We start from the raw sequence: 48031 nt of genomic DNA, 5'->3' as shown, positions 1-48031 counted from the left end.
CCCCCCCCCCCCCCCCCCCCCCCCCCCCCCCCCCCCCCCCCCCCCCCCCCCCCCCCCCCCCCCCCCCCCCCCCCCCCACCCGCGCGCTCTACTTAAGTGACAGGTGCACCCCGGCTGCACTGGACCTGGGGAAGGCGCGTCAGCCGGGGTGCCTGCCGGGCGATCGAGGCCGGCACGCAAAAAATACTCTCGACTTGCGTGCGGGTCAACGGTGGGCGATGCGTTTTCTGACCATCAGATCTCGACCAGGCTTAGCCGGTCTGGTCATTTTTTTGTAGCGCTTGCACGGCAATCTCGATCAGCTTGTCGTAGGGGAGCCCATCGTTGGGCCGTCGAAAGTAGGGCTTAATGTCAACCTCCGCTGGTCGCCGTCGCGTCCGACCAGTCGGCTGAGCCTTTGGGTAAGCACCGATCCGGGCCCGGGGCACGCCAGGTTCCCGCTCGTAGGTGCTATCCCCGTCCACGGCCACATTGTGACAACGCCGACGCGACCAACTCAACCGATGGCCGGTGGCAATATTGCTGGTTCACAGGGAGGATGGGCTGACGGACTCCTTGATTTGCGCGTCCGACTTCGCACGCTTGCGCAACCTGAGCATGATCGCTCGGGACGAGGGCTCCATAGCGGGGAACTCCACGTTGCCTCTCTCGCTTTTCACGCGAAAGTAAACCCAATTTTCGCCTTGGCGTGCTTCCACTGCTGTGATGTCGTTCTCGCCGAACACCGTGACGGCGACGTGTTCGCTGCGGAAAGTCTCCGCGAGGCGCAGCGCGTAGCCGTCGTCCTTCAGCTCATAGACGAACTCGCCTTTGCGCCATTTGGCGTAGAAGTCGAAACTCACGTTCAGATACTAAGGCCGCTCCGGAGGGGCTAAAGGCAGGCTGTCAGCCTCAAAACTGGCCCTAGTTGACCACCGTGGAAACGGCGAACCGAACTCCACGGAATATCGGGGGAACCGCCAGGATGCCACCTGGCTTTTAGGCCCCGGGTCACAATTGGGGGCCACGAACAGTCCGCCTGCTCCCATAAGGAGCGAGCGGCGGATCAGCGGCGCTGAGGTCTCGGGGGTAAAGGTTCAACCGTTCATGGGCGCGAAGCTGGCACTACCGGCACAGCCTCGCAAGTCTCCCTCAAGTGCGTCCAGCACTCCGTTGCAGGCGGAGCCAGGCTGGGAAGACTTAGGCTTCCATCCTTGAACGCGCCCGAAAACTGTAGGGAGCGCTGGACAGAGCTTTTCGGCCCTGGTTCGTGCCCGAGTGTGGCAGCTCGTGCAGAGCCTGCACAAGCCAGCGCACCCGGACCGGACGGCCTGTTCCGGTAGTCGCATGCGGTGCCGTTTCCCGCTGGGCCGCGGGGGAGGGAAACTCTTGCCCTTAAGGCAGCGCGGGGGCACACTCATTCCATGAACGTCGACGCCGTCGCGAGGCTCATGCTGGAGCGGGCCATCGGGTGTGAGTGCTGCGTCATGCGGTGTGATGAGACGACACCGGTGGATGAGATCCGGGACAGTATCCGGCAGGCTGCGCGTCATCGACACGTCCGAATTCGCACGGGAATGGTCGACGACGTTCTCGCAGTCGCCCGCCTCGATGCCGCACTGTGGACGCAACCCGTCCCGATTATGCGCGAACGTCTCGACGCACCGGCAGTCGCTAACACCATCCGGTAGTCAGTGCAACTGCCCTGTCGACCCACACACGACCGATAGTCCATCATTTGGCGTAAATGTTATTTGTGACTGCTATGAACCGGGGGAGCAGTGAAAGTCACGGTCTAGAGGTCGCTCTCCTCACCGTCCGGTTGGCGAAGTCCGTCGTCCGGGCTTGGCCTGATGGGAAGTTCCCGCTGCCGGAAGCGGCAGCTCTGCCGTCGAAGGAAAGGGTTTTTCCAAGCCACGGCGATGCGACCAATGCTGACGTAAGCGGTGGGACAACCTGTGCCGTGCCATGGGTGGGGGTGCAGTGTGGTCAGGGATGGCATCGTGTCGTCGATTTCAAGATGGAGGCTCCATGTATTTCCACGCTCAAAGCTGGATCAATGAGATCGCCGACGGCGAGCCCGATCCCGCCGCCGCCAACGCGTTGCAGGAGGGCCTCGGCGGGCAGTTCGGCGAGATGCGCACGATGATGCAGTACCTGTTCCAGGCCATGAACTTCCGCGGGGCGGCCGCCAAGCCCTACCGCGATCTCATCCAGGGCGTCGGCACCGAGGAGATTAGCCATGTCGAGCTCATCGGCACGACCATCTCGCACCTGCTCGACGGATCGCCTGAGTACACCGGCAAGCTCACCGACCCCCTCGACACCCCAGGATCCGGCGGCGCCACTCCCCTTAACCTCGCCCTAGGTGCGGGAAACATCCACCACTACCTGGTCGGCGCGCAGGGCGCACTCCCGGTCGACTCCGTCGGTAACCCATGGTCGGGGAGCTACGTCTACAACTCGGGCAACCTGCCGCTCGACCTGCTGTACAACCTAATGCTCGAGTCGACCGGCCGCCTACAGAAGTGCCGTATCTACGAGATGACCGACAACGCCACCGCCCGAGGCACGCTGGCTTACCTAATCGTCCGCGACCAGGCGCACGAGAACGCCTACGCGAAGGCGCTCGAGACGCTCGGCGTCGACTGGAAGACACTGCTGCCGATCCCGAAGACGAACGCCGAGAAGTTCCCCGAGGTGAAGAAGCTCGTCGACCTCGGTTTGCAGAGCAAGCAGTACTCGTTTGACCTCGACGGGAAGAGCGAGGCGTCGAAGATCTTCCGCGGCCCGTCGCCGTCGAAGGACGGCACCGACCTCACCGCCACCGAGCAGGCTCCCGAAGGCGTGCCCTCGCGGATCTCGGACGAGCGCCTCGAAGAGTTCGCCCCCGGACTCGACAAGGACCTCCTCGCCCTGATCCAGGAGACCGCCGACATGGAGCTCCAGGAAATCAACGCCTTCTACGGCCCCACCGGGCAGACCGCGGCAAAGGCTACGCCCACGGCGGCCCCGGCGAAGAAGACGCCAGCAAAGCGGTCCGGCACCAAAAAGTAACCGCATGGGAAAACACCACTAGAACAGCTCCCGACCTCGCGGTGGGGAGCTGTTCTGGTAATGGCTTGAAAGTGCAGTTAGTAGGCGGGGGTGCCGCCGGAGATAGTGGCACAGGAGGTGCCACACTGTCTTTCCGTCTTATCTCTGTTCGGCACCCCGGCCTGAACGGACCCCCACGCCTGCGGTCTGCCCTAACGAGCGCGAGCACCCCTGACCCAACCACCCGGATCGTCTGTGACTGCGCGGCTCCCTTCAGGTGCTCCCACCGCAGTATGCAGGCGACGGCGATGTCGAGCTGACCGTGGACGGGTTAGCGCCCTTGCGGTGCAGCTCGGTAGCCGCGTCTGGCTTCGAGACGACATGAGGCCCATCTGGTCGGCGCCCCGTTCCGCTACCGCCTAACCCGAGATGCACCACGGCGCTTCGAGTTTGTCCGGCGCCAGATACCCTCTGGTCAGGACCGATTGGGTGGCAGGATCTCTCTGCTAAGCAGCCCGACGATGATGCCGACAATATTTCCGGTGGCGACGTCGGAGAACCAGTGAGCCCCGACGTACAAGCGCGAATATCCCACCGCAATCGCTAAAGCGGTTATGACGAGACCACGTTTCGGATTCGCGACCCACACGCCAGTGGCGAGGGCGGCGGCAGTTGCGGTGTGCCCGGATGGGAACGACGGGCTAGACGGGGTGCGATGCAGGTGTCTGTGCCGCAACGCCCGCCCCTTTGGCCGTGGTGCTTTCACGGCCTTCTTCGCAGCCAAATTCGCCAACGTTGTTGAGGCAATCAAAGAGAGGGCACCCTGGCTGGCCGCCGCCCGCCCGTTTGTTCCGGTGAGGGCGATGGCGACAACGACGGCAACCCAGAACACCCCCTTATCCGCATTGGATGACAAGGTGAACAAGCCTCTGCCGAGGGCAGCGGGGACGGGTGCGCTGTAGACGTGACGACCGACCGTCTGATCGAAGTTCCGGACGAAGGACGGGAACAGAGTTCGGCGGGACCGGCGAGATGAGAACGGCAAGGAAGGACCTTCGATGGAGGTGGTGCGTGGGAAGCCCCGCCGGGCAAAGGAACTCTCGGCGGGGCTTTCAAGATGGCGCGGTCAGTTACGCGTTTTTGACCTCTTCGGCGGACCCCTGAGCGGCGTCCTTTACATCGGCCGCGGCGCCCTGTGCCTCGTCCTTCACTGTGCTGGCGGCGTCTTGCGCGGTGTCCTTGAGGGAGGCAGCAGCGTCTTGGGCGGGGCCTTTGAGGTTCTGGGCGACGTCCTGGGCGGCGGATTTGGCCTGGTCCACCAGCGGAGCAGCCTGTTCCTTGACCTGCACGGCAAGGTCTTGCTCTTTATCCGTGGCGGGGATTAGGGAGCTGATCAGCCAGCCGGCACCAAACGCGAGAAGCCCCACCGCGAGCGGGTTGCCTTTGACCTTCTCCACGGCTTGCTGGCCCGCTTGCTTGGCGGTGTCTGTGGCATCTCCCGCGGTGCCGGTTTTGTCGTGGACGGCACCGAACACGGACTCTTTCGCGTTCGTGAACCGGGTCTTCACCTTCTCCACTTGCCGGTGCGCGACCTGGGACGGGTCCACTTTGTCGGCGAGGGCGTCAACGTCGAAGCCGAGCCCCTCACGGGTGGCGTCGATCTCGGCGCGGATCTGGTCTGGGGTCTTCTTCTCGTTGCTGCTGGCTGCGTTGCTCATGCGTGGCCTCCCGGCTTCACGGTCTCGGGGATCTTCTTGAGGGAGTCGACCGTCTTCGGTGCTCCGTTGATGTCTTTGAGTTCCTTCTTGCCGCGGAGGAACAGGATCAGCGCGACGATGGCGTAGATCACGGCGATCACGACGGCCGAAAGGGCGTTGTTCAGCAGGAATCCGAGTCCCCACCAGGCGGCGATCGACAGGAACAGTAGGGCGAAGAGTGCGGTCAGTCCGGCACCGCCGAACATGCCCGCGCCCTTACCTGCCTTCTTGGCCGATTCGGTCAGCTCGGCCTTCGCCAGCTCGACCTCTTGGCGGAACAGGGTGGAGATATCCTTCGACACTCCGGTCAGCAGCTCACCGAGCGAGGTGGTGGCGGCTTTGTCTTCCGGGGTGATGTTCGGGTCCGTCATCGCTGCTCACCGTAAGGTCGTTCGCTGACGATGTCATCGAAAGACGGTGTCGGGGCGACGTGGACGGTGCTGGAGTCGACGGGGGTGTTCCCGAACTGGGTAGCGGTGCGCTCGTAACCGGCGGCCGGTTCCGGGGTGACGGGGGAGTGAGCGGGATCCGTCGTGGCGGCAGGCGCTGGGGAGTCCGACTTGGCGTCGGCCGTCAGCGCCTTCGTTAGGCGCCCGGCAAGAAGGCCCGCTCCAGCGGCGATCGCGATGAACGTTCCCGGCTTTCGGGCGGCGAACTGCTTGACCTCATCCAGGAGCGAACCCGGGTCGCGGCCATCAAGCCATGCTGCCGCCGATCCGGCACGGCCGGAGAGGTTCCGCACCAGTTCGGACGCCAGCCCGTTCCCGTCCGATTTCTCCGCCATCGACGACAGCTCGTCCGAGACTGAACGCAGCCCCTGGGACACTTTCTGCGACTGGGTGCCGGCCTGCTCTTTCAGTTGTGACGTCGCCTGCCCGTAAAGGTCCTTCGCCTGGGTTTTTACCTCAGAGGCGACCTGCCCGGCCTGCTCCTTCGCGGTGCCGGTCACGTTCGACGCGGCCTCTTTCGCATCACCGGCGACCTGCGTTGCCTGCTCCTTCGCCGCACCGGCCTTGGCAGTAGCGGCGTCTTTGGTCGACGAATCGGTGTCGGATGAATTGATGCCAGCGGAATGGGCTCCCGCGGCGGGTGTCAACGGCGGTTCAAAGCCGCTCTGGTCATACAACGGCGAACCGGAAGGCTCGTTGGGAGGAACGGTGCTCATGACATGTCCATTTCTGTTGTCCTGCGCGTGAATACCCATTAGTAGGCGGGTTCCGTGCCTTTGGGCCTCATCGCCGAAGAAATCAGCAATAAGCGCCTTGGCCGGAAGCTGCTCTCGGGGAGTCGAATGGTGTCAGCTCACGACTGGTGAGCACCACCGGAGGGAAACCACAATGGGACTACTGGACAACGCCAAAGACGCCCTGAACAGTGACAAGGGCGAGCAGGCCAGCGACACCGGCATCGGCAAAGCCGAAGACGCCATCTCCGACAAGACCGGCGGCAAATTCGACGACAAGATCGACGGGGCCGGCGCCGCCGACAGCAGGATCGGCAACGAATAACCAGCACCTAGCACCAACAGCGAAGCGGGCCACACCTTCCGGTGTGACCCGCCTCACTGTTGCTGCCGGTGTCAGCCGGCGGGGTTGCCGACGGGGGCGTCGTCGTCATCGGTGCCGTCGTCCGGGTTGACCTCGTCAGGTGTGGTCACCTCAACTTCCGGTGCTTCCTGCTGAGCGTCATCCGGGGCGGTGTCTGCCGGTACGTCTTTGGTGAGGTCGGGGTCGGTGTTCGGGGAGTCACTCATGGCCGGGTCTCCTTGTGTCCTCGGTGGTTCGTGGTGTTGCGCTGGTGGCGCGGGGGTTATTCGGGGTCCCCACCAGACGTGGTGTCGCTGTCCTGGTTGGGGTCTTTGGTGCGTTCCCGGTGGGGGAGCCGTCACTGAGTTCGTCGGTGCGTCTCTTCTGCTCCTCGGAGATATTCGTGGAACCGTCCGGGGTGGAGTCCTGTGTGTCGCTCATGGGCGTGACAGAAGGCCTCGACAGGGCCGGACGCAGAGGTGACCGAGAACTTTTGCGGGTTAGCGGTTGGCGCCGCGGCGGCCGGCGAAACGGGTCCAGATCAGCAGGACGATGATCGACCCGATGATAGAGCCGATAATCCCGGCGGGCTGGAAGAAACCGTTGTTGGCGTCGTGGTGGAAAATCAGGTAGCCCAAGAACCCTCCCACGAAGGAGCCAATGATCCCGAGAAGGATCGTCATCGGGATGGACATGTGCTGTCGTCCCGGAACTATTGCGCGGGCAAGGAACCCAGCGATGAGGCCGATGATGATGAGGCTGATGACGAGACCGATCATGAAGGTCCCCTTCCTATTGAGGTCCTTCGACCGAGTCTGAGTGCGGTACGTGCTTTCACAACGAAACCATGTAGTCAAGCTCTGCGCCCGCAGCGATAAACACCGTCCGGTTAGTTGTTGGCGAGCTCCTTGGGCCCCGAGCCATCCCCAGAGGCGAGCCGTTGCTTTGCCAATACGAGCCGGCGGTACGTCCGAGGATGTCATCGACGGGGTGGTCCGGGGAGGCGGCTACGGGAGAGGCCAGCGGTGATGGATCCGCTGGCAGTGGCGAGAGACTCGACTTACCCTTGCCCGTGGGTCAGGCGTTCATCGATGAGCTCGTCGACGGTGTCCCTTAGGTCCTCTTCTGTAGCGTCGACGAGGGCCGGGTTTCCGGAAAGGGTGGCTGCCGCTTCCGCGATGACCGCCAACCCGAACTGTGTGCTGTCCTTTTCCGGCGACGCGTTCGCGTTGGTGTCCTCGGCCATGACGGGCACGGCACACGCGAACGACTCATCAGTCTCCCCGCGGGGGAACGCAGAACGTCCTACACCGGGGCGACGAGTAACAACCTGACCACCAATGCATCCCGAACCATTGTCGTGACATTGACCGCGCCTGCCCCAAGATCCCACAGACGCCAGGTGAGCTCCTAGCTGACGCCGACCGTTGTTCTCCATTAACGATCGGCCGGGCGTTACCTGAAACAGATCGTGATGGCTGATCGAGACGGCGTTTGGCTGGGTGGCGGCTTAGTTTCGGACGATAGGTAACGCGGATTCCAGCGCCCAGATAGCGTTCTTCGCCGTCGAACACGGGTAAGCGTCCCCGTCCGTGCCGGGGAAGACCCGGCATTCGGAACAGCGAGTTTTAATGACGCCGCCGGGCTCAAGGGTGGTCTCGGGCCGGTGTCCATCAAGGATGATGCCGAGGGTGGTCATTAGACGGTTCCCGCTGAATAAGGCGCGACGAGCAACATGCGCCCGCCGACCCACGTAATCGCTTGCGCCATCTAGCTGGAAACTACGTGCCGGGAATGTAGCGAGGTCAGGTGTGGGCCAACCTCCGGGGGTTTCCGCTGGGGGCTCGGTTCTGAGGTCGTCGAACCCCATCGACCAGTTCGGGTAGCGGCGTTCTATGTGAGTGCTGGTCCACACGGTGACCACGTTGCTATGTCGTGGGTCTCGGCTGATCCGGGCGTAAAGGTCACGCACATTCTCCGCGTCGCCTTCGAGGACCTGCATGACGTCACGCCCCCGGACAGTCAGCATTCCCGAGATCCCATCGCGGGTGTTGCTGGCCCGGCTTGTCGCCAGCAGCTCGGCAAGTTCGTCGGTGCTGAGTTCCTCGTGCAGGGTGCTGACGTAGACGGTGGTGGAGATCATGCTTGGACGGTGTCTGAGTTCATCCGGAACCACCAGATCAGTTCGCGGAGGGCACTCACGGTGGGCCCGAGGTCGTTACCGGTTTCAGGGATCATGTCCAGATCATCGAAAGTGGTCCGGTATCCCGGGATATCGACCTGTTCCAGAGCGTCTTCGGTGGCGTAGCCCATCGTCCATTCAGGGAACTGTCGTTCCGGGACGTTTTCTTCCAGCAGGGTGCGGACGTTGGCGTGGCGAAGATCGTGGTGGATTTTGGTCATTTTTCCCCGTACGGCGGTGCTCGGTCCCTCGAGTAACTGCAGGAAGCGGCCCCGTCGGTATAACAACATTCCCGTGACTCCGTCTGCCTCATTCGCGGCGCGACTGTGACGAAGCAGGGCCTCGAGATCAGGGCCCGAGAATTCAGACGTGGCGGTGCTGGCATATACCAGCGACAGCAGCGGTGGGTTGGCGGAAACGGTTGTCAATCGCGGTGTCCATTCTTGGGCGTAACACCCCCGACCGAGGGTTTGGACCAGATATACCCGTTGTCTGCTGTGTCCGTGCCTAGATGGGCGACGATCAGTCTGCGCCGGAGCTCAATGTAGTGTGGCGGGGTTGCGAGGCCGTGTGGACACGATCTGGTCCGCGATGGTTTCAGCCCAGGTGCGGTACCCGTCTGAGACGCGTTGCTCTTCCGTTTCCACAGTGGACTCGGGTGCAGGTTTGGGTCCGATGATGGACAGGCGCGGTGGGTTAAGGAAGCGAACGCGGCCGGTGCAGTATTTCCTTGTCAGGGTGTTGAACAGGGCGGCTTGTTGATCGACAGTGCCGCCTGGCGTGAGCTTGAACACGGGCACGGTGCTGGGCGGCTGGATACCGACAATGATGATCTCGGTTGGTTCCGGAGTCGCGGTCATCAGGGTCCGCGTCAAATTGTTTACCGCGGTGTCCCATTGGTGTGGCGGGAGGAATTGGAGGGCGTCGCTAGCGCCGCACACTACGACGATTGCATCGAAGGCAGCCACATCCACGTCTGCCAGCAGGGTCGAGATGGTGGTGATGGTGATGGTGTGATCCATCAGCAGATGAACTTCGGCTGGGTGGTGGGTGCGGGTAGTCAACGCACGAGCCAGGTGTCCAGGGATCGCGTCGTCATGACGGTGGACACCCCACCCGGCAAGAGCACCGTTTCCGAGAAGGAGCACCCGGTCGGGGTAGGGGCCCGGCGTGCGGCAAGGACCAGTGTCAATTGGGCGGGGGATACCAGTATCGGAGTGGATGGCGCGCGTTTTTGCTTTCATGACCGGCCGCATCACCGGTGCCGCTTTCCGCACCACCGCCATACCTTCTTCCCGTGTCCATTTGCCGCACTCCAGAGCAAAGCGGTATGACATCAGTCAACCCGCAGGCAACCCAGTGACGCACCCCCAGAACGAGCCGGGATAGTTGAGTTGGACCCGCGCTTCAGGTGTGGTTTATCGTCCACCAGAAGAGGGTGCGAGCGCATCGCGTGCTGCCGGTCAGAGACGACCGGTACCGATGCTCGTAGGCGCGTAAACAACGAAGGGGTTCTCGGATGGATATGGATGCGGTGATCACGGCGTTGGCTGATTTCGGAAGGTCGCACCGTCTGCCGCCGGTGTTGTGGTTGGAAGATACGGCGGGGTCGTTTGGTGGGGTGGACGGGTTCGGGAACATCGCGACTTGTCAGAACTGGGCCAGCATCCTTGAGCTTGAACCCGTTCCTGCGGCGGAAGAACCCATGTGGGCAGGAAAGTTCGGCTCGTGGAACGTCCGGATTCGCTGCGACGAACCCGCCTGAAGTCCAGCCCATCTCGCGCCGACTTGAGGTGGCAGAACAGGGCGGTTTGTTAGGCGGCGAGGGTGACGGTGCTAGGGCGAGGGATGGTGGCCCAGAGGTCGATGTCGTCATCGCTGTCGAGGCCGAGCGCGACGGCTGTTTCGTCGGTGGTGGTGGCCACGATGGTGATGGCGGTTTCGGAGTCGGGCTGGCCCGTTCGGATCACGATCCGAGTGGATTGCAGGTCCTTGATGCGCCGGGCGGTGTCGTTGAGGAGATCTTCTCGAGTGTGGGGGTCTATGTCCTCCAGCCCCCCGTCGTCAAGGATTTGTACGTACGCTCCTCGCCGCCGGTGGTCAGAGACGACGTTGCGGATGGCGTCATTTAGGAGGCTGCGTCCACGGATCTCATCGCGAAGTGCCTGCTCGAGGACACGGCATTCCGCTCGGGCTAGAGCACCGATCTGGCCGGCGCACGAGATGATGAGCCGGAGCATGGGCTCGGCGGTGGCGGCTGCGTGTTGCAGCCGCTGTTGGCGTTCGAGGTGGAATGCGGCGATTTCTGCCTGCCTGATCGTGAGGTCGCGGTGCTTAGCCGCGGCGACTTCAGCTGCGATGTTGATGCGTCGGATGGCGCGGTGCATGATGAGGCCAGCGATGACGAGGACAATTTCTGCTGCAAGACCCAGTCGGATAGCGCCGGTTGGCCCGGCCCAGAAAGAGATTTGGGCGACTTGACACGAGACGACCATGATGGGCACCGCTTTGCGTCCGCTCATCCACATCATGACTGCGCCGCCGAGGATGCCGCAGGTATACCAGTAGATCGAGACGCAGTCGACCGACGCCGGGTCCAGGCCGATCGTCGCGGTTGCGCAGAGCGCCAATCCCACCGCGCCGATGGCCCATGAGGTGCGGGCGCGCATAGTTCCTGTCCTGGCGCCGCGTACTACGGCGGGCAAAATGATAAGACCTAGGACGGCGGCGACGACCGGTCCGATGGCCCTAGAGAACAGGGTGGTTTCGGAAATCGCTGTCAGGATCGTCATAACGATGACGGCGGTTAGGATGCGGGAAAGCTGACGCCGAGGGATCAGACTGAGGCGCGTCAGAGCGGGCGGTAGCGTCGTTGCCGACTCAAGGGTCAAGGGTCGCCATTCCAGGTAAACCTGGGTGCCGTTACCGGGTGAAGAGGAGATGTTCGCGTGGCCGCCTGCTTGGCGGACGCGTTCCAGGATGGATACCCGAACGCCGAGGCGTTGCTGGTCCATGTGGGCAAGGTCAAAGCCGGCACCGTCGTCGGTGATGATGATGCTTGTCCCGCCGCTATCGAGAGCGGTCACTGCGACGGTGCACAGGGCGGCGGGTCCGGCGTGCTTGACACTGTTCGTCACCGCTTGTCCCGCCGCAGACACGAGTGCAGTTGCGACGTCTGTGGGGAGCTCGACCTGGCCTGCCAGAACGACCTTGATCAAGGTCAGTCCACGCAGGCGGCTCATCTCTGCATCGGCCATCAGGGCACGCCCTAAATTGGTGGTGGCCGGTTGCATCACCGGGTGATCGCTGTTCCGGGTAATGATGTCGAGCGCGGATTCGGCCATTCGGCTGGCACGGTCCGGTGCTTCGTGCCCTGCGGCGGCAAGGAGGCTGGCCAGGAGGGAATCGTGAAGGATGGCATCCGTGTGTACACGTTCGGCCTCCATCGCAGTCTGACGTTGCTGGTTCTCGAACAACAGTTGCGCAGCGCTTTCTGCAAGGTCGGCCCGGTCCGCCCTAGACCGGAGACCTTTCACACCTGCGATCAAAGCCACAGCAATGAGTCCAAGCCCGATCGCGTCGATGATGCTGTGACTGATCGAGACGCGCCCGGCATACGTGGCAAAGAGCGCAATGTCTATCCCTGCGCAGACGAGACCAGCGCGAAGAAGGCGCGGTTCCGCGAGGGTCGTGGCGGCGAAGGCGATCAACGACACCGCCAGCAGCCAGGGCGTCGAGCCAGCTCGAAGAGGTTGAAGGAGGATGAACGGTTCCACCCCGAGAAGAACGACGTAGGCGGCGACCGATATCCATAGCCAAAGACGAGCCTGCTTCTCGCCCAGGGCAAGCGAAAAAACCACACCTAACACCTGGACCATGGCGAGGCACAATGCCAAGACCACCAGGGGAGACGAGAGGGAGAGGTGGTCGGATGCAAAATCTGGAAGGGCAAGAAGCATCAGGAGGACAGCAACGACCCCGACGGTGGCCACCATTCCTCGCTCAACGCCTGAACGTAAAGATTCCGATCCCGTAGATCGGGGTGCGGAAGACAGAGAAAACGGCACTATTGGCGCCCGGTGTTTGCGGGCCCCGCGCGTCTCTGTCGGAGATCTAGGATGATCACCTCGTCACAATAAATGTTCCAATTCGCGCGGTGTAGACCCCAAAACGGGTACGAGCAACGGTGGGTGTGGTGCCATAAAACTGTCTCCGGCGGGCGGTTCTGGTCGCCAGTCTGGGCTACAGGTGGGTTGGAGACAGGCCAACCTTCCGGGTCAATGTCGTGTTCGTTGAGTAGACGATCGAAATACGCGCGACCGTACCTAATGTGGCCCGTCGAGAGTTGCGGTTGCAAAGGCGGTAACTGGTTCGCGGCAGCGCTGACCCGGACCAGCTCGCCAGGTCTCGAGGCATCACGATTTCCTTCGAGGAATCCCTATCGCTTTGCAACCACGTGGGAACCTCGTGGACGAGGCCGGATCTTCTCATTGGAATGCCCAAGCCATCTACTTGACATAATAAATATTATCAGCGGTGATGTAAACCGGGGGGAGCAGTGTCGATGACAGTCGGAGGGGCTCGTTCTCCTCGCCGGATGGAGCAATCGCGGCAACATCGATGATGTCCTTTTCAGAGCCGACGGAGTGTTCGGTGACGGCGTTCACGTCGCCGCCGGAGGTAAGAGTCGTGCTGGTCGGGTAGCTGCTGCTTCCCTTGTGAGTTCTCATCCGTAGGCCTCACGGGAACTGGTTCCACGACTCGGTGCTTGGCGCCGCTTGAATCCGTCACGGAAATCTTCCACTTACGGCCGCGTCCTCTGCCGCTTACGGCCTCGTCTCCGTCTGACCGGGTCACGACCGCGGGGCTGGCATCCGCAAAACGACCACCTTCCAGACATCGTTAGATTTTCTAGCCTCCTGGCTCATAATGAGAACAAGTCTTCGATTCACGGCGATGACCTGGTCCCGATTCACGGCGGAACCGTTTGCTCCACCGTTTGATCTCAGGCTCGCAGGGGCCAGAAACGAGTTGAACTCATGACGCTTTCGCGTGCCGAAAAAGTGTCCTCGCCCTTTTCCGAAGTCCGCCAGGTACATCGGGAACACACGCTGTGGGTTGTCGCAGTGTCGACGCTGTCAGCCTCGACTGAGATCATCGCCGCAGCTCTTGCGTGGCTAGAGGTGATCGCGTGAGCCAGGAGTTCGATTCCGCGGACACGCAGCCTCTCAGCGTGGCCGAGTTGAACGATCTGATCGACGCAAACGCCGTATGAGCAGCTATCTCCGCGCTCCCGGCGCCACACCGGTACGCATCCACCCTTACCCGAAACGGTATGGTCGCAGTTCCTTCCCGCAGGAACGGAGCGACCGGTTGAGTGTGGCGGGGTCTCTGCAGGAACGATCCCGCCTCTCCCATCAAGGTGACAACGAACCCTGTTACGCGGACTTCTTCGCAGAAGCGGGCGCGGCCGTTCTGGGTTCGGAATTGAGTGCATGATCCGTTCCTGACCAGCGAGGAAACGGAACACTCGGGGCGACATAGCTGGGAGAATGCGTACGCCGGGTGGTGTCCTGAACCGTCCTGACCGTGGCACCACCCGGTCCACGTCTTGATCGCAGCGATGGACAGTCGACGCGTGTCAGCGCGGCACTCTACGTGCTTGGTTCCGTTTGCCCGTGACCGAGATCTCATGGCTTTCTCATTGGTGTCCGAAAGCCTGTCTGGTGATGCTCGTGATCCTGGCCAAGACGAGAAGGTGACCATGCCCCGCATCCCGGAACCCGACCACACCCCCGACGGCCCTTTCTATGAGGGGCGTCCTCTGACGCGCACTCACGAGGAGGTTGTCGATCAGGGCATCGCTTTCGACCTGGGAACCCTGGTCAGTAGGCGCGGTGCGCTGAGCATCCTGGGATTGGGTATGGGGGCTGCGACTCTGGCTGCGTGCACGACGGCAACCGGCACGACAGCCCCGACGGCCTCCGCCACTGGGACAGCAACAGCAACAGCGACACCCACGCCCACGTCGTCTGCGACCGCGGATGCATCGGTCACGGTCCCCGCAGACCAAATCCCGGACGAGACCGCGGGCCCGTACCCGGGAGACGGGTCCAACGGCGCCGACGTGCTCGAGCGCTCCGGGATCATCCGTAGCGACATCCGGTCAAGCCTTGGCGGTGGCGCCACCGCTTCGGGTGCGCCGATGACACTCACGCTGACGATCCATGACCAGGCGAACGGCGACGTGCCGTTCGAGGGTGTTGCCGTGTATGTGTGGCATTGCGACGCCGCCGGCGGGTACTCGATGTACTCCGACGGCATCACCGAGGAAACCTACCTTCGCGGAGTGCAGGTTGCTGACTCCGACGGCGCCGTCACCTTCACGTCAATCTTCCCGGCCTGCTACACGGGCCGGTGGCCGCACATCCACTTCGAGGTGTACCCGAAAGCGGCGGCGATCACCGACTCCACCACCGCGATCGCCACGTCCCAGGTCGCCCTGCCCGCAGGGGTGTGCGACAAGGTGTACGCCCTGTCGAACTATGCTGGCTCCAGCCAGAACCTGGCCCAGGTGAGCCTCGCCACGGACAACGTCTTCAGCGACGACTCCGGCGTCCTACAACTGGCCACCGTGACCGGGAGCATTACCACCGGATACAAAGTCGCCCTCGCCGCCCGGGTCGACACCAGCACCACCCCCACCGCCGGCACCGCACCCGGGCGCTAGAGGACCGATCCGAACCGGCGCCTCTTCCCCACCGCTAGCGGGCCGCTCGTTCGCGGCCGACACTGCTCGCATTATTGTGCTGCGCTCACGTCGCGCACGGTCACCACGGCGCGAATGGCGGATGGGGGCCATGCGAAGCCGGCGTGACCTAGAAGTGGCGGCAGGGGCGAGCCTGTCGATCACGAGGCTCCGGGTGAGCACATGGCGTTGACGCGGACAGCCGGCCACACGAGCCAGGGTCACGAGCGGTGGGGTCTTCTGGTGTGGACGACCGAGATGGCCGACGAAGGCTTCGACCGGTAACCCGCGCAGAAGTGGACCGGTTCTGGTCGTTCGTCGTGAAAGGACCCCCTCGCACACGCAGGTTGCGCTCGTGCCCCGTTCTGGGGGTCCCCGATCGGGTGTCAGCACTTCGGGGGACACGTAGGATCGTGTTCACTCCCCCACCGGCGATGTTGCCCCCTCAGCGACACTGACCCGAATTCTTTTTCGCTTGGCGTCGCCGGTGGTGAAGGGTCGCTCCTGACTGCCGAGGAGATCCGAAAACAGCGTCTCACCTCCCCGAACAGGTGTGCGTCCCTTCGGTTGAATGATCGGACTAACCGTGACCGTGTCACCCGTGCTGTTTCAGCCACTGACTGTCCTTCCCGCACCCGGGCACACTCTGTCCGGGGACGTGGAGGGTCGGGTCATCCGGTTGTCGGCCACTGCCGCAAACCGGTGGCAGATCGCCGAGACCATCGGCGCTCTTGTCGTTGGTCATGGGGAACTGGTTGCCGTGAACAACACCTACGCCATTTCGAGTTCTTCCGGCATGAGCATCTCGGAGATCACTTGGCCTGCTGTCCTTGGCCGGCACCTCGACACGGTCGCGTAAGCCCCCGTTCCCCGTTTCATTCCACGGACGGCTGTCATCTGGGATCAGCCGCTCGCCGATACCTTTCTGCAAGCGAGAACCGTCATGTCCCCGACCCCAGTCACGTCACACCACCAATCCCTAGACGATCCCGCCGACCTTCTGGTGGCACTAGCTGCTGGCGATGAGACGGCGTTTGAAGCGTTGTACCGGGGATGGCGGGAACGTTTATTCGCCGCGGTGCTTCGCATTCTTCGCGACCCGGCTCAGACGGAGGAAGTCGTCCAAGATATTTTCTTGGAGCTATGGACTCATCCGGACCGATTTCACCCTGACCGCGGCACCGCGAGAGGGTACCTCTACCGGTTGGCGCGGTCCCGGGCAATCGACCGGGTCCGAGCGTCCGAAACCTACCGCACCTATACAGTCCTTGCTGGCACTCATGACCTCCACCACGGCACTGCGGCGCTTGGCCGGATTCACGACGACTGGGCCGCCCGCCACGATGTCCGACTGTCTCTCACCCAGCTGACTGTGCTGCAGCGCGAGGTGATTGAGTTGACGTACTTTGGCGATCACACTCAGACCGAGATCGCTGCCCGCTTGGGTGTGCCGGTAGGAACGGTGAAGTCCAGGATGACAGGAGCTCTCACCAAGTTGCGTGCCGTGGCCGCGGCAGATCGCATCCTCACCGACGCCACATAACCGGCTTGTCATCACGTTTGACGAAGTAGCACTGCACGGTGCTGTCGCGATGCGAGCCGCGTACAGTTTTAGCCACTGTACAAAACGCACCGTGTTTTGTACGCTTAGGGTATGTCGACGATCAGTGTCAGTGATGCCCGGGGCAAGTTGCCCGAAGTGATTGAGACCTCGCATACGGAGGCGGTGTTTTTGGAACGGCACGGGAAACCGGCCGCGGTCTTGATCAGCCCGGAGCAGTACGACCGGTTGATGGACGCCCTCGAAGACGTCGAGGACATCCACGCGTTTGATGACGCCATGGCCGAGGAGGGGCCGAACATTCCCTGGGATCAGGTCAAGGCCGACCTTGGCTGGGAATGACTAGCTACCGCATCGAGCTGCGTCCCGCCGCAGTCAAAGCGCTCCGTAAAATCGACCCTCAAGACGCCCGCCGCATTCAAGGCGCCATCGCTCTTCTCGGGCACGACCCCAGGCCGCCTGGCGCTAAAGCCTTGCAGGGTCGGCCAGGGCTTCGGGTGCGAGTGGGGAACTTCCGCATCATCTACACAATCCAGGACGACGTCCTCCTGGTTGTCGTCGTCACCCTTGGCCACCGCCGCGACATCTACGACACTCACTAACTTCTCGCCCGACCATGTCTCGCCAAGGTGACTTTCGATCCCGCAGCCGGAGGTTTGGAGGAACTGGGGCCATAGCCTTGACATCTTTGCTGGTCTTGGCCTCCGAGCGTCCCGCGACTGTCCTGGGTCGCCGAGCGCCGAAGTAACGGCTTCGTCGCGGTCCCCGAGAGACGCTGCACCGTGGGTTCCGACGACCATCAGGGAGAGGGTTGCTGCGAGCTGAGAGGCAACCGTTTGGCCTGCGCACTGCAAGCCGGCCTCGAATGCGGCCCTTTGGCTAGCTGTGTGAGCGTTGATCCGGACCCGCACCGGGTGACTGCGGTCCGGGTAGGCGGAGGCGGCGTTCAGTAGAGCGGACCCTCGATACCCTGGGGCCAGAATCTCCCCGGCTACCAACTCCACGACTGCGTCGATGACGCCCCTCGCTGTGGTGCCCGTCTTGACCGCGCCGGCCAGGGCTTGCTGGTCTTTCGCGCAGAGCAGGTCGATGTACTCCTGGACGAGGCTGTCGCGGGAGCCGAAGTGTTTGTAGAAGGTGTTCTTCGTTACCTGCGCCTCGGCGACGAGCCGGTCGACACCGACCGTCCGCACACGTTCGTCGTAGAACAACCGGGTGGCGGCAGCGAGGACCTTCGGCCGGGTCGGGGCTATTGGGGAGCTGTCCGCGAACGTGTGCTGTTCGGGGTCCCATTCTCTGGCCATGCCCCCAGTCTGTTGCATCGACCCTGCGGGTGGTCGGAGCGGGCCGTGCCGGCAGGTCGCTGCGCTCCCATGGAGCAGCAGAGCTGCCCTGTCTGGCCCTTCGGGCCTTGTTCTTGTTGCCGTGAAGCCTGCGGCATCGTACGTCGGTCCGGGAGCGGTTCAAGTGGCTGCGCCACCGGTTCCCCCGACAAGTGCGGCCGCGGTCGCTGCGCTCCCTTATTTCGGCCGAACTTCTCTCCTCTACCGCCCTTTCGGGTTGCACAGCTCCCGGCCCTCCTACTCGACACTTCGTGCCTTCGCGGCAAAAAGAACGAAAGGGAGAGGAAGAGCACATGCAGAAAATCACCACCGTCATCACGACGATCACGACCCGAGACGAGGAGGGACCCCAGCGGATGCGGCAGCTGGTCGCGCGAGAAGAGGACTTGGACGCTCTGGCCCGGGTCCGCTACTCGCTCCACAACACGCAAGTCGTCACCGGTCAGGACCGGGTGACGTTCGTGGACACCCTCACCCGCGACGACAGCGAGTGACACCAGGTGGGAGGGGACAACCAGTAATTGCCCTCTCCCGCCTTCCATCCTCACCGATCCAGACCAAGGAGCCAAGACCATGACGACCATTGCCACTTGCACCAAGAAGCCCGCCACCCGCAAGCCCGCCAAGACGATCGAGGAGAAAGAAGCCCAAGCCGAGGCCCTCCACGCGTCGATCGCCACCCAGGTCGAGAGCTTGCGCGATTCCGACCGGTGGACGGCGTTTCTCGACTTCGCGCAGGCGTTCCACGCGTACAGCCTCAACAACGTTTTGTTGATCCTCAGCCAGCGAGACGACGCCTCCCGCGTCGCCGGTTTCCGTCCGTGGCAGCCCCTTTGGGCCATCGCGAGGGACGGGACCACTTACGACTTACCAGCTGCAAAGCTAGAAGATCGAGTGCTAGTCGCCTCGTGAGACCTGCGAAGTTGGGCGCCACCAATAGAGGACAGTTCCGTCTTCTGGCCAGGGCAACCTTTGCTGACTCTCGAAATCGTCTAGCTGCATATCGATAGGGCGCCAGCCAGGGTCTCGACTCTCACCTGGGGTCGGGGGTCGGACGAACTGGCGGAGGTGCGGTTCGCTTACGCCCAATTTCTCGTAGTTCTGTTGTGCCTCCACCAGAGAAACCTTGTTGGCCCGCCGCCTGTTTCAGGCCATATGAGCTGAGTTTCGTCGTCTTCCCAGAAGCAAATGGAGCAGATGTCGTAGCTGCCGGGTTCCTCAGACAGCGTCAAGTAGCCGCAACAAACGCATGGATACATAGCTGAACCCTAGGTGTTCAGCTAACGGAACAGGGAGCACAGTTACGCAGACGCCGAACGCCATCGGTCGCCTGCCTTCGGCCGGCGCCGTGTTGCTGCGCTGCGCGCTTTTTCGCCTGGAAGCCTTCGGCAGCATACGGGCCTTCACCGTCCGCGCAAGCGGCAAGCCGCTGCCTCCTCCGACATTGCCGGCACGCGGTCGCTGCGCTCCCTTATTTCGCGCCAACAATCTCTCCTCCGTCACCCTCCGGGTTGCCCTCCCGCCTGCGGCCCTGCCGGTACTTCGTACCTTCCAGGCGAAAAAAAACGAATGGGAGGGAGTGACAGATCAGAACCGATCCGAGCCCCTGTTTCGGCTTGACAAACCTGATTGAGAATCACGGCAAAAAAGACGTGAATCTCAATGTGTTTGTCAATGCCCCGAGAACCATGCACGCGGTCATGGAATGTAACTAAGTCGTCTCCGTTCGATCCAGCTAATGACGATCAAGAACAGGGCAAGAAAACCGAACGCTGCCGGGAGGATGACTCCGACGATGCCTGGAAACGCCAGGCTCGCGCCCCCGAGGCCAATCACCATCCCCGCAACACTCCAGACTGCCGAACGGTTCTGCCGCCGCACCTCAGCTTTCCAAGCTTTCAACAGCTCGATGTCGTGCGCACCGAGTTCTTGCCTTTTGACAAAACGCCGCCAGAGGTCTTTCCGGTCCATGGGTGCGAGTTTTGCCAATTCGTTCCTCGGCTGTGGGAGTAGGACTCCAAGTCTCTTACCGAGGACATATCCGATGACCGCAAGCACGAAGCCGAGAACCCATAAGACGGTCGCCACGATACGGATTCCTGCTCCGGCCGCGCTGCCAAAAGTGTCGGACAAGTGGCTTGAATTCAGCAGAGCGCTCGCGCCAATCAGAACGACCATGACAATCAAGCCGAGTTGGACGGACGGGAACCATCGCCGTCGAGGTGCAGTGCCAGAACTAGTCGTCGATTCCGGAGGATTCGTAGAGGGCATGACCTCTGTCTAGCGGGGGATCGTGCGGGACGCAACGAGCGCGTGCTAGGTCATCGTGCCGGTCGACCTGTAGATAGGTGTTGCGACGTGGTGTGCGTCGATGACGGGACTTGCTTCTAGACGGTGCTCGTCGCCGCGGCGCCGCGATTGTGGCTCGGGGTAGTGGTCACGCGGTATTCAGCACCGTCTCGCAGGAGGGCCCAGATGACGTTAATTCGTCGCCTCGCGAGGCAAAGGACCGCCTGCTTGTGGTTCTTGCTCTCAGCTCGCTTGCGTTCGTAGTAAGCACGAGATTCTGGGTTCCATCGGGCCGCTACCTGGGCGGAGATGAAGCAGGCGCGAAGGAGCCTCCTGTCGTATCTTTTGGGGCGGTGCAGGTTGCCGCTGATCTTGCCAGAGTCACGAGGAACAGGAGCGACACCGGCGACACCCGCGAGCCTGTCAGCGGTTTCGAATCGGCTCATGTCGCCGGTTGCGCCGATGAACTCGGCAGCTAACAGCGGACCAAACCCCGGAATACTGAGCAAAATTTTCGCGTTCTGGTGCTGGTCTAAACGTTGCTGAATTTCAGCGTCGACCTCTTCGATTCGCGTCTCGAGGCGCTGCACTTCATAGGCGAGACGGGCGACGATTGTGGCAGCGACCTCCTGAAGGGGGACGGCAGTTCGCTGCCCTTTCGCCGCGTCGACGGCTATTTGCGCAACGGGCCCGGCTTTCCGATGACCCTGCTTTTTGAGCCAGGCAGTGATGCGTGCGACTCCCGCTCGGCGGAGCGCGGTCGGGGTTTGGTACTTGGTGAGGAGGGCTAGAGGTCCTTCGCGGTGCGCGTAGTCGAAAGCCGCTTCGAGGGCTGGAAAGTACTCCAGCAATGTGACCCGCATTCGGTTTATTGTCCTAGTCTTGTCGGCCACGAGGTCGGCGCGATGAGCGGCTAGGAGTCGCAGTTCGGCCGCGACCTGGTCATTTATGCCCATCGGTTGCAGGTCGCGGCGCATCCGTGCTTGGTCCGCGATGATCCCGGCGTCCTTCGCATCGGTCTTACCGTCGCCGCGGTAGCTCAGAGCTGCTTGGTGAATGGTCCGGCCTGGGATGTAGAGCAGGTTCTGCCCGTGGCCGGCGAGAAGCGCGATAAAAAGAGCGGCGCCACCTTGGCTTAGGTCCGTCGCCCACGTCATTGCGTGGTCGGCGGCGAGTTCGAGGACCTCAGCGAGGACGCCGAGGATCTCGGTTTCGTCGTTGGCGAACCGTTTCGAGAACAGCCGGGTGCCGTCCTCGTTGATGACGACGCAGTGGTGGTGTGTTTTGCCGGCGTCGATTCCGGCCCAGAGCTGCCTCACGATGTGTCCTTCTCTCGTCGTTGTGAGTTGGGGCCAAGCAGCGACCACGCCGTCGTGTCCTTACAAAGCGATCGGTTCGCATTTCTCAATTAGCGGTCGAGTCGATGCGGAGCGCTGGGTGGCCAATCACGTTGAGCCATCCAGAGGTGGCAGGGGGAGCACAGCCATGCCCAGCACTCCTGGCGTGGCCGAGAGCTTACGAATGCCCTCAATCCCCGCGCTCAGAACGTAAGGGGGAGGTGAAGAACCGAGAAGAATTGACCTAAGGGGGTCGCCAGGATGATTACCGTCTATTCGAAGCCGAATTGCATGCAGTGCAAGATGTCCTACCGGGCGCTGGATGCGAAGGGCCTTGCATACCAAGTCATCGACGTGACCGAGAGCGACGCGGCCCTGGAGTATGTCAAGGAGCTGGGGTACCTCACCGCCCCTGTCATCGTGGTTTCGGAGCACGACCACTGGGGCGGATTCCGCCCCGACCAGATCACCCGAGTTGCCGCTTCGGGAGCGTCCGACGACGAGACGGTAGGAGAGTGACGCATGGACTCGACCTCATGGGCGGAAGAGGAAACCCCGCCACCACCCACCGACGAAGACGCACCCCCCGAGTACGAGGACCCTGCCGAAAGCATCAACCCGTGGGAACTGACCGAGCACGAACGGCATATTTACGAAGCTCGCTTCATGGCCGGGTACTTCACCCGAGATCCCGAAGTCGCCCAGCTCGACCACGAAGCAGATCGGCTCTACCGAGCTGCATTTGACCACCGCAACTGTGCCTGCTGGAAAGGACACCGCCTGACCAAGTAACTCTGGTGTTCCTCTTACATCAGACGTTGTGCACCCTCCGGTTCAGCGCTTCCGGTCCATGGAGCCCGTGGCCGCGTGATCGAATTCTGGGCCCGCGGTCAGCGGGCAACCTAGGGTGGCGGAATGAGCTCGTGGACGACAGCCAACATTCTGGACCAGACGGGGCGGACCATCGTCGTCACGGGCGCCAATAGCGGGCTTGGCGAAGTCACGGCCAGGCAACTGGCCGGTCACGGGGCGCGCGTCATCCTTGCATGCCGCAACACGGACAAAGGCGACCTAGCGGCAAGTCGAATGCGCGGTCACGTCACTGTCCGGCAGCTCGACCTTGCTGATCTGTCTTCTGTGCGGGATTTCGCTGACGCGTGCGGCCCGATCGACGTGCTGGTGAACAACGCGGGTGTCATGGCGGTGCCCGAGGGCCGCACAGTCGACGGGTTCGAGACGCAAATCGGAACAAACTTCCTCGGACCCTTCGCCCTCACTGGACTGTTGCTGCCGAAAATCAGCGACCGGGTGGTGACCTTGCCGAGCCTTGCCCACCGGTTCGGGACGATGAACGTCAACGACCTGAACTGGGATCGTCGCACCTACCGGGCCTGGCCTGCATACGGGCAGTCGAAACTCGCCGACCTGATGTTCTCGTTCGAGTTGCACCGTCGGCTCCGCCGCGCCGGGTCAACCGTGGGTTCGATCGCAGCGCACCCGGGGCTTTCCCACACGAACCTGCACACCCACGCCGGCAGCGTAAACGCTGCTGTGCTCGGCGCCATGATGCGCACCATTGGCCAAGACGCCGAGTGTGGAGCGTTGCCGACGCTCCTCGCGGCTACTTCACCCAACGCCCGATCGGGGGCTTTCTACGGGCCCGGCAGCATTGGTCACGTCCGGGGAAATCCGCGCCAGGTCAATCCCAACATGCTGAGCCGCAACCGCGACACCGCCCGGCACCTTTGGGACAAGGCGGCAGCTCTCACCGGTGTGTCTCCGCTTGCCGAGGGCTGACGTGCTGACTGGATGCTCAGGCATGAGGGCACGGTGAGTGATCGAATCGGGGTGATCGGCCTCGGGCGGATGGGTCTCCCCATCGCGCTGAGACTCCTTCGACGCCCCGACACGGTGGCCGTCTTTGATGTTGCCCCGGATGCGTGTACAGCCGCGGAAGCTTGTGGCGCCACAGTGATGAACAGCGCGCAGAGTGTGGCAAAAAACGTCGACATTGTGGTCACCGTGTTACCTGGCCCCAACGAATTCGAGGCAGCATGCTCCGGACCCGACGGTCTCCTCGCGGCGATGAACCCAGGAACATGTCTGCTGGACGTCACGAGCAACGATCCGCAAATAGCCGGGCGGGTCGCGAAAGCGGCGTCGTCGGCCGGGATCGGTTTCGTGGGGGCGCCTATGGGTGGGAGCCCCAAGGATGCTGCCGCGGGGACTCTCCGCTTCTACGCGGCCGGCGACACCCGGGCGCTCGACCGTGTCCGACCTGTCCTTGAACGCCTCAGCGCTCCCGGCGCCACGGAGGTGCTTGGCCCGGACGCGGCGGCGGGTTACACCGCAAAACTGCTGGCCAATACGCTCTGGTTCGGGCAGGCCGTCGCCGTCACCGAAGCCCTGCTCCTCGGCCAGCAGCTTGGCCTGAATCCGGAGACTCTCCGCCGGGTCCTTGAGAGAAGTGCCGGGGGAAGCGTGTTCCTGAAAGATCACGCGCCAGCCCTGCTCGCGGGAAACTACCTGACGACGTTTGGGCTGGACCGGGTCGTGGAGGAACTCGACACCATCACCCGGCTCGCGGCTAGGGCGGGGACACCAGCGACACTGACGCAGCTCGTCGCGGCTCTGCACCGGGAGGCATTGGCCGAGTTCGGGCCTGTGGATGGGGAGCTCATGGTCGCCAAGCTCCTGGAAGCCCGGGCGGGACGCACCCTCCGAAGCGGCATCGAGTCTTAGCGGGCGGCGGAGCTCACCTGTGGTCCGACCGCTGCACCAGTGCGACACGCCTGCCCGATTCATCGCGGCGGACCGTGATGGGCGCGGGGGAGGAGTAGGGGGATCAGATGGCGATCTGGGTGTCCTGTCGGAAGAAGTCGGCGTACGTGACAGCCGCGGCCACGTTGACCGGTTCCGGTGGGGTGGCAGGTATCTGGGGAAGGCCGATGGCTGCGTCTCCGGTGCGGCGCTTCGGGTACACCCCTATCCGGACCGGTGCCACGTGGGGGTTACGCAAGTAGTAGCTCCGGGTCCGGGAAGGTTCCACCTGTCTGACGAGCTGTTCGTGGGTGAGGGACGAGGCTTCGTGATGTGTCATGCGTGCGTTTCGTGTGTTCAGCGGCCGAGACCGAGCATGAGCGTGATGGCCGTGGCGGAAGTCCCGGCAAGGGCGGCCGCTGCCCCGAGGGTCGTCGCGGTGGCGGAGTGCCGTGAAAGAACACGGGGGACCGTGATGAGCCCGACACGCCCGCGGGGCGTGTAACGGGACGCGTGAGGAACGAGGCGGACTGCGGGGATGGTTCCGACGTGGCGGCCTCCGGTGTGGGTGGTGCTGCTCATTGGGGGTCGTCTCCTTGGTGGGGCGCAAGCCCCGTCGTACCCGACATCCGCCGGATAGTTGTGACCCTAGAAGTAGCCGCCACCCCGACACCGGTTCCCCACGGGTATCCGCGTATAACGGCCAGGCGTACCCCATCGACGCCCGTATTCCGGGAGGAATCGATTGGGGTCCAGCTTTCAGCGCCTAGGGTTCGGAGCAACCACAAGTTCAGGATCGAGCCTCATGTCCCACACCTCCACGCTTGTGGCGGATGCCTCTCACCGGGACGCACTCATCAAAAGCGCCGACCGACTCTTCACCGCGGGCCAAATCTCCACGACCAGCATCGATGCCGTCGGCCACCTTGCACGTGTCACACGGTCCGACTTCGACAAAGTCTTCGCCGGGAAGGACGCCCTCGTGCAGGCTGTCCTGCAGTACCGCCACGAGACATGGACTGCCAATCTTGTCGCGACCATGAACACGGCCGGTGACCCGCGAGACCAAATCCTGATGATGTTCTCGTTCCTGGAAGCATGGTTCGCTGAGCCGACGTTCCAGGGGTGCGCGTTCGTGAACGTGTACGCGGAACTTGGGCCGGAGATCCCGTGGGTGGTAGAGGCTGCCGCCCACCACAAAAAGGTGTTCGCGGGTCTCGTGACCGACCTTGCTATCAAGGCGGGCATGCCCGCCAGCGTCGGCGCATCGATCGCGTTGCTTGCCGAGGGTGCGCAGGTGACGGCCGCCTTGACCCAGGCGGTAGCGCCTGCGCGGGAGGCCCGATCCGCAGCGGCACTCCTGATGGCGGTCTATCAACTCGACGACGACCTCGCGGAGATGCCCTCCTTCGACTGAACGACCGACCCCGAGACGCAGCTTGGGGTGCGGTGGCCCGGTGTGTGTCATGATCCTGTCGTGTCGTCGAGTGCCGATCCGCTCCGGATCGAAGTCCAGGGTGCAACGATCGACGCCGCCATCGACCTGTTCGAAAACGGCTACAACGGCACCTCTTTTGCCGCCGAGGTAAGCGATCGACCGTTTTTCTACCGGCATACCGCCCGCGGCACCACCAACATGACGCTCCGCTCGACCCGGTTCGACGGGCACGTCACCGGGACGATCGCACCCGGCGACGACTACGTCATCTCCTGGATGGCTGCAGGCCAGGGGCTTTTCGACGTCGGCCGGCTCGACACCCTCCTCGGTATCGGACAACCGATGATTTTCACCACCGATCGGCCGTTCGCGTTCGATTTCACTAACGCCCACCAACAGCTCGTCCACTTCCGCCGCCCCCTCCTCGAACGGGTCGCTTCCGAGCACTTCGCCGCCGCCGCCGGGCCCCTACACCTAGATCACACCCATCCACCGACGCCCGCGTCGGTGCTGACGTGGCGAAACACCATCGCGCTGGTCGCGCGCGTGGACGCGGAGTCGGACCCGAGCCCGATCCTGCAGGCCGAGATGACCCGCATCGCAGCCATCGCGCTCCTCGGCATGTACCCGCCGCAAGGCCCCACCCTCCCGGAGGCGCTCCATCACCCGAAAAACGCTGCCGTGAAAACGGCCGTCGAATTCATGCACGCCAACGCCCACCTGCCAATCACCACGACGACAATCGCCGCAGCATGCGGGCTCAGCATCCGAACGCTCCAGGAGGGGTTCCGGAAGCACCTCGGGGACACCCCGAACAGGTACCTGCGAGGCATCCGACTCGACTACGTTCACACCGAACTTGCCACATCGTCGCCAGGCAACGTCGCGATCATCGCCCGCCACTGGGGATTCGGTAACCTCGGCCGCTTCGCCGCGGCGTACGCGGAGCGTTTCGGCGAGAATCCAGGAGGCGGCGCCGCCTCCTGACCACCACCGTGCTGGCCGATAAGCGCGGCAAATGGTTCCGATCGTTCATTGCTCACTGGGTCCTCCCGCGACGCCGGTAGCCTCCAAGCAGATGCCCCAGACCTTGGCCTCGTTACTCGGAACGACTCCGTTCCATGGCCCTCCTGGACGTTGGCGCATCCGCCCTCCGCGCACTGAGACGGCCCTCGCACCCAGCCGAAAGCGCCTCATGACCGCCGTCCTTGTCTCCGCCTCTCCCACCCTTCTGCCCGGCACGTCCGCTCCACCTGTGCGGAACCATGCCGAGCTACCCGCGGGCTTCCGCGGCACGACCTCCGGCGAGACGTCCAAGCCGGTCAGCACCTACACCGCGCTCCTTGCCCGCGTCCGCGAGGCAGGTCTCCTGGAGCGCCGCACCGGCTTCTACATCGGGATGTTCGTCGTGGTCACCGCCCTGCTGGCGGCAGCCGTCACCGGCTCGGTCCTCCTCGGCGATAGCTGGTTCCAGCTCCTCATCGCCGGGGGCATCGGCCTGATCTTCACGCAGTACGCGTTCCTCGCGCACGAGACGGCTCACCGCCAGGTCTTCGCCTCGGGCGTCACCTCGGACCGGGTGGGACGGATCCTGGCGTCCGGCGTCGTCGGGATGAGCTACGCCTGGTGGACCTCGAAGCACACCAAGCACCACGGCAACCCGAACACCGTCGGCCGCGACACAGACATCGACTTCGACACGGTGTCGTTCCTCGAGCGCGACGCGGTGAAGCAGAAGGGCCTGATGCGCCTGTTCACGCAGCGCCAGGGCTACATCTTCTTCCCGATCCTGCTGTTCGAAGGCGTCAACCTGCACCTGCTGTCGTACAAGACACTCTTCGGCCGCAAGAAGGTCGACAAGCGCTGGCACGAGATTGCCATGGTCACCGCCCGCTTCACCGTGTACCTCGGCCTCATCTTCTGGTTCCTGCCCGTGGGCATGGCGTTCGCGTTCGTCGGCGTGCAGCTGGCGATCTTCGGCCTCTACATGGGCTCCGCGTTCGCGCCGAACCACATCGGCATGCCGATCATCCCCGAGTCCAGCCGTGTCGACTTCCTGTCGAAGCAGGTCATGACGTCGCGCAACATCACCGGCGGCCGCTTCATGACGATCGCGATGGGCGGCCTCGACTACCAGGTCGAGCACCACCTTTTCCCGAGCATGGCTCGCCCTCACCTCAAGGCCGCATCGAAGCTGGTGCGCGAGCACTGCGAGGAGCACAAGGTGCCATACACGCAGGCGTCCCTGCCGAGCGCCTTCGGCACCGTCATCGCCTACCTCAACCGCGTCGGCCTCGCCGCCAGGCGCCCCTTCGACTGCCCGATGGCGGCGGAATACCGCCCGCGCTGACCGCTCTCGCAGCCGGCGTAGCCGCCGCGATTCCCGGAAGCGGTCAACTCTCCCGCGAGGACCCAGCAACGCCCACGTGCTGTCCCACGTGAACCCGGGGCAATGTGCCCTCGTTTCACCAGTCGTGGAAAGGTCAGTGCGCATTGATTGGGGCCCGTCACACCGGTTGCATTCGAGCGTCGAGAGCCTCGCAGGGTCAGCCAGCAGAGTTGACGCTTGTGGGCTTGGCGGGTTCCCCCCAGGTAGCGGCGTCCACGTCCTTGCCTGAAAGCTGGCGTTGACTTCATGCTTCGTGCTCTTCGTCGGTTGGGGCGACAATCCGGCCGGGCGCTTCTGGGGCACATTTGGGGCATCGGCGGCGGGAAGAGGGCTTCTCAGCCGGCGACCGCACAGGCGCGCATGGCCACGTGACTGTGGGGACGCCATGGAGATCGCGAGCCTGCCGGGTCTGCGGCGTTCCCAGGCGTGGTTCGTAAAGTGGATCTACGCGGCCTTCGGCCGTTGGAGCGGGCAGAGGACTAGCCACTTCGAATCATCGGATTCTGGAGTGACGTTGCAGCCTGTCGATCGGGAACACCGCCTACTTCAGGCGATCATGACATTGATGGACGTCGGGATGCGTGGCGGCGAAGGTGCTTCCAGTCTTCAGGTTCTGGTCGATGAATCCGTGGCTCTGCTCGGGGCAGACGCAGCCGGCGTGATGCTCGTGAACTCAGACGAACAGTCGCGTATCACAGCGTTTACTGGTACTCACGCTGGCGTGTTGGAGTTTTTGCAGTTGGAGATCGGGGAGGGCCCCTGCATGGAAGTGGCCCGCACCGGTACCGCCATCGCGGTGACCGACCTCAAAGCGTCTACCTTGCTGTGGCCCCACTTCGCTCAAGCGTCCTTGGACGCAGGCTATTCATCAGTGCATTGTCTGCCCTTGAGCCGGCAATCCACAGTTCTCGGTTCCCTGAACCTGTTCCGCAGATCACCTGGAGCGTTTGAAGACGTCGATCTTGCCGCCGCTCGAGCTCTCACGAATGTCGCCACGGTTACCTTGCTCCAGGAGAGAGCTCTTGACGCGGGTGCCGAAACGCGAGCGCAGTTGGAAGCGGCCCGGGAGAGCCGGGTCCTGGTCGAACAGGCAAAAGGCTGGATCGCGAACCGCGACAATGTCGATACCGACACAGCGTTCACAGCGTTGCGGACTTATGCGCGCAAGCATCGTCAGTCGCTGACGCAGGTCGCCTTCGGCGTCCTCTCCGGCCGCCTCACGTTTAAGAGCCCGCAGTAGCCCGTCACTCCTGACGGCTTAGAGGGACCACTTAAAGAAACCTTCGGCGGCCCCTATGCCTTGCGGAAGCTCGCATCGAGCGCTGCCTTCGACTCCAATCGATTGACTGTCGGTCAATCGTTGCCGGCCCAGTCCCCCCCGTCATCCCCGCACGCGGGTGGGCTGTGCCCTGATTCCACAGCCCACCCTCGCCCCTGGCAAGGGGGTTGATGGACCCGCCGCTCTCCAGCACGAGTCGACCTGGGATGGACGACAAGACGCTCATTCACCATCAGATGGTGGTCAAGACCAAATCACGGCCGGGCAAGAACGCCATTTTGTCTTGGGTCTACTGATCCGACCGGCACGATGAACGACAAAACATCTCGCTGAACCACAGGATTCGGATCTTGCTCCTGCTTGATGGGGACTGCTGTCGGTTTGGTTGACTCTTGCGCTGTGAGGATTTCGGTTCTCACGGAAGGATGGTCATCGTGCCCAAAGCATTCCCATTGGAGTTCCGTCGCGACGTCGTCGCAGTCGCTCGGCGGGGCGAAGCCCCGGTCAGTCGGATCGCGAAAGATTTCGGAATCTCGGAGTCGTGCCTGCAACGCTGGCTCAAGATCGCGGACGTCGAAGACGGCATCAAACCCGGCGTGACCCAGGCCGATCAGGCTGAGCTTCGCGAAGCGAAGAAACGCATCAAGCTGCTCGAGCAAGAGAACGAGATCCTGCGAAGAGCGGCCGCCTATCTGTCGCAGGCGTCACTCCCCAAATGATGTTCCCGCTGGTCCTTGACCTTGCCGCAGACGGCGTTCCCGTCGCGGTGACCTGCCGGGTGCTGCGCTTCAGCAAGCAAGCGTTCTTTAAATGGCGCACCAATCCTGTGTCGCAGCGCGACTGGGACAACGCGCACCTCACGAACGCCGCGATCGATCTGCACCGCGACGACCCCGGGTTCGGGTATCGGTTCATCTCTGACGAGATCGAATCCGAGACCGGCCTGAAGGCGTCCGAGCGGCGCGTGTGGCGGTTGTGCTCGGAGCAGCGGCTCTGGTCGCTGCACTCGAAGAAGCGGGGCCTGAACCGGAAAGCCGGCCCGCCCGTTCATGACGACCTCGTGCTCCGCGACTTCACCGCTACCCGTCTGGACGAGCTGTGGTTGACGGACATCACGGAGCATTGGACAGACGAAGGAAAGCTGTACCTTTGCGCGATCAAGGACGTCTATTCGAACCGAATCGTCGGCTACTCGATCGACGGGCGGATGACCGCGGAGCTGGCCGTGGCCGCGCTCCGCAATGCGGTCTCGCTCCGGAACGTCGACAACACGTATCTGCACTCGGACCGAGGATCGCAATTTCGGTCAAGGAAGTTCGTTGAGCAGCTGAAGGAATTCGGGATCACCGGTTCGATGGGCAGGGTCGGCGCGTGCGCTGACAACGCCGCGATGGAGTCGTTCTTTTCGCTCTTGCAAAAGAACGTCCTGAACCGTCAACGGTGGCGTTCAAGGCAGGAACTGCGGCTCGCCATCGTGACCTGGATCGAGCGGACCTATCACCGCAGAAGACGACAACGACGACTCGGCAGGCTCACCCCGATCGAGTTCGAGATAATCAACTCACAGGCTGCTCACGCGGCCTGAAAACCCCAAACAAGTCGAGTCAACTAAATCGACAGCAGTCCCCTGCGGCTCTGCTGCTGATCAGGAAGAAGAAGCCACTTGGCTCGCCGGAGAACTGCTCATTCCCTACGAAGCCGCACTCCGACTTGCCTGGAAGGACACTTCGGATGACGCGGTGGCCAGAACATTCGACGTCAGTATCGAACAAGCACGATGGCGCATGAATCACTCCGGAGCTCGGCAGTTCGTCAAACGCAGCCGAGACAAAAGGAGGCCTCGGTAAGAACTATGCGGAGAGGCACCCGCTACGGGCGAGCGAACGGGCTGTTACCGGCTCCATCCGCAGGGATCTGGCTTCCTACGGATCAGCCCGTTAGACTCGTTCTTGCGAGGGGCAGTAGCCCTGAGAAGTAGGCCTGGCAGTCTTCCGGACGGTATGACGAGCCAGGCTCGCGCATTTAACCCAGCCGTGTGATTCCGGTGACCAGTGGTTCTGCGCGTCGTATCCAGTCGCCGCCAGCTTGGTAGCACCAGGCGATCGCGTCGCTGACCCACAGCATCGCGTAGTCCGTCGGCGCCCTGTGCTCATACGCCAGGCCGTGGGCGTAGCTGTTGCTGATGAGGGCGGTACGGATGGTGCGGCGGTCGGCGTCGACGAGAGATGCGTCTCGTTCGATCATCAGCCGGGTCGATCCCGACGCGGCAAGGTCGGCGACAAGGGCCTGGAGCAGCAGGGGCCTGGCGGCTTTGTCGGGTAGTCCCTCCGCGACGTACACATGCACCCCGAGCTCGAGAGTTCCGAGCTTGGCGAGGATGGTCTTGCGGGAGGAGTCCCGTTCGGTTTTGAAGTGGATGCGTCGTTGCCCTGGGCGGGTGAGCTGCCGGATGGCACGGTCGAGGTCTGGTGCGGTCGCTGGGCCGGTGGCTGCAGCGGCGATGTAGTAGTTCTTCGACTTCGACTCGTCGATGAACACGTGCGCTCTCGGAGGGAACGCCTGCGTCACGAGTGGACACCCGGTGCCCGCTTCGGGCTGATATCCCAGGTCCCTGGGGTGGCGGGCACACCGTTTCGGATTCGGAGGCCCCCGGTGAGGGCGCCGCTGAACTTTCCATCCGTCCGGTGCGTGATGCGACGGGGGATACCGCAGGCGACGGCGAACTCTTCGACGGAGAAGTTCGGGTCTGCGTGCAGGAGCACCTGGGCGGTGACCCACATGACGTTGGTTCTGACCCGGTCTGTTTGGTCCGGGTCAAGGTGCTCGGCTGGTCTCTTCGGATCGGTAGTCCGGTTGTGGCCGGCACGGTCCAGCCGCCACGGGGCATCCGACCAGTCGTGGGCGCGGATCTCGGCCGCGAATTCTTCAGCAAGACGGCTCAATGCCATGACACGTTCCTTCCGATAAGGATGAAGCTCGGCCCTCCCCGATGGAGGGCCGTGCACCACAAGGGCACAGAACCAGGGTAACTCGTCGAGGTGCGGCCGCGCCGACCAGGGCGTTGCCGTGTGTCGTCGTACCGTTGTGAGGTGTTCCGGTGCGGATCGTTTGTCCTCTTCGAAGGCGTCGCGCATCAGTGCGCCATGGATGTTCACGCGGACGACGACTTCGACCACTTCGCCCTGACCAGACATGGGTCCGGCCAGAAAGAGCAGTGGGGTCTTCTGACGTGGAGCGGCGATATGGCCTACCCCGGGGGACCGGCGTGACGCGCACGGAGGAGGAACGTTTCTGGTCGTTCGTCGTCAAAGGCCCGGAGCCGGATGACTGCTGGTTCTGGACCGGCGCCATTTCCGACGACGGCTATGGCCGGTTCTGGATCATACGCGAGCACGGCCAACAGGCCGTGCGGCCGCAGCGCTACGCCTTCGAGCTCGCGACTGGCAGTGCACTACCCTCGTCGACGCTCTTGCTGCACTCCTGTGACATTCCGATCTGCGTGCACGCGGCGGCGGACCTCGAGCTGTCGCATGTGGCGCCAGGGACGCATCGAGAGAACATGCTCGACCGATCCCAGCGCGGCCGCTACCGCAACAGGCAGAGCCTGCGGTTGGGGGATCTCCCCCGGCAGGTTCGAGTGCAGCGGTCGCTGGATCTTCGGGCCGTCATCCTCGAGCACGGATGGCAGCCTGAACTGATCAGCGCAGCCCTCCTCGGCGTCGAACTCACCCACCCCCGCCTCTTCTAGACGCGATAGCCAAGTCCGACACCTAACGCTCGCCGTGCTCTACGTTCGGGGCATGGTGCGCTTGATTCCGCTTCCAAACCGCGACGGCCGACCAGGTGATGCCCGACTCTGGATCAACCCCGAACACATCACATCTGTTGCGCCCTTCGTCACCCGTGGTGGCGATGAGACTGGTGCCGTCTTCACCCTTGCCGTCGACCTGAAACTCGAAGGCCTTCCGATGCAGCGGGCCTGGCTCGCCACCTGTCACACCGCCGACGAGACCGACCAGCAGTGGCAGCAGTTCCTCGACCTCGTCGCAGGGCTCGACGTACCCAGATTCAATCTGGATAATTAGTACTTGACATAAGGCAGATTATCGGGGTGCGGGGATTAGAAAACTGACGGAACGTACCCTGTATTGGCAAGAGGGGGAGATGCTCTCTTGGGGGCATTCTGGAAACAAGTAACCCCCTCTAGCGCAAAGCGCTGAGGGGGTACTGAGGTGTACGCAGCGATCCAAGCCCGCTGCTCTGACTAAACGCTACAGTGATCCTCGTGTCGAGTCAACATCACGCCCGGGCCCAGCTGCTGAGTCAGTCACGGCTGTCTCCCTATATGGATAAGGCAGGCCATATTCCTGATCGCGCGTGGGATCTTTATCTGTGGGCGACACAGATGTCTGGAGCGCTCCACGCGCAAATATCGTTCGTAGAACTTGCTGTCCGCAACGCTCTTGATCGTGCCCTTTCCGATTGGAATGTCAAACAGGGTGGCACGCAAGATTGAACGCTGGAGGGTGAGACCCAAGAACCTTTGTATTCGCACCTTAAGGGAGACTTGATTGATGCTCGTAAGCGGGCGAAGAAGGAGTCAGACGAACGGGCTGCAGGCCATCCTCGAAAAGGGCTCTCCGTCACGCACAACGATGTCGTCGCGCAGCTCATGTTCGGCACATGGGTAAAGGTCGTCGTTCCCATGGCTGAGACAGAAAGCCACTCGCGTCATCAAATTCTTTGGACTGGAGGTGCGCACCTCGCATTCCCAGGGGCAGGTTCGTCGGACGCAAGCCGTCTTCTCATCGGCAATCGGCTAAACCACTTACGAAAGCTCCGCAACCGGGTGGCTCACCACGACAGCATCCTTGAGGTGCGAATAGCTGCCCGTCTCAACGAGTTGCTTAGCATTGCGAGCAAAATCGACCCTGCTTACCCCGAACTCATCATGGGCGGAAGTCAAGTGCGTCGAATCAACAAAGAGGACCCCAGGAAAACATGGTGAGGCTCGATTGCCGGAACCTCACCCCTGTATTCTTGTATGAAATGTACCCGTACGATGTTTTGACTCTTCTAATGAGCTGAATGGGTTGCACTTAGGCTTTGACCGTGAATTGGCAGATTGCAACGGGTGTCATCGCTGCCATTCTGGGCAGCACGGGCATAGCCGGTTCCCTGACGGGCGGTTTTCAGCTCACTCGCCGCGCTCGCCTACGCCGTTCCATCGAACGCTCGGCGGAGGTTGCCTCGAAGGTTCACGATGAGTCGAAAGGGAGACCTGCCCTCCTGTACTCCATTGATGCCGACGTTCTCCGTCTTGCCGCGCTCACTCTTGTTGGCTTTCCATCCGAACTGCGACGGTTTTTTAGATTCGGGCTCGCCGTTGCCGGTATCTACGTCGGCGTTGTGGTCCTGATCTTCTCCTACACGCCTGTTCGGCCGGCGGAACCCACGACTGCGGAGGGTGGGCGAGAAGCGTTGGGTTGGCTCATTGCGCTTGTGGGATTCGTCATTTCCCTCGTCATGGCGCTGAATATGTCGTTGAAGTCGCGCCGAGAAAGATTCAGCAGATTAGCCCTGCAGGGAACGACGCCTGAGGAGGCACTTGATCAGCTGGGCGAGGAAAGCGCAATCGTGCAAGTCCTCGGCCTACTCGCAAGCCTGCCCTTCCGAATCGTCGAGGTCCTGGCCCGACTATTGATCGCGGTCATGGACGGACTGGCTCGAGGAGTTAATGACGTAACTAAGGGCCTGGCCCTGGGTGTTGTTGGTGCGATGAGTGGCATCACGCGGGTAGGGATGAGTGCCGGTCGTGCCCTAGGAAACCTCATTCGGTGGCCCGGACGTCGGTAGTGGCGCCCATGCACACCCCTTACTGATGGGCCGAATAAAGCTGCATAGTCAGAGTTCGGCGGGCCACTCGAGAGCATCGTTGCCCTATCTCCGAGGCCGACGAATTCCTAACGGCGGATTCGTTGGTGCCGATAGTGAGAACGACACAAGGGGGAAGTTGGGCCGACTACGTGCGTGACCACGTGGAGCTGGGCTACGCCTCCACCGTCCACCGCGCCCAGGGCCTCACCGCCGACACGTCCCACGTCCTCGCGGACTCGTCGACGTCCAGGGCTCTGGCTTACGTGGCCATGACCCGCGGCAAGGAGTCGAACCGGCTCTACGTCGAAACCGACGACGCCCAACCCATCAGCGACGTCCTCGCGCAGATCGCAAACCACTCCGACGGGATGTCGAGCGCGAACGAGACGATTCGCGCCGAGCAGGCTCGCGTCGACGACCTGGTGACGCTCGTCGATGAGTACCGCGACGTCACCGAGCGCGCCGACGAAGTGCGGTTCGAGAAGATCACCCGAGAAGCAGTCGGCCGGGAGGCCGCACAACAGCTTCGCGAGGACGAAGGCTGGGGTGCGTTGCAGGCCTCCCTCCGCGGTGCCGAGCGTGCTGGCTACGACCCCGCAGATGCACTCCACCACGCGTGGAATAAGGGCAGCCTCGAGGACGCCCGCAACAAGCCGGCCGTGCTCGCCTCCCGCATCCAAGACGACATGCGCTCGTACTGGTCCGAGTTCGGCACCGCCGAGCACGACGACCGAGTGCCGGCGTGGATCGTCGACCGCGGCGCGCTCGACTCCCACCACACCGACCCGGCCTGGCGCGAGCACCTGGCCGAGCGCTACGACTACCTCGTCGTCCGGTTGGAGGAGCGCGGCCAGGCGATCGCGGCCGAGCAGCCCGAGTGGGCCAAGCAGCTCGGAGATGTCCCGGCGGACGCCGAGCGTCGCGCTGAGTGGAACAAGCTCGCGGCCGAGGTCGACGCGTTCCGCGGCCGCTACAAGGTCGACGAGGCCACCCCCGACGCGATCCCGAACCAGAACCGGGAGCGGGCGATTGGTGCCGAGCTGCACGAGCGTGTGACGGCCATGCACAAATCGGCCGCGTTCCTAAAGGAACCCCCGGCCGACCAGGCGGTGCGTGCCCACGCCGTCCAGGAGGCTGCTACGGCTACTCGGGAGGCGGCGCAGCAAAGCACTTCTGAGGTAGGGAAGCCTCCGACGGCCGCCGAGGCTCTTCGCGCTCGTAATGAGGTGGCAGCCAGGCGTGCTGCCGATCAGCTTCGTCGTGTCGGTCGCACGCCGACAGCTTCGAAATTGGACCGTGACAGTGTCCGAGATGCCAGCGAACGAGAGCGCCAGAGTAGGGCGAGGGCTCGCGGTGACGACGCCCGCGAGCGGTAGTCTTCGGCACGCTCAGATGGTCGAAGGGTGGCAAGGTTCCGGCACCCGCGAAGCGAGACGGAAGCGTGAATCCCGACTTGACGGGCGTCTAGCCGTTGTTGACTGAGGGTATGAGAAAACCCCCGCCACGGCGCAGCGGGGGTTTCAGTATTCCCGAGCTACTCGGAAACTCGCACGGACTTACCCGCGGTTCGCCTTTTCAGCACTGGGTTGTCTTACTCACGAGGTTGTACCACGGAGTTGTGAAGGACGCAGGTGATCCCAAGCGTTCCGTGTAGATCATGCGGGTTTTGGCGATTCCATAACGGTATGCGGTGACATGAGATTGGGCTCCACCGGCAGTGCTGATGCTGTTGGACTCCCCGTTAGACACATTTCCGCAGTAGTCCATCACTTGGAATTTAATGGTGCCGGCGGCGTCTTCAGACGTCTTCACGTAGTTCCATCGGATCCATGCTGTCCCACCGCAATTGGCTGATCCGCGGAGCTCTACGTACTTTCCCACCATGTTCAGGCCCTTATAGGTGCGGCCACCGTCGGTGCAGCTTGCAGCGTGTGCCTGAGGTGCACTGAAAGCTAGGGGGAAGGCACCCAAGACAAGCCCAATGACTAAGGCGAGCCCGAGGCGTTTTTGGACCGCGCGGCGCGGCAATATTCCGCGGTCATTTGACACCTTCATTACTGCGCCTTTCGTTATGACTGGTTACTCAGCAGATGGTGGTCTTGCCGCCCACGTTGAACCACGAGGAGGTGAACGATGCGGGCGAGCCGCCCTGGCGGGTGTAGACCATCCGAGCGCGAACAATTCCCGATTTGTACGCGGTGATGTGACTACCAGCTCCACCCACGCTGCTGATGGAGTTCGATTCCCCATTTGAGACGGTGCCACAGGCATTGGCAACTTGGAACTTCACCACTCCGTAGCCTTCTAGGGCCACGCTGGTCGCGTTCCATCGGATCCAGGCAGTCCCGAGGCAGTTGCTGGAACCCCGAAGCTCGACGTACTTGCTATCCATCGTCACCCCGTAGAGGGTTTTGGCCGAATCTGTACACGCGGCAGCGTGAGCAGGAGAAGCTGACCCCCCAACGGCGGGAAACACGGTCAACAGCAGCCCAAAGACGATCGCCATGCCAAGGAGGAGCTTCCTTGTCTGCGGAGAGCCGATGCGCGAGCGTCGCGACGAGAGTTCTGAGTTCATGCGTTTGTCCCCTACCAATTTTGTGCGCCGCCGACTTGAGGGTCGCGGGTCGAAAGTAGAACTCGTTCGGAGAGCTCATCAAGGGGCACATGTGCCCCCCTTGTTTGGGTAGCATCCTCGATCAAATTGCGGGACGCTACGGAAGCCAACCTTGCATTCAGCTGAGTTGGCGCTATGAATTTTGTTAAGTTTTGAGGGTTCGCGGTTTTGCGATTCCACTCAAATGGAGAACACCGCCGGCTCAGGTTGACCCTGGCCGCATCAGGGCCAGGGGGACCGATGGCACACAAAAGCTCGCAGTTTGCGCACCCGGGAGCACACCGTTTCAGACATGGTCTGGCCGGAACGCGTCAGCTGGCAGTCACAGGTGTGCTTTTGTTCGCCCTCGTCGGCAGCATCCTGGTGAGTTCAGCCCCACCCGCCTCGGCTTCTTCGCCCGAAGCTGACCTACCTGTAGCAGCTGCTTACCCCGTCTCATCGGCCGTGCCTTTGAATTCTCGGTCGAAGGTCATCGGTTCCGACTGGAAGACCAGCGGAGATGAGGTCGTCACTGGGGTGGGAGACGCCGACGGGTTCTCAATCCTCCACGCCACCTCCAGGGACGGTTTCGAGTGGCACCCTGTTACTCGCCTGAGTGCGGCCGGTGTCGATACGGACCGGTGGATTGGCAACTTTTGCTCGACAGGTGATGGTTCCCGCGTTGCCGTTGTCTACGGACCGAGAAGCTTGACCAATGATGCCAAGTCGTTTGACGAGGGCGCATGGGCAGCCATCGTCGACATCAAAACTCGGAAAGTGACTTCGCTTGGGCGGGGCTACTCCCTCGCCTACTTCAACCCTGGTTGTGGGGCGGGGCAGGAGATCGCGCTCACGAGGTACGACGGTGAAAAGACGTACCTGGGAATGGCCGATTCCAGAACGGGCAAGCATTTAGCGTCAACAGCAGTGGCGGGCCAAATCACGTCAGCTGTTCCGTCAAGCACGGGCGGGTTTGTCGGCGTCGACACCCAGGGCATCGTCGGGATCACTGGGCAAGGGACCGTATCGCGCCGAGCGAAGGTCACCGGCATAGCGTTCGGCCTTACCGTGGACTCCGCGGGTGGGACGGCATTTCTAACCCAAAAAGGACCGGCAGATAGCGCTATGCGCCTCTCCAAAACCGGCACGCTGTCTCATCTGGCTTCCGGGCAAGTCGGTTCCCTTTCTTTGAACCGTGACGCGACCGGAGAGGTGATTGTGGCGGGAGGGAAGGCTGACGATGGTCTCGCGGCGTCGCCCAAGTACTCACACATTGCAAAAATCCCATTCGGGTCACGCTTGTCCAACAGGGGAAAGACCATCGTCGAACCCGCGACACCGCGGGCATCCGTCACGGCACCGTCGGGAGCTCACGCAGACGGCACCGCGACTATCAATTTGCGGAGTGTGAAAACTCGCGCCACGTTTAGGAACGAGGCTGCCCTCGCCCCGGACAATGCTCGAGACGATTTTGTTGCCTCCGCGGGTGTAACAGGGCAGGTCTCTCCCGGATCTCGCATCGGAGCGAAAGCATTCAGCTCTGGGAGTAACCCCGTCGAATCGGAACGCTCTTGCTCGATTGGTCGCAACGACATCAAGATGCAGGCCTTGCAGCCAATGCCTCGGCAGGTGGAGTGGGCGGTAAATCGTGCTGTTCGCGGCGAACTGACCGAAGCCAGGCCGGCTAACTGGCGGAACATGGGCATGGCGGCCTATTCACCACAGGGCATGTTCCCGAAAACAGCACTCACGGGAGGGGGCCAAATCCCCGACCAGGTCCTTCTCGGCGTGCTCATGCAGGAGTCCAATCTTTGGCAGGCCTCCCGGTACACCAGCCCCGGAGAGACCGGGAACCCGCTCGTCGGGAACTTCTATGGCAATGACCGCAACGCCGATGTCAACAGTTCAGCCTTCTGGGCCGTCAATTTTGATAACGCCGACTGCGGGTACGGCGTTGGCCAAGTCACTGACGGCATGCGCCTATCAACTAAGTCCCCCTCTGATGTTCCAGCGCTGCCCACATCTCAGCAGCAGGCGATTGCCGTCGACTACGCGGCCAACATCGCAAAGGCCCAACAGATCCTGGCTTCGAAATGGAACCAGTTGCAGGCCAAGGGCATCAAAATCAATAACAACGATCCTTCCAAGATTGAGAATTGGTTTGGGGCGGTATGGATCTACAACACTGGGTACGCGGGACCTGACGCGAAGGGGTACGAGGGTCTTGGCTGGTCCAACAACCCTGCGAATCGCACGTTCGCGCCGAACCGGCCAGCGTTTCTTGATGGTCACCCGTCAGATGCTGCGAACCCGCAACTGTGGCCATACCCGGAGAAAGTCATGGGTTTCGCCGCCTTCTCTCAAGGCCTCATCGAAAAGCAAACCGTCATGGGCATTACCGAGGTCGGAGGCTTCCGCACCGCTAGCTGGAACGGCGGAGACACCAACGGTCCCTTAAATCGCACGGCAGTCAAGCCTCCCCTTGGTACCTTCTGCACCCTGGCCATTAATGACTGCAACACCAACCTCTTGGATTCGTGCCAACGCACAGACCTCCACTGCTGGTTCAAGGCAAGTGCCACCTGGAAAAGTGACTGCGCGACCACCTGCGGGGTCGGCTTCTACCGGTTCACCCCAGCAGCGTCTTACATGACCGAGGCGTCCGCCAGTGTGGGAAAAGCTCCAAGCTTCCCCCCCTCGTGTACTCGCGCCGGCCTGCCCACGGCGGCCAAGATCATTGACGACATACCGCTCGTGGCAGATGGCACAACGCTGAGCCAAAAGCCAGTCACGCCTGCCTGCGGTACCGCTGTCGCGTCTCAGGGCTCATTCACGTTCAACTTCGGCCGTCAAGACGGCGGGTCATATCCCTCCAAGATCGACCTTCAGCAGTTGGGTGGGGGGCTCAACGGTCACTTCTTCTTCACCCACACACGGCAGACCACCACCGGCCTTCCGTCGGCAATTACGGGGACCTGGAATCTGGGCGAATCGATGGCTGGTAAATGGGGCAAGGTCTACGTGCACACGCCCGACCACGGCGCATGGACTCAACAAGCCATGTACAACATCGACCTGGGTGACGGAACTGTCGTGAAACGTGCCTTGCCGCAACGGACCTACGAGAACAAATGGCGTTCCATCGGGACATTCCAGTTCAAGGGCACCCCCAAGGTGGCGCTGTCCAACGTGACTCAAGATGGGGCTGACTACCTCGACGACATCGCCTGGGACGCGGTGGCGTTTGAGCCCCTCGCGTCGAAGCCGAAAGACTTCGTCGTCTCCATGGGAGATTCTTTCTCCTCGGGAGAAGGCGCTCCATCGGCGTCCGGTTACCCGTATTATCCCGAAACGGACAACAACGGCTCCAGTGACCGCTACCAAAACGCTTGCCACCGCTCCCCCGAAGCGTGGGCGCGGAAAGCCAAGGTCGGAACAAGTACGGTCGCTACCGGCACGCGAGCTGACCAGAACGACGCAACCCTAGATTTCCACCAGATTTCTTGCAGCGGAGCCGTCACGGACAACATCAAGCCCGGCGGAGATGCCCGCTTCCACGAGCTGTCGCAAATAGATCAGGGTTATCTCGACTCGAATACGACACTTGTGACCATGTCCATCGGCGGCAACGACATCGGATTTAAGGGCGTTATTACCCAGTGTCTTCTCACCGGGGCCACCCATGCGGGTGAATGCCAAAGGCTTCCTCAAGGAGTGAACGGGGAAACATTGGCAGACAAAACAAACCGTCTTGCAGACGAATTGCGACCCAAACTAGTCACCCTGATTGGCCAGATCCAGGCCGAGGCACCAAACGCCAAAATACTGATCATGGGGTACCCGCCGATCTTCCAGGACGGTGTCACCTGCGTGAAAATCAACCCCAACGACCAGGTCTGGTTGGACAAGATGGCCATTAATTTGAACGCGAATATTGGCGCGGCGGTCGCTAGTGCCAACTCGGCCAGTCATCCCGTCTACTTCGGAGACCCCACGGCCGCATTCAAGGGTCGGAACATCTGCTCGAGTAGCCCCGCCGTAAACGGCATCATCAACTGGACGTCCGAAAATCACGGGTATCCCTGGAGCGGAGACGCGCCTCTCGTATCGATCCCTCAGACGGGATCGGACGCAGCGTTCGGGGTTTCGCAACAGTCCTTCCACCCAAACACGGCCGGCACCACCCTGTATTCGCAGGTCATGGAATCAACGCTCAAAGGCAAGTAGCCCGATTGGTGTCGATCTTGTGTGCAAGAAACAAATGAACGACGTGCCTGACTTCAGGAACCGAAGTACTGGGGCGTCCACGTCTCCGGCAGGCTCGGTCGTCCAATTGCTGAGTCTCATCGTGAGCCTGGTCGGGACTGCCTGCGTCGCGGGATTGTTCGCGCAGCGTCTTTCCGCGTACGGAGATCACCCCAGAATCGACTGGGTGGCTTATTGGGCGTGGGTGGGCGTATCGACGGGAAGCGCAGTGGTGCTGATAGTCGTTGCCGCAGCGCGACGCAGGCGCCTAGCCTTGGTCGCCGGACTGGTGGCGCTTTTCCTGGCCGGAATAGTCGCGGTCGCCGTCGGAAACATCTGACGCGCAGAATGCCCCATAAAGAACTAACCCCCGCCCCGAACATTGCGGCAAACCGCAATGGATAGGCGCACCCTCAAGGGACCCTCGCGAGTTCCTTCTCGTCAAGGGGGCATCTACGGCTCACCGCGTCCAGCCTGTCGGCGGCGGTTGATAAGGCACACGCCGCTCCTCAGGCTCATTTACGTCGTAGAGGTGGCCGAGGTTTCGGTCGCACTTGCGAAAGGGTCCGGCCTTCGCATCGAACAGGATGACTGCATGCCGGTCCCAGTGAGTCAGCCACCAGTCCGAGAGGGCGTCCATCCGCGCCCCAGCATCTAACGTCACTTGCTGGCGGGCCTCGAACACCGCCCACAGCCGCGCGACGGCCTCGGGGTGCTCCCACCACTGCGGGCACCAGGCAGCGGTGCTCTTGTCGGAGTGGGTGTACTCCACGACCGACAGGTGCTCCTCGACCCATGCCAGGAATGCCGGCATCAGGTCGAACTCCTCCCCGTCGCCGCCCTCCTCATCGGGGGCCCGGTCGTACGCCGTCACATCCGGGTCGTTGAGCGAGGCGCGCTCCTTATCGGTCAGCTCGTCCAGTCCGTCGCCCTCTTCGGGTGCGATATCTTTGCCGCTTTCCGCTTCGATTTCAGGCTCGTCGAGGTCAGCCACGAGCTGTCACCTCCTCCGACTTGGCGGTAATCGCCACGGGTGCGGCGCCGGCCGGGGCCGGGCCGTTGCCCTCGATCAGCGCTTTCAGCTTTTTGTCCTTAAACCACGGCACGGAGTCGAGGATCACCGGTCGGGTGTTCGAGTTGAACATGACCGTGCTCCACAGCGGCAGGTTCGCCAGGTCGTCGACGGTAAGGATCGGCACCCGGCGGGTGCTCGTCGACGTCGAGTAGGCCCCGCTGTCCTGAGTCGATCCGCCGTAGGTGATTTCCTCGCGCTCACCGATCAGGTTCGACAACCCTTTGAGGAACTGGTCGTCCATCGCCCCGCCACCGAACACGCGCGTGACGGCCGCGCCCCAGATCGCGCCCCAGCCGTTCTGCCCGAACGCCTCGACGGCCTGGTCCTTCGATTGGAAGTACGTGTTGATCGGCATGCCGAGCGAGCCTTAGAAGGAGTACACGGACGGTAGCGCCGGCCACCGGAAGATGTTGGCGTACTCGTCCAGCTCGATCACTAGCGGCACCGGTAGGCGGCCGCCGGAGCGCTGCGCGAGACGTCCCCCCGGTCTTGCAGATCGCGCGCACGAGGGAGGTCCGGCTTCCGGGCAGCCTGCTGGCTATTCCTGGAAGGTGTTGCGGTAGCTAGTCGGAGAGGTGCCGACGATGCTCCCGAAGTGGCGGCGGAGGTTCGTATCGGTCCCGAGGCCGGTCGTGTGTGCAATCTGAGTCACCGTGAGGTCGGTGCGCTCCAGGAGTTCGCGAGCGAGGTCGATCCGGGCTCGGAGAACCCACTGCATCGGGGTGATGCCGGTGTCGGTGGTGAAGCGACGCGAGAAAGTGCGAGGCGAGACGGTGGCCTGCTTGGCAAGGGCAGTCAGGGTGAGGTCGTCGCGGAGGTGCTCGAGTGCCCAGGCGCGGGTGTTCGCGAAGGCGTCGCCGAGGGGTTCGGGGATGCTACGGGGAAGATACTGGGCTTGCCCTCCCGTCCGATATGGGGCGGTGACGAGACGGCGACCCACATGGTTCGCAAGGCCCACTCCGTGATCTCGGCGGATGAGGTGGAGGCAAAGGTCGATGCCGCTTGCTGCGCCAGCGCTGGTGAGGACCTGGCCGGCATCGACGAAGAGGACGTTCTCGTCGACGTCGATCTCGGGGTATCGGTCGCGCATGACGCGTGTGTAGTGCCAGTGCGTGGTGGCGCTCCTGCCGTCGAGAAGCCCGGCGGCCGCCAGGGTGAAAGCACCTGTGGAAATAGCGGCAATCCTGGTACCACGCGAATAGGCGGCGCGTAGCGCGTCGATCACTTCAGGGGACGTGGTCGTCTCCGCTGGATTCCTGTAGCCGGGAACCAAGATTGTGTCGGCCCAGGCCAGGGTCTCGAGGCCATGGCTCACGGCGTAAGCGAGCCCGTTCCAGCCATCGACGGTTCCTGGGTGCTTTCCGCAGACGCGCACCTCGTACGGCATGCTCTGTCGTTTCGCGAAGACGTGGGCGGCGATGCCGACATCGAGCGCTTTCGCGCCATCGAGGACGAGAACACCGACTCGGTGGTCCGTTGTGGTCGTCATAGTGGAGACGCTAGTGGGCATCGACGGGAGATTTGGTTGGCCGACGAAGGATCGGGATGATCAGGTAGCCGATGAGGACGAGGCCGACGAGGATCGCCGCCGCCGCGTGCACGGCTCGATAGGTGTCGGGAAATGTAGCAAGAGCGGCGATGAGCAGGCCAGAGAGAACGGCGCCGGCTCGCCTGGTGTTGGTGAAGAGGCCGGATGCCAGACCGGGGCTGGGGAATGTGTCCTGAAACACGGTGAGCCCCACGCCGGCGACTGTTGCGAAGAACCAGGCATTCAGTGGCTGCAACGCGAGCAGCTGCCAAGGGATCTGGCTGGCGGCGGCTAGCGAGTAATACAGCGCACCGACGACGCAGGAGAGGAGTATCAGGGTTCTCGCGGGCGTGAACGTGAGTAAGCGACCGATGAACAGAAGTGACGGGATCTCGCAGAGCGCACCCGTCCCGAGCACTATGCCGGCCCACAGGATGGGTGCGTGCAAGTCCCGGGTGATGAAGAGGGTCACCACCGTCACGCTGGCGATGTTGGTCACCTGCAGAATGACGAAGGCGCTAACAACTCCCCAGCGGCCCCAGCCCCGCAACTGGGCAAGCATCGGCGGACGCGAGACCCGAGGCTTGGGTTCGCTCGTCTGGCGACTCCGGCCGCGGATGAGGAGCATGGCGGTTGTGACATTGACTAGGCCGATGCCGGCGAGGAGCAGGAGAGCGGAGGCGTTTCCAAACAAGCCCGTGCACGCGGTCGCGACGGGTGGCCCGACCACCCAGGCAAAGGACACGATGGCGCGGGTTCGGATCACGCGAGTGGGTGATGCGCCGTCGTGACGCAGTTGGGCGAAGAGGAGTGTGGATCCGACGCCTGGCGGCCCGCCGAGGAGCACGAGAGCCAGCAACGCGAACGGCAAGGCTGTCGTCATCGCCAGGACGACCACCATCGCCACACCACAGGCGCCGCAGATCACGAGGGGGCGCAGGTAGTCGCCTCTCCGATCAGCTATGGATGGGATCGCCGTGGACGCGATGAAGCCGCCGATGTTGTACGCGCCGAGGGTCAGCCCGACCTCTGCCGGGGTAGCGCCGTAGAGGGTCACGAGAAGAATGGCCAGCAGGGGGTTCAAGACCGCAAACTGCAACGCCCAGAACCACGCCGCGGTCGGCCAGAGAAATCTACCCGCCGAGGCGCTGCGGGTCTCCGGGGCGCTCATAACGAAAACGCGAGCGTAAGAGTCGACATCCGCTCGCCCGCGACACCACGGACCTTGGGGCCGCACCATCGATCGGAATCGGACGGCGCCTGGAAGGAATCCGAGGTGGTACCCGGGTCCATCGCGGCTATTGATCTCGTCGATTCGTTGCACATTCACTAACTTTCACGCTGAGCGAGCAAGTCGCACCACTGGCCTAGGCGCCAGTAACCGTACGGATCACGCCATGAGGCCGCACCACTGTCGTATTCGTTCCGGACGGGCGATGGGGGTTTTCCTGCGAACGTCGCAGGCACGCACGAGGAGGGATCGCCAGCCGCGCGCTGGCGTAGTGTCAGGCTGTCGGCAATGACAATTACAACCTTCCCGTGGGATCACCCCCGGCCTCAGCAGTCGCAAATTCACTTGGACGTTGTGCCTGAAGGTGTCCTACACAGGCTGGCTGCGGGCGACTCGGCGTCGCTCGCATTGGAGTACGTGTCGCCGTATCTCGCGGGACCAGATTGCGCGGGGTTGTGGCGCATGAGAAGCAAGCAGATCAAAGAGCACCCCGCTGATGCCGCCTGGGTCACTCGACTGATCGTCGATCCCAGCATCACCGTTCCTGTCGGCTTGGCTGGCTTCCACGGTGCCCCAGACGCGGTTGGCATGGTGGAGCTTGGCTACCGTGTGGACCCTGAGTTCCGCCGCCGAGGCTATGCGCGACACGCTCTTGAAATTCTTCTCGCAGTCGCCCAGCGCCACCCGGACGTACGGACCGTCCGCGCCACCATCAGCCCAGACAACGCAACCTCACTCGCGCTCATCAACAGCTACGGGTTCGTCGAGAACGGCGAGCAGTGGGACGAGGAAGACGGCCGAGAAATCGTCTTTGAAACGCCAGCATAGGTAGCGATCGTCTTCCAGTCGGTGTCCGGTAGACGATCGTCTCTGAGCACAATGTCGCCCAAGGAATCGAACAACCGATTCATGCCTTGCAGGTTGCCGACTCGGCGAAGCGTGCGGCCTGCCGCTTCTGTCGCAACCTGCCCTCGGCTATTCCCATTCCCAGGAGGACGACAGCGCCGCCTGCAATGACGTTCTAAGTCAACACTTCTCGGAGAAGAACTGCGCCGAATCCGATGGCGAAGACTGGGACGAGATAGTCGACCGCGGCAGCCGTAGTGGGTCCTACATCCTGGATGAGCCGGAAGTACAGGATCGTGGCAAAGCCGGTCGAAAGCACTCCGAGGAGCAGCAGCGCCGGCACAACCCCGAGGCTTAGAGGGGCGACCGGATGCCAGGGAAAGGCCGGGGTCAGCGCGAGCATGACGATCGAGGCGGCGATGAGCTGCGTCGTGGCAAGGGTGTGAGACCCGAGGCTTAGAGGGGTGATGAAACGTCGCACGTAGACGTAGCCGATGGCGTAGCTGACGGCGGCGAGGAAGCATGAGATCGCTCCCATGACGGATCCCGCGGCCGCCTGCCACGGTGCCAGAACCAAAACGACGCCGACGAATCCGAGACCAAATCCGGCAACGCTCCGCCGGGGTAGGCGACTTTCGGGGAGCGTCAAGGTCGCAATCACCAAGGTGAGTAGTGGCGTGGCGCCGACGAGCACTCCGGCGAGGCCGGCGCTGGTGTGAAGTTCACCCCACGCCAGAAGGAGGTAGGGAATGACATTGGCAAAGACCGCCGAGATCGCCACATGCAGCCAGGCTTTCCAGGACATACGGAGAGGGATTCGGCGGAGACTCGCGACCGTCGCCAGCAGCCGTGCGCCCAGGATGAGTCGCGCGATAACTAGCTGGCTGGGGCTGAGGTCCACAAGAGCGATTCGGATCAAGGTAAAGCTGCTCCCCCAGATGGCAGCCTGTGCCACGAAGCGGAGAAGAGTTGGCCTGTTCATGCTCTAAGCCAAGTGGAGTGCCTACCTGCA

At 62.6% G+C, this 48031-nt stretch carries 51 protein-coding genes and 2 pseudogenes; 27 read left to right on the top strand and 26 right to left on the bottom strand.

Annotation, left to right across the window (positions count from 1 at the left end):
* Positions 1–527: 527 nt before the first annotated feature.
* Positions 528–842, bottom strand: a complete 315-nt coding sequence (locus tag AC07TY_RS15565) for a hypothetical protein (protein WP_494785911.1) — start codon at positions 840–842, stop codon at positions 528–530.
* A gap of 561 nt (positions 843–1403) precedes the next feature.
* On the opposite strand from AC07TY_RS15565, the gene AC07TY_RS15560 reads away from it, so the two are divergent.
* Together AC07TY_RS15560 and AC07TY_RS15555 are read left to right on the top strand one after the other, a co-directional pair.
* Positions 1404–1670, top strand: a complete 267-nt coding sequence (locus AC07TY_RS15560; protein ID WP_494785910.1) for a hypothetical protein — start codon at positions 1404–1406, stop codon at positions 1668–1670.
* A 340-nt stretch (positions 1671–2010) separates the two neighbouring features.
* Positions 2011–3036, top strand: a complete 1026-nt coding sequence (locus tag AC07TY_RS15555; RefSeq protein WP_494785909.1) for a manganese catalase family protein — start codon at positions 2011–2013, stop codon at positions 3034–3036.
* Positions 3037–3490: 454 nt separating this feature from the next.
* Here AC07TY_RS15555 and AC07TY_RS15550 read toward each other — a convergent pair whose 3' ends face one another.
* From AC07TY_RS15550 to AC07TY_RS15535, 4 genes are all read right to left on the bottom strand, one after another.
* Entirely contained in the window at positions 3491–3931 is a 441-nt protein-coding gene (locus tag AC07TY_RS15550) for a phosphatase PAP2 family protein (protein ID WP_494785908.1), read from the bottom strand.
* Between the two features lie 214 nt (positions 3932–4145).
* Positions 4146–4733, bottom strand: coding sequence for a DUF3618 domain-containing protein (locus tag AC07TY_RS15545; protein ID WP_494785907.1), 588 nt, complete (start codon positions 4731–4733; stop codon positions 4146–4148).
* Positions 4730–5143: a phage holin family protein gene (locus tag AC07TY_RS15540; protein WP_494785906.1), complete on the bottom strand. Its 414-nt coding sequence runs from the start codon at positions 5141–5143 to the stop codon at positions 4730–4732. The genes AC07TY_RS15545 and AC07TY_RS15540 overlap by 4 nt, the downstream gene beginning before the upstream one ends.
* Entirely contained in the window at positions 5140–5937 is a 798-nt protein-coding gene (locus AC07TY_RS15535; RefSeq protein WP_494785905.1) for a hypothetical protein, read from the bottom strand. Before AC07TY_RS15535 ends, AC07TY_RS15540 begins: the two co-directional genes overlap by 4 nt.
* A gap of 172 nt (positions 5938–6109) precedes the next feature.
* On the opposite strand from AC07TY_RS15535, the gene AC07TY_RS15530 reads away from it, so the two are divergent.
* Entirely contained in the window at positions 6110–6280 is a 171-nt protein-coding gene (locus tag AC07TY_RS15530) for an antitoxin (RefSeq protein WP_494785904.1), read from the top strand.
* Between the two features lie 71 nt (positions 6281–6351).
* On the opposite strand, the gene AC07TY_RS15525 is transcribed toward AC07TY_RS15530, so the two are convergent.
* The 6 genes from AC07TY_RS15525 to AC07TY_RS15500 all read right to left on the bottom strand — a co-directional run bounded on the left by AC07TY_RS15525 (position 6352) and on the right by AC07TY_RS15500 (position 9817).
* Positions 6352–6525, bottom strand: a complete 174-nt coding sequence (locus AC07TY_RS15525) for a hypothetical protein (protein ID WP_494785903.1) — start codon at positions 6523–6525, stop codon at positions 6352–6354.
* Between the two features lie 273 nt (positions 6526–6798).
* The gene (locus tag AC07TY_RS15520) at positions 6799–7077 is read right to left on the bottom strand and encodes a GlsB/YeaQ/YmgE family stress response membrane protein (RefSeq protein WP_494785902.1); all 279 of its coding nucleotides are present in this window, start codon (positions 7075–7077) and stop codon (positions 6799–6801) included.
* Positions 7078–7358: 281 nt separating this feature from the next.
* Positions 7359–7544, bottom strand: a complete 186-nt coding sequence (locus AC07TY_RS15515) for a hypothetical protein (RefSeq protein WP_494785901.1) — start codon at positions 7542–7544, stop codon at positions 7359–7361.
* A gap of 264 nt (positions 7545–7808) precedes the next feature.
* Positions 7809–8441 (bottom strand): BLUF domain-containing protein, encoded by a 633-nt coding sequence (locus tag AC07TY_RS15510; protein WP_494785900.1) that lies wholly within the window; start codon positions 8439–8441, stop codon positions 7809–7811.
* Positions 8438–8908: a BLUF domain-containing protein gene (locus AC07TY_RS15505; protein WP_494785899.1), complete on the bottom strand. Its 471-nt coding sequence runs from the start codon at positions 8906–8908 to the stop codon at positions 8438–8440. Before AC07TY_RS15505 ends, AC07TY_RS15510 begins: the two co-directional genes overlap by 4 nt.
* 111 nt (positions 8909–9019) lie before the next feature.
* Positions 9020–9817 (bottom strand): SGNH/GDSL hydrolase family protein, encoded by a 798-nt coding sequence (locus tag AC07TY_RS15500; RefSeq protein ID WP_494785898.1) that lies wholly within the window; start codon positions 9815–9817, stop codon positions 9020–9022.
* Between the two features lie 182 nt (positions 9818–9999).
* On the opposite strand from AC07TY_RS15500, the gene AC07TY_RS15495 reads away from it, so the two are divergent.
* Positions 10000–10245 carry a hypothetical protein gene (locus AC07TY_RS15495; RefSeq protein ID WP_494785897.1) on the top strand — a complete coding sequence of 82 codons (246 nt, stop codon included), beginning with the start codon at positions 10000–10002 and terminating at the stop codon, positions 10243–10245.
* A gap of 49 nt (positions 10246–10294) precedes the next feature.
* Here the strand turns inward: AC07TY_RS15495 and AC07TY_RS15490 are convergent, their stop codons facing one another.
* Both AC07TY_RS15490 and AC07TY_RS15485 read right to left on the bottom strand, forming a co-directional pair.
* Complete coding sequence (locus AC07TY_RS15490; RefSeq protein ID WP_494785896.1) at positions 10295–12475, bottom strand: sensor histidine kinase; 2181 nt, start codon at positions 12473–12475, stop codon at positions 10295–10297.
* A gap of 513 nt (positions 12476–12988) precedes the next feature.
* Positions 12989–13210, bottom strand: a complete 222-nt coding sequence (locus AC07TY_RS15485; RefSeq protein WP_494785895.1) for a hypothetical protein — start codon at positions 13208–13210, stop codon at positions 12989–12991.
* Positions 13211–13519: 309 nt separating this feature from the next.
* Here AC07TY_RS15485 and AC07TY_RS15480 point away from each other — a divergent pair, with 309 nt between their 5' ends.
* From AC07TY_RS15480 to AC07TY_RS15460, 5 genes are all read left to right on the top strand, one after another.
* The gene (locus AC07TY_RS15480) at positions 13520–13675 is read left to right on the top strand and encodes a hypothetical protein (protein WP_494785894.1); all 156 of its coding nucleotides are present in this window, start codon (positions 13520–13522) and stop codon (positions 13673–13675) included.
* Between the two features lie 569 nt (positions 13676–14244).
* Positions 14245–15210: a dioxygenase family protein gene (locus AC07TY_RS15475; protein WP_494785893.1), complete on the top strand. Its 966-nt coding sequence runs from the start codon at positions 14245–14247 to the stop codon at positions 15208–15210.
* Between the two features lie 961 nt (positions 15211–16171).
* Complete coding sequence (locus tag AC07TY_RS15470; protein WP_494785892.1) at positions 16172–16771, top strand: sigma-70 family RNA polymerase sigma factor; 600 nt, start codon at positions 16172–16174, stop codon at positions 16769–16771.
* Positions 16772–16882: 111 nt separating this feature from the next.
* Positions 16883–17131: a type II toxin-antitoxin system Phd/YefM family antitoxin gene (locus AC07TY_RS15465; RefSeq protein ID WP_494785891.1), complete on the top strand. Its 249-nt coding sequence runs from the start codon at positions 16883–16885 to the stop codon at positions 17129–17131.
* Positions 17128–17391: a type II toxin-antitoxin system RelE family toxin gene (locus AC07TY_RS15460; RefSeq protein ID WP_494785918.1), complete on the top strand. Its 264-nt coding sequence runs from the start codon at positions 17128–17130 to the stop codon at positions 17389–17391. The genes AC07TY_RS15465 and AC07TY_RS15460 overlap by 4 nt, the downstream gene beginning before the upstream one ends.
* Positions 17392–17895: 504 nt before the next feature.
* Here AC07TY_RS15460 and AC07TY_RS15455 read toward each other — a convergent pair.
* Positions 17896–18093: pseudogene (locus AC07TY_RS15455) on the bottom strand (TetR/AcrR family transcriptional regulator); the annotation flags it as partial.
* A gap of 332 nt (positions 18094–18425) precedes the next feature.
* On the opposite strand from AC07TY_RS15455, the gene AC07TY_RS15450 reads away from it, so the two are divergent.
* Together AC07TY_RS15450 and AC07TY_RS15445 are read left to right on the top strand one after the other, a co-directional pair.
* Positions 18426–18626 (top strand): hypothetical protein, encoded by a 201-nt coding sequence (locus AC07TY_RS15450; protein ID WP_494785890.1) that lies wholly within the window; start codon positions 18426–18428, stop codon positions 18624–18626.
* Positions 18627–18705: 79 nt separating this feature from the next.
* On the top strand, positions 18706–19044 hold the full coding sequence (locus AC07TY_RS15445) for a hypothetical protein (protein WP_494785889.1): 339 nt from the start codon (positions 18706–18708) through the stop codon (positions 19042–19044).
* On the opposite strand, the pseudogene AC07TY_RS15440 reads toward AC07TY_RS15445, so the two are convergent.
* The 3 genes and pseudogenes from AC07TY_RS15440 to AC07TY_RS15430 form a co-directional block, all read right to left on the bottom strand.
* Positions 19030–19391: pseudogene (locus tag AC07TY_RS15440) on the bottom strand (CPCC family cysteine-rich protein). The gene AC07TY_RS15445 and the pseudogene AC07TY_RS15440 overlap by 15 nt on opposite strands.
* A 439-nt stretch (positions 19392–19830) precedes the next feature.
* On the bottom strand, positions 19831–20310 hold the full coding sequence (locus AC07TY_RS15435; protein ID WP_494785888.1) for a hypothetical protein: 480 nt from the start codon (positions 20308–20310) through the stop codon (positions 19831–19833).
* 209 nt (positions 20311–20519) lie between these two features.
* Positions 20520–21740: an IS110 family RNA-guided transposase gene (locus AC07TY_RS15430; protein WP_494785887.1), complete on the bottom strand. Its 1221-nt coding sequence runs from the start codon at positions 21738–21740 to the stop codon at positions 20520–20522.
* A 279-nt stretch (positions 21741–22019) separates the two neighbouring features.
* Between AC07TY_RS15430 and nrdH the strand changes: the two genes are divergently transcribed.
* The 4 genes from nrdH (at position 22020) to AC07TY_RS15410 (ending at position 24500) form a co-directional block, all read left to right on the top strand.
* Positions 22020–22277 carry a glutaredoxin-like protein NrdH gene (nrdH, locus tag AC07TY_RS15425; RefSeq protein WP_494785886.1) on the top strand — a complete coding sequence of 86 codons (258 nt, stop codon included), beginning with the start codon at positions 22020–22022 and terminating at the stop codon, positions 22275–22277.
* Between the two features lie 3 nt (positions 22278–22280).
* Entirely contained in the window at positions 22281–22550 is a 270-nt protein-coding gene (locus AC07TY_RS15420; protein WP_494785885.1) for a hypothetical protein, read from the top strand.
* Between the two features lie 123 nt (positions 22551–22673).
* Positions 22674–23555: an oxidoreductase gene (locus AC07TY_RS15415; RefSeq protein WP_494785884.1), complete on the top strand. Its 882-nt coding sequence runs from the start codon at positions 22674–22676 to the stop codon at positions 23553–23555.
* 33 nt (positions 23556–23588) lie between these two features.
* Positions 23589–24500, top strand: a complete 912-nt coding sequence (locus AC07TY_RS15410; RefSeq protein ID WP_494785883.1) for an NAD(P)-dependent oxidoreductase — start codon at positions 23589–23591, stop codon at positions 24498–24500.
* Positions 24501–24875: 375 nt separating this feature from the next.
* On the opposite strand, the gene AC07TY_RS15405 is transcribed toward AC07TY_RS15410, so the two are convergent.
* A complete protein-coding gene (locus AC07TY_RS15405) occupies positions 24876–25100 on the bottom strand; it encodes a hypothetical protein (RefSeq protein WP_494785882.1) in 225 nt (74 codons plus the stop codon).
* A 223-nt stretch (positions 25101–25323) separates the two neighbouring features.
* Between AC07TY_RS15405 and AC07TY_RS15400 the strand changes: the two genes are divergently transcribed.
* The 6 genes from AC07TY_RS15400 to AC07TY_RS15375 all read left to right on the top strand — a co-directional run bounded on the left by AC07TY_RS15400 (position 25324) and on the right by AC07TY_RS15375 (position 31471).
* Positions 25324–25935 carry a TetR/AcrR family transcriptional regulator gene (locus tag AC07TY_RS15400; RefSeq protein ID WP_494785881.1) on the top strand — a complete coding sequence of 204 codons (612 nt, stop codon included), beginning with the start codon at positions 25324–25326 and terminating at the stop codon, positions 25933–25935.
* A 60-nt stretch (positions 25936–25995) separates the two neighbouring features.
* Positions 25996–26943, top strand: a complete 948-nt coding sequence (locus AC07TY_RS15395; protein WP_494785880.1) for a helix-turn-helix transcriptional regulator — start codon at positions 25996–25998, stop codon at positions 26941–26943.
* 208 nt (positions 26944–27151) lie between these two features.
* A complete protein-coding gene (locus AC07TY_RS15390) occupies positions 27152–28306 on the top strand; it encodes a fatty acid desaturase family protein (protein ID WP_494785879.1) in 1155 nt (384 codons plus the stop codon).
* A 547-nt stretch (positions 28307–28853) separates the two neighbouring features.
* Positions 28854–29585 (top strand): ANTAR domain-containing protein, encoded by a 732-nt coding sequence (locus AC07TY_RS15385; protein ID WP_494785878.1) that lies wholly within the window; start codon positions 28854–28856, stop codon positions 29583–29585.
* Between the two features lie 473 nt (positions 29586–30058).
* Positions 30059–31209, top strand: a protein-coding gene (locus tag AC07TY_RS15380) for an IS3 family transposase (protein WP_494785877.1) whose coding sequence is annotated in 2 segments (ribosomal slippage) — positions 30059–30326 and positions 30326–31209 — 1152 coding nt in all. Because the reading frame shifts where the segments join, the coding sequence is not laid out codon by codon here.
* On the top strand, positions 31193–31471 hold the full coding sequence (locus AC07TY_RS15375) for an ImmA/IrrE family metallo-endopeptidase (RefSeq protein WP_494785917.1): 279 nt from the start codon (positions 31193–31195) through the stop codon (positions 31469–31471). The genes AC07TY_RS15380 and AC07TY_RS15375 overlap by 17 nt, the downstream gene beginning before the upstream one ends.
* 175 nt (positions 31472–31646) lie before the next feature.
* Here AC07TY_RS15375 and AC07TY_RS15370 read toward each other — a convergent pair whose 3' ends face one another.
* A complete protein-coding gene (locus AC07TY_RS15370; RefSeq protein WP_494785876.1) occupies positions 31647–32162 on the bottom strand; it encodes a hypothetical protein in 516 nt (171 codons plus the stop codon).
* A gap of 26 nt (positions 32163–32188) precedes the next feature.
* Positions 32189–32818: a hypothetical protein gene (locus AC07TY_RS15365; protein ID WP_494785875.1), complete on the bottom strand. Its 630-nt coding sequence runs from the start codon at positions 32816–32818 to the stop codon at positions 32189–32191.
* 71 nt (positions 32819–32889) lie between these two features.
* Here AC07TY_RS15365 and AC07TY_RS15360 point away from each other — a divergent pair, with 71 nt between their 5' ends.
* From AC07TY_RS15360 to AC07TY_RS15345, 4 genes are all read left to right on the top strand, one after another.
* Entirely contained in the window at positions 32890–33372 is a 483-nt protein-coding gene (locus tag AC07TY_RS15360) for a hypothetical protein (RefSeq protein WP_494785874.1), read from the top strand.
* 52 nt (positions 33373–33424) lie between these two features.
* Positions 33425–33709, top strand: coding sequence for a hypothetical protein (locus AC07TY_RS15355; protein WP_494785873.1), 285 nt, complete (start codon positions 33425–33427; stop codon positions 33707–33709).
* Between the two features lie 1027 nt (positions 33710–34736).
* On the top strand, positions 34737–35480 hold the full coding sequence (locus AC07TY_RS15350; RefSeq protein ID WP_494785872.1) for a hypothetical protein: 744 nt from the start codon (positions 34737–34739) through the stop codon (positions 35478–35480).
* Positions 35481–35650: 170 nt separating this feature from the next.
* Positions 35651–36877 (top strand): C-terminal helicase domain-containing protein, encoded by a 1227-nt coding sequence (locus AC07TY_RS15345; RefSeq protein WP_494785871.1) that lies wholly within the window; start codon positions 35651–35653, stop codon positions 36875–36877.
* Between the two features lie 707 nt (positions 36878–37584).
* On the opposite strand, the gene AC07TY_RS15340 is transcribed toward AC07TY_RS15345, so the two are convergent.
* A complete protein-coding gene (locus AC07TY_RS15340; protein WP_494785870.1) occupies positions 37585–38076 on the bottom strand; it encodes a hypothetical protein in 492 nt (163 codons plus the stop codon).
* A gap of 726 nt (positions 38077–38802) precedes the next feature.
* On the opposite strand from AC07TY_RS15340, the gene AC07TY_RS15335 reads away from it, so the two are divergent.
* Entirely contained in the window at positions 38803–42321 is a 3519-nt protein-coding gene (locus AC07TY_RS15335; RefSeq protein WP_494785869.1) for a GDSL-type esterase/lipase family protein, read from the top strand.
* A gap of 478 nt (positions 42322–42799) precedes the next feature.
* Here the strand turns inward: AC07TY_RS15335 and AC07TY_RS15330 are convergent, their stop codons facing one another.
* The 4 genes from AC07TY_RS15330 to AC07TY_RS15315 all read right to left on the bottom strand — a co-directional run bounded on the left by AC07TY_RS15330 (position 42800) and on the right by AC07TY_RS15315 (position 46113).
* The gene (locus AC07TY_RS15330) at positions 42800–43333 is read right to left on the bottom strand and encodes a DUF4913 domain-containing protein (protein ID WP_494785868.1); all 534 of its coding nucleotides are present in this window, start codon (positions 43331–43333) and stop codon (positions 42800–42802) included.
* Positions 43326–43769: a TraM recognition domain-containing protein gene (locus tag AC07TY_RS15325; RefSeq protein ID WP_494785867.1), complete on the bottom strand. Its 444-nt coding sequence runs from the start codon at positions 43767–43769 to the stop codon at positions 43326–43328. Before AC07TY_RS15325 ends, AC07TY_RS15330 begins: the two co-directional genes overlap by 8 nt.
* Before the next feature lie 183 nt (positions 43770–43952).
* The gene (locus AC07TY_RS15320) at positions 43953–44903 is read right to left on the bottom strand and encodes a GlxA family transcriptional regulator (protein ID WP_494785866.1); all 951 of its coding nucleotides are present in this window, start codon (positions 44901–44903) and stop codon (positions 43953–43955) included.
* A 10-nt stretch (positions 44904–44913) separates the two neighbouring features.
* Positions 44914–46113, bottom strand: a complete 1200-nt coding sequence (locus AC07TY_RS15315; protein WP_494785865.1) for an MFS transporter — start codon at positions 46111–46113, stop codon at positions 44914–44916.
* Between the two features lie 522 nt (positions 46114–46635).
* Between AC07TY_RS15315 and AC07TY_RS15310 the strand changes: the two genes are divergently transcribed.
* Complete coding sequence (locus AC07TY_RS15310; RefSeq protein ID WP_494785864.1) at positions 46636–47001, top strand: GNAT family N-acetyltransferase; 366 nt, start codon at positions 46636–46638, stop codon at positions 46999–47001.
* Positions 47002–47194: 193 nt separating this feature from the next.
* On the opposite strand, the gene AC07TY_RS15305 is transcribed toward AC07TY_RS15310, so the two are convergent.
* The gene (locus AC07TY_RS15305) at positions 47195–48001 is read right to left on the bottom strand and encodes a DMT family transporter (RefSeq protein ID WP_494785863.1); all 807 of its coding nucleotides are present in this window, start codon (positions 47999–48001) and stop codon (positions 47195–47197) included.
* Between the last annotated feature and the right edge of the window lie 30 nt (positions 48002–48031).

It is taken from the genome of Frondihabitans sp. GW821-FHT04F02 (genome assembly GCF_059420045.1).
Note: the sequence above shows the minus strand (reverse complement) of the source record. Positions and strands in the feature narration are given on the sequence as shown.

Excerpts from the sequence above, each read along its gene's own strand:
- AC07TY_RS15560 (WP_494785910.1), top strand. The coding sequence starts at position 1,404 with ATGAACGTCGACGCCGTCGCGAGGCTCATGCTGGAGCGGGCCATCGGG.
- AC07TY_RS15555 (WP_494785909.1), top strand. The coding sequence starts at position 2,011 with ATGTATTTCCACGCTCAAAGCTGGATCAATGAGATCGCCGACGGCGAG.
- AC07TY_RS15545 (WP_494785907.1), bottom strand. The coding sequence starts at position 4,733 with ATGAGCAACGCAGCCAGCAGCAACGAGAAGAAGACCCCAGACCAGATC.
- AC07TY_RS15540 (WP_494785906.1), bottom strand. The coding sequence starts at position 5,143 with ATGACGGACCCGAACATCACCCCGGAAGACAAAGCCGCCACCACCTCG.
- AC07TY_RS15535 (WP_494785905.1), bottom strand. The coding sequence starts at position 5,937 with ATGAGCACCGTTCCTCCCAACGAGCCTTCCGGTTCGCCGTTGTATGAC.
- AC07TY_RS15530 (WP_494785904.1), top strand. The coding sequence starts at position 6,110 with ATGGGACTACTGGACAACGCCAAAGACGCCCTGAACAGTGACAAGGGC.
- AC07TY_RS15525 (WP_494785903.1), bottom strand. The coding sequence starts at position 6,525 with ATGAGTGACTCCCCGAACACCGACCCCGACCTCACCAAAGACGTACCG.
- AC07TY_RS15520 (WP_494785902.1), bottom strand. The coding sequence starts at position 7,077 with ATGATCGGTCTCGTCATCAGCCTCATCATCATCGGCCTCATCGCTGGG.
- AC07TY_RS15515 (WP_494785901.1), bottom strand. The coding sequence starts at position 7,544 with ATGGCCGAGGACACCAACGCGAACGCGTCGCCGGAAAAGGACAGCACA.
- AC07TY_RS15510 (WP_494785900.1), bottom strand. The coding sequence starts at position 8,441 with ATGATCTCCACCACCGTCTACGTCAGCACCCTGCACGAGGAACTCAGC.
- AC07TY_RS15500 (WP_494785898.1), bottom strand. The coding sequence starts at position 9,817 with ATGTCATACCGCTTTGCTCTGGAGTGCGGCAAATGGACACGGGAAGAA.
- AC07TY_RS15495 (WP_494785897.1), top strand. The coding sequence starts at position 10,000 with ATGGATATGGATGCGGTGATCACGGCGTTGGCTGATTTCGGAAGGTCG.
- AC07TY_RS15490 (WP_494785896.1), bottom strand. The coding sequence starts at position 12,475 with ATGGTGGCCACCGTCGGGGTCGTTGCTGTCCTCCTGATGCTTCTTGCC.
- AC07TY_RS15485 (WP_494785895.1), bottom strand. The coding sequence starts at position 13,210 with ATGAGAACTCACAAGGGAAGCAGCAGCTACCCGACCAGCACGACTCTT.
- AC07TY_RS15480 (WP_494785894.1), top strand. The coding sequence starts at position 13,520 with ATGACGCTTTCGCGTGCCGAAAAAGTGTCCTCGCCCTTTTCCGAAGTC.
- AC07TY_RS15475 (WP_494785893.1), top strand. The coding sequence starts at position 14,245 with ATGCCCCGCATCCCGGAACCCGACCACACCCCCGACGGCCCTTTCTAT.
- AC07TY_RS15470 (WP_494785892.1), top strand. The coding sequence starts at position 16,172 with ATGTCCCCGACCCCAGTCACGTCACACCACCAATCCCTAGACGATCCC.
- AC07TY_RS15465 (WP_494785891.1), top strand. The coding sequence starts at position 16,883 with ATGTCGACGATCAGTGTCAGTGATGCCCGGGGCAAGTTGCCCGAAGTG.
- AC07TY_RS15460 (WP_494785918.1), top strand. The coding sequence starts at position 17,128 with ATGACTAGCTACCGCATCGAGCTGCGTCCCGCCGCAGTCAAAGCGCTC.
- AC07TY_RS15450 (WP_494785890.1), top strand. The coding sequence starts at position 18,426 with ATGCAGAAAATCACCACCGTCATCACGACGATCACGACCCGAGACGAG.
- AC07TY_RS15445 (WP_494785889.1), top strand. The coding sequence starts at position 18,706 with ATGACGACCATTGCCACTTGCACCAAGAAGCCCGCCACCCGCAAGCCC.
- AC07TY_RS15435 (WP_494785888.1), bottom strand. The coding sequence starts at position 20,310 with ATGGTCGTTCTGATTGGCGCGAGCGCTCTGCTGAATTCAAGCCACTTG.
- nrdH (WP_494785886.1), top strand. The coding sequence starts at position 22,020 with ATGATTACCGTCTATTCGAAGCCGAATTGCATGCAGTGCAAGATGTCC.
- AC07TY_RS15420 (WP_494785885.1), top strand. The coding sequence starts at position 22,281 with ATGGACTCGACCTCATGGGCGGAAGAGGAAACCCCGCCACCACCCACC.
- AC07TY_RS15415 (WP_494785884.1), top strand. The coding sequence starts at position 22,674 with ATGAGCTCGTGGACGACAGCCAACATTCTGGACCAGACGGGGCGGACC.
- AC07TY_RS15405 (WP_494785882.1), bottom strand. The coding sequence starts at position 25,100 with ATGAGCAGCACCACCCACACCGGAGGCCGCCACGTCGGAACCATCCCC.
- AC07TY_RS15400 (WP_494785881.1), top strand. The coding sequence starts at position 25,324 with ATGTCCCACACCTCCACGCTTGTGGCGGATGCCTCTCACCGGGACGCA.
- AC07TY_RS15390 (WP_494785879.1), top strand. The coding sequence starts at position 27,152 with ATGACCGCCGTCCTTGTCTCCGCCTCTCCCACCCTTCTGCCCGGCACG.
- AC07TY_RS15365 (WP_494785875.1), bottom strand. The coding sequence starts at position 32,818 with ATGTCTGGTCAGGGCGAAGTGGTCGAAGTCGTCGTCCGCGTGAACATC.
- AC07TY_RS15355 (WP_494785873.1), top strand. The coding sequence starts at position 33,425 with ATGGTGCGCTTGATTCCGCTTCCAAACCGCGACGGCCGACCAGGTGAT.
- AC07TY_RS15340 (WP_494785870.1), bottom strand. The coding sequence starts at position 38,076 with ATGAACTCAGAACTCTCGTCGCGACGCTCGCGCATCGGCTCTCCGCAG.
- AC07TY_RS15325 (WP_494785867.1), bottom strand. The coding sequence starts at position 43,769 with ATGCCGATCAACACGTACTTCCAATCGAAGGACCAGGCCGTCGAGGCG.
- AC07TY_RS15320 (WP_494785866.1), bottom strand. The coding sequence starts at position 44,903 with ATGACGACCACAACGGACCACCGAGTCGGTGTTCTCGTCCTCGATGGC.
- AC07TY_RS15315 (WP_494785865.1), bottom strand. The coding sequence starts at position 46,113 with ATGAGCGCCCCGGAGACCCGCAGCGCCTCGGCGGGTAGATTTCTCTGG.
- AC07TY_RS15310 (WP_494785864.1), top strand. The coding sequence starts at position 46,636 with ATGAGAAGCAAGCAGATCAAAGAGCACCCCGCTGATGCCGCCTGGGTC.
- AC07TY_RS15305 (WP_494785863.1), bottom strand. The coding sequence starts at position 48,001 with ATGAACAGGCCAACTCTTCTCCGCTTCGTGGCACAGGCTGCCATCTGG.